Source organism: Alkaliphilus serpentinus (genome assembly GCF_009017255.1).
Taxonomy (GTDB): Bacteria; Bacillota; Clostridia; order Peptostreptococcales; family Natronincolaceae; genus Alkaliphilus_D; species Alkaliphilus_D serpentinus.
This window is the reverse complement of sequence record NZ_WBZB01000036.1, coordinates 1-54,210: the sequence shown is the minus strand read 5'-3', so window position 1 is coordinate 54,210 and position 54,210 is coordinate 1. Positions and strand designations below refer to the sequence as shown.

Below are 54,210 nucleotides of genomic sequence, written 5' to 3'. Positions count from 1 at the left end.
AGGTTTTTTAGTTTTCAAAGTTTATTTTCACGTATTACAGGAATGCTTAAAATATCCTTTAAGATTTATTATTCATGAAAATTATGATCTATATATTTTTCAGCTTGTACTGCGGCTATTGCTCCATCAGAAACAGCTGTTACAACCTGTCTTAAGGTTTTTACCCTACAGTCACCGGCAGCAAAGACCCCTGGTACATTGGTTTTCATGTTGTCATCTGTAATAAAGTAACCAACAGCATCCATATCTAAAATACCCTTAAATATTTCAGTTTGTGGGTTATATCCTACGAATACAAAGATTCCAAAGGTTCCATCTTCTTCATCTGCTTTATATTCAGTGGTTTCTCCTGTTACAAGATTTTTAAATGTTACAGCCTCAACAATTCCATCACCTTTAATTTCTTCTATAGTGCTATTCCACATGAAGTCAATTTTGGGGTTTTTAAAGGCTTTTTCTTGAATTGATTTAGCAGCCTTTAGTTCTTCTCTTCTATGTACGATTGTTACCTTTCTGGCGAATCTTGTTAAGAACATGGCTTCTTCAACTGCTGAGTCTCCCCCACCTACAACAAAAACTTCAAAATCTGTAAAGAAATCAGCATCGCATGTTGCACAATAGGATACACCCTTACCGGTTAACTCCTTTTCTCCAGGAACCCCTAAAAGTCTTGGAGAAGCTCCAGGTGCAGCAATGATTGCCCTAGCTTTATAGGTTGCCTTCTCACCTACTAAAACCTTAATCTTGTCATTAACCTGTACCTCTTTTATGGTATCCTTTTCAATTGCAGCACCAAATTCCTTACATTGATCCACCATTCTAGCTACTAAGGAAGGACCCGTTGCATGCTCAATTGAACCTGGATAATTGGCTACTTCTTCAGTTGATGCGATTTGACCGCCAGTTTTATCCTTCTCTAAAATTAATGTTGACATCTTAGCCCTTGCTGAGTAAAGTCCTGCTGCAAGTCCGGCAGGTCCACCACCAATTATGACTACGTCATAGATTTTTTCCATTAGATTCACTCCTTTAATCTTTTAAATATATATTAATTTTAAGTTTTGCCTGTATTGTTGAACATAATAAATTGAAAGTTGAATACTTAATGTTAAATGTTGAATGTTGAATGTTGAATGTTGAATTAATGTTGAAATTTGCACTTGCATATTTCTACTTCAATCTTAAATTCCTAATTCTTAATTCTTAATTCTTAATTGCCATTCTACCCCAGCTGTCTCATGCTTTCTATACCACTTTTAATAAGGGTATAATCGATTTCCCTGAAATCTGCTAATATTTTTTCACTCCATTGGGGAGGCTTTTTCATATGAATCAACTTTAAAGCTGTTTCTATACTGGATTCAATAATCATAAGGGAATTCATGTCTAGTTCCCCTTTGGAGTAGGATAACAGGATACTCTTGTAGATGGTTTCATTAGGCTTAACACTCCCTGATAGGGGGTGAGTTAAAAGTTGATGACCCTCATGTATTTTATCCCTAACCCTATTTAAAACTGAAACTAAACTATCTTCATGGAAATCTATCATGTATTGATCTTTATATTTTTCAGCTACCAAAGGATTGTTGGTTTCTATTATAGCCTTCATATTTTTCTCCTTATCACTGTATAGTATACCTATTCTTTGGTATCCCCATTCCATTGAAGGTTATGCTTAGATTAATTGCTATTACCTCAATTTGTCAAAACAAAAACAGAGCAAACCAATGTCAACGCCCGTTGCCATAAGTTCACTCTGTTTATTAACCTGAGAGATTCTTCTCCTAAGAGAATTGCTCCTTCGGTGCACCTTCGCTTTCCAGAGGTACTGTCCAAACACGGTCCTTTTGCCTGAGATTTTCACTAAACAATGGCGAATTGTCTAACTTCTTCCTTCGGCGCTTAACTTGGTTAATAACCAGTCAAGTCTCTCCCGCATTTTTCTTCCAGTAAATAAATTATTAACATGTAGTTGAGGTGATAACTAGAAAAAAACTGTAACCCCCTCTTCAATACACATTATATTATAAGACATCGCCCGTCGGCAACTGTTTTTTTACTAAAAATATTATTGAATTTATACAAAAAAACAACTTTGGCTGTTTTTCATTGTTAATTGATTGTCAATATATTGTTAATTATTTATTCTGAATATTAATATCTTTCTATTTAAAGTAGAACAAAGCAAGGGTACCAGGCCCTGCATGGGTTCCTATGGTACAGCCGATATCAGCAGTAATCACCTCTTTAGGGTTTAATTCCTGTAAAACCTTTTCCCTTAAAGAGTTTACAGCCTCCGGTGAATTGGCATGGGCCAAGGCGATGGTTTTATCTTTAAAATCGCCCCCACGTTCACTGGCTAGCTCTACCATTTTACCGATTACCTTTTTACTACCCCTTACCTTATCAAGGGGTTCTACAATACCATTGGCGACTGTTAGTATTGGTTTTACATTCAATATTCCACCAATAACCGCCTTCATTGGATTTAACCTGCCCCCCTTTTTCAAGTATTCAAGGGTTTCAACCGTGAAGATATGATCTACCCTTTCTTTATATTCTGTAAGTTTTACAATAATATCTTCTTTTTTAAGACCCTCTTCAGCCATCCTAGCCGCTTCTAAAACCAGAAGTCCTCCACCAAAGGAAAGACCCATGGTGTCGAAAACTTGTATTTTATCAGAGGATAGATCCGTCTTAGCCAGTAATGCAGATTGATGAGTACCACTTGCTCGACTCGAACCATTTATACATAGGATTTCATGCCCCTCCTCCAGTAGGCCTTTAAAGGTATCATAAAAAACCTGCGGGGGTATCTGGGAGGTTCTCGGTAACTCCTTAGCTTTTGACAATTTGCTGTAAAAGTCTTGACTTGATAAATCTACACCATCTCTATATTCCTCTTCACCAAAGGAAATCGTAAGTGGTAGTACTTTAATTTCATACCTATTAATAATTTCATTTGGTAAATCCGTCATGCTATCGGTAATAATTTTCACTCTACTCATATATCCCTACCCCTTTCCCTTATATTCTTTTTATAATTTTATTAATTCAATATTGCTAATAGAAATCCTTCCTAATAGAAATAATTATCGCATATTGGGAAATCCCCACTGACGTAATACTTCATAGGCAACGATTGCCACAGAGTTGGATAGATTTAGAGATCTGGCCCTTTCTATATTAAGCATTGGAATTCTGATACAGGTGTTTTTATTTTCCTGTAAAATCTCCTTTGGTATTCCTGCTGTTTCTTTCCCAAACATGATATAGCAGTTATCTTCATATTTAAAATCCGAGTATGTCAATTCAGCCTTAGTGGTGGCATAATAAATCATAGCTCCTTGGTTTTTGGTTTGGAACTCTTCATAGTTTTCATAGTACCTAAGATCCAGCAAGTCCCAATAATCTAAACCTGCCCTCTTAAGGTGCTTTTCCTCCATTGAAAAGCCCGTTGGGCCAATGATATGTAATACACTGTCGGTGACAACGCAGGTCCTTGCTATATTTCCAGTGTTTTGAGGAATCTCGGGTTGATGCAGAACAATGTTTAGTGCCATAGTGGAACCACTCCTTATTTATACTTTATTTGTAAGAAATACTCTAATAACATATTATTCAAGGTGATTATACCATATTTATGTTGAATCTATAACCGTTTAAATATATTTTACATTTTAAATGCTTATCAAGAGGCCCCTAACAGCCACCATTAAATAGGAACTAAAGCAAATATTCCTTTTAAATAAAAATTTTATGGATAAACTTATAATAAGTAGCTTCAAGTACTTGATATATTTTTTAACTAGGTTTATAATTGAAATCGCAGATATTTTTTAAAATGTTTCACCTTGGAAACAGTAAGGGAGGAAGATATTCTAAAATGGAAATTAAAGGTATAAAAAAGCTTAAATTGTACGGATTTAATAATCTTACAAAAACTCTTAGTTTTAATATGTACGATATTTGCTATGCTAAAACATTAGAGGATAGAAAGGGTTATATTGAGTACATTGATGAACAATATAGTGCAGATAGGCTTACGAAAATCCTCACTGATGTTGCTAATATTATAGGTGCAAATATCTTAAATATAGCGAAACAAGACTATGATCCCCAGGGAGCCAGTGTTACCATGCTGGTTTCAGAAGGGCTAGTTACACAAGAAGCCCATGAGGATGCTGCAAATGAAACACCTGGTCCACTACCAGAAACTGTAGTTGGACATCTAGATAAAAGCCATATTACTGTTCACACCTATCCCGAGAGTCACCCTGATGATGGTATAAGTACCTTTAGAGCAGATATTGATGTTTCCACCTGTGGACATATATCACCATTAAAGGCACTAAATTACCTTATTCACAGCTTCGATTCAGATATCATGACCATCGATTATAGGGTTAGGGGCTTTACCAGAGATGTAACAGGAAAAAAATTCTTTATCGATCATAAAATCAACTCCATTCAAAACTATATTTCCAGCGATACAAGGAATCGCTATCAAATGATCGATGTAAATGTGTATCAAGAAAACATATTCCATACAAAAATGCTATTGAAGGAGTTTGATTTGGATAACTACCTTTTTGGAGTAAAGAAGACTGAATTGCTCCCAGGTGAAAGGAAAAAAATAAAACAGCACCTGAAAAGAGAAATGGCTGAAATTTTCTACGGAAGAAATATTCCTAAAGTGTAATAAAAATGGACTTTGTTAGTAAACAGAGTCCATTTTTGAGGTTGTCGAAAAAGTCGACAAAATCCTGACTGTTCAAAAACTGTTAGAGTCGAGGCGCAAGGAAATCCAGCGGTTGCAGCGTATACGGAAATACTCTAGACTGCTGGATTTCTGCAGCAACAAAGAATATGATAGTTTTTCAACAGTCTGAAAAATGGACTTTGTTATTAATAAACAGAGTCCATTTTTGATTTGTTTATGCATTTTTATGGTATCATTAAAATATAACAAAATTTAGGAGGTATTAAAATGGATGTAAAATATACAATTCGCTACCTTCATCATAGCAGCTTTACAATTGAAACATTGAATCATCTGCTAATCTTTGACTATTTTCATGATGTCCCCCCTAAGGGTAAAGAGAGAAATATTGAGAATGGTGTAGTTACCAGAGAACTACTTAAAACAGATAAGGATATTTTGGTTTTTGTCACCCACAGCCATTCTGACCACTATAATCCGGTAATATTCCAATGGGAACAGATAAACCCCAATATAACCTATATCTTAAGTAGTGATATAAAGGTGGAGAAGCCTAAAAAGAACTATTACTTCTTGGATAAATATGAGGGTCTTGAGGTAAATGGTTTAGTTATTGAAGCCTTTGGATCTACCGATCAAGGGGTTTCCTTCTACATTGAAGTAGAGGGCTTGAGCATCTTCCATTCTGGTGATTTAAACTGGTGGCACTGGAAGGAATTTTCTAAGGAGAAACAGCTTCAAGAGGAGGTTGATTTTAAAAATGAATTAAAGTATCTTTCTGATAAAAATATTGATATCTCCTTTGTTCCTGTAGACCCAAGACTAGAGGAATACTACTACTTAGCTGGTAAATATTTTGCTGAAAACATTAAACCAAAGCTGATGGTTCCGATGCATTTTGGAGATCATTTTGAAATTACCAATAGAATTGCAGAAAAACTAGAGACTTTACCTGTTAAGGTACCTACGATACATAGGCGAGGACAGGTTATAAGATAAAAGCTAATGTTTAATGTTGAATGTTAAATGTTGAATGATTGTAGCTTCGAAAGGTCGAAGCATTTTATGAAATCATCTTGAAGCAATGATGAAGACAGGTGCTTTTCACGTAAGCAGACTGTTCAAAAGTACTTGGATTCAAGGCGCAAAAGAAAGCAGCGAATGAAGCGTATACTTAATACGTAAGGGTGCTGATTTCTTGAAGCAACGATGAAGACAGGTGCTTTTCAACAGTCTGAAAGGGTGCTGAGCTCTAAAAATTATATAGAGGTCAGCACCTTTTTTACGTTCTTTTCTATATAGGCTTCTAGCTTAATCATATACTCTTCTGAGGTAATTTCCCCTCTAGCAATCATGCTAAGTCCCTTCTCCCAGCTGGCAGTAAGCTCTGGCTTAATTAATGAAGGAATAGATGTCTTTACCACTCCATAAATTTTTTCTCCTAAGGTGGTTGGAGTTAAAATCTGTGTTTTTTTATTAAGATGGATGTAATGGATTTTTTGAAGCTTATTTAGGATTTCTGCCCTAGTGGCACTGGTACCTATCCCACTACCCTTTATTTGCTCCCTTAATTCCTCATCCTCAATGAGTTTACCAGCATTCTCCATTGCCAGAATAATGGATCCTGAGGTGTAGCGTTTAGGAGGTGTAGTTTCTGACTCCTTTAATTCCAATGAAATATTTTCAATTAATTGTCCCTTTTTCAGCTTACTGAGAAGCTCTGCCCTCTCAGCCTTCGAATCATTGTCCTTAGCCTCTTCTCCAATAATTCTTAAATAGCCCTCATCTATACATACCTTAGAATTTGTATAAAAACTCTCCTCTTTAATCTTGGTTGTAATAGAAAGCTGATTAAAAACAGCTGGTGGATAAAAAATTGAAAGGAATCGTCTGACGATAAGGATATACACCTTTTTCTCTTCATCATTCAGCCTATTTAGGGCCTCAAGCCCTTGGCCTGTTGGAATGATTGCGTAGTGATCTGTAATGGCCTTATCATTAACATACCTGGTTTTTTCTAAATCCTTGAAGAGTCCCTTCTTTAGTATTTCATTAGCATAGCCACTTATGGCCTTCTCCTCATTGTTGAGCTGACATCTTTTATCAAGGTTTTGCAATCCCTTAAGATTAGTTTCTATCTCCTTAGCAACAGCCTTAGATATAACCCTTGCATCGGTTCTAGGATAGGTTAAAAGCTTTTTCTCATATAACTTTTGAGCAATTTTTAAGGTTTCATCAGGACTCAATTTAAATCTTTTGGCAAGATCATTTTGTAGCTCAGCTAAGTTATAAAGTAATGGTGGATTCTTCCTTTCCTTTTTTCGGTTTATGGCTGTGATGATTCCCTTTACGGGGTCGTTACCATCCCTTAGCCCATCTATAAACTCCAATGCCCTTTCCTTATTTAAAAAACCAATATCCTTAAATAAAAGCCTTGACATGTGAAGTTTAGAGTCTTCTGTAACCTTCCATTCACCGGTATATTGAAATTCAACATTTACTGGAAATGTAGCCTGTATCTTATAATAGGGCGTTTTAGTAAAGTTTCTAATTTCAAGCTCCCTTTCTACAATCATACCAAGGACGCAGGTCATAACCCTTCCAACGGCAATTACTACATATTTCTTACCCAATTGACTGCTTAATCTTTTCCCAAAGGATAAGGTTAATAAACGAGAAAAATTAATTCCCATTAAATAATCTTCTTTGGCTCTCAGATAGGCAGCTGCTGCTAAATTATCATATTCTGATAAAGACTTTGCCTCTTTAACACCTCTTTTAATTTCCTCCACTGTTTGAGAATCAATCCATACCCTTCGTTTTTCTTTATTTTTAACCTGAACCATATCATCTACAAGCCTATATATGTATTCACCCTCTCTTCCGGAGTCGGTGCACACATAAATAGTTGAAACATCTGATCTTAATAATTGCTCCTTCACAATTTGAAACTGTTTCTTTACATTTGCAATCACTTCATATCTATAAATCTTAGGCATAAAGGGTAGATCCTTTAAGGTCCACTTCTTATACTTAGAATCGTATTTTTCTGGATAGCTCATATTTACTAGGTGACCTACACACCATGTAACAATAGCATTTTCTGATTCAATATATCCATTTCTTTTTGCTCCATTAATATTTAAAGCTTTGGCAATTTCCAATGCCACACTGGGTTTTTCAGCAATAAACAAAGATTTCATTACAGGTCAACTTCCCCTCAATTTACTAAAATAGTTTTACTACTTATATCTATTATAATGGTAATACCTAAATTTTAGGAAGTTTTTTATTTGCGTGGCATCACATGAATTCCTTCATCCTCCTTCCAATCGGCATAAAAAACATCCTCTATCTTTTGTATATCGAAGCTATTGATCTGTGATAACAACCAGCCTTTATTAAAGCCAATGGCCTCTAAATTTTCTTCAACAACTTCTCCATCTAAAATCAATGTAACTGAGAGATAGGCTTTTTTGGGGGATATATCTAAATCTCCTTGGGTAGGAGTGTCATACTTTGGTTTTTTTAATACGCTGATATTTCCACTCTGCTCTAACAATGCATATTCAATTTCTCGAATAGAAAATAGATCTTTTTGTCTTAAAAGACTAAGGAGCTCATTAATATCCAGCTTTTCTTTTTTAAGAGCATTGTAATCAATTTCACCATCCCTTACCAGTATGGCTGGATCTCCTTCCAACAATTTTCTTGATCCTTTAAATTTCGTAGTGATCTTTTCTACTATAGCCATCAAAGCCGTCCAAAGGGCCAATGAATATAATATGCTCCATATTTTAACTTCACTGTCATAAACTGCATTGCCCAGAAGCTCCCCCAATACTATAGCGGAGATGAAGTCGAAGGGGGTGATAGCATTGATTTGAGTTCTTCTAATAATCTTCATAACTATAAATAAACCTATAAACCCAAAAACAAGATCAATTGTTAATTGAAGAGTTTCTGATAAATTCACTATTTCACCTTCTTCATCATATTTTTAGTTAAGAGACCTTCGTCAATAACCACATCTTCTATTACTTTTTCCATTAATCCTATATAATAATGATATAGTTTGAATTTAGTTAGGAAGATGAGTAAGATGTTAATGGGTAAAATCCATGCTAAGTAAATAGGCCTACTCTATGGATGTCCCACATATTGCATTAAAATAAATGGAGGATTTTAAAACAAGATGTCGAATTCTTGCATTTACAGAAATAAATATTTTTTAGAGGTGTATGATTGATGATAAAAAACATAACCATTGATTCCTGTATTGATAAAATTCTTAGTCAATTAAATAAGCACTCTCAAATAGATGAAAAGCAAAGGATTGTTTTGACCTATGGAACTCGAATAATTATAAACTCTGTAATTTCTTACTCATTGGCTCTTCTACTGGCTTTGATTATTGGAGTATTCAAAGAAGTACTGATTATTTTATTTGCAGTTTCTATACTTAGAGGATTTTCTGGAGGAGCCCATAATTCCAATATAAGAAATTGTGCCATTAATGGTGCAATCATCTCTAATCTCTTAGGCTTAATTGTGAAGTATTTCCTTATAAGTAAAGCTACTTTATATAGCTTTATTATAGTAACATTTTTTATTGCTCTTTGGGCTATAGGAAAATATGCTCCTGCCGACACCCCTGGTAAGCCTATTACTACTATTACTAAAAGGTACCAGCTGAAAAGAAGATCATTTATAGTTTTGTCATTATGGTGCTTTATGTGTATTTACTGGTTCCTTAGAATTCCTCATGTATCAATAATCATTTATGCTTCAACCCTAGGAATTCTATGGCAGTCTATGACATTAACCAAAAACGGTTACAAGTTATACAACAAAGTCGATCAAATCCTTAACTTACTATTTAGAAGGGTGGAATAAAAATGAAAAAAAGATTAGTTCAATTGATTATTACCTTACTTACATTTGCAGCCTTTACAAATATAGCTTCTGCGTCAAGCTGGGTTGGATATCAACCTGAAGTACCAAAGGAGCTACAAAATTAATTGTAATGAATCTGAATAGGGGTGTAAATATTGAAATTTATAGAATTGTTACTTTCTTATACGCTTGAGGGCTTCTTTATGGCAGGAGCAAGCCTTAGCCTACTGGGCTTTAGATTAAAATTGAATACATTAATTATGATAGCTATAATCTACGGATCTTTTGTTTACTGGGTTAGAACAATGTATTCCTATTTAGCAATACCCTTAGGAACCCATTCATTTATTCTGTTATTTTTATTCTCTTTGTTAGTATTGTTCATAGGAAAGGTTCCTCTTTTGACAGCAGTCATTTCTTCCTTACTTTCTTTTTTACTGATTTTTTGGGGAGAAGCTATTTTTCTATTACCTGTTATTATGTTTTTTAAAATGGACCTTATAGCCTTTATTAATGCAAGCCCTGGCTATACCCTGTTGGCAATATTGATTTCTGATATTCTTTTAATTATTGCCTTTCTATTAGGGTATATTTTAAAGTTTACACTAATAAATCTAAGAAATAACAATAATGTTGCAAAAGAAGGCGATTAAAATGAATTTTAAAAACAAAGCATATATTTTGATTTTGCTAGTATTACTGCAAAGTATAGCAATCATATTTTTAACTAACAATTTAATTATACAAACCTATGCCAAATCCTTCGTATATCAGTATCCCTTTGTAATTGTATTTTTACTAAACTTATTAGGGGTTGCTGCTATTGTTAATGTTTTATATATGTTCGGTTTTTTAAAGAAGGAAGAGGAGTCCGTGAGGAAGCTTAACCACTCTAAAGAGGTTATCGAAGCTTTAAGGGGTCAAAAGCATGATTTTCTGAATCATTTAAATGTAGTTGCTGGGATGATAAAAATGGATAAAAGTGAAAAGGCCTTAGATTATATCTATGATATAAGCGGCAGAACCGATGAAACCTTCATGATTTCCAGGATTGAAAACGTCGAGGTGGCAGCCATTTTATATAGAAAATGTGCCATCGCAGAAAATAAAGGGATTAATATCGAGATCGACATTAGTACGAATTTAAAGGAACTAAGAATTGACTCCATAGATTTATCTAGGATTTTTTTTAATTTATTAGATAATGCTATCTATGAATTGGAAAGGGCTCCCATTGAAGATAAACTTTTAACCATAGAAATAAAAGAAGATGAAAATAACTATATCATCATGATTGGAAATTCCTATCCAGTCCTTTCACCCCATTTATACGAATCGATATTTCTACCTGGCTATACCACCAAAAGTGGTCCAGACCATGGCTATGGCCTTGATATTGTTAAGAAAATTGTGAAAAAACTAAACGGGGAAATCATCGTTGAAGGCTATGATAGTATCGGAACCCTGTTTACCATCTTTTTGCCTAAGGAATATTCTTACCCATTAATATAATGATTCTATTATCAAAAATAAACTACGAGGAGGAAAGCAGATGATGACACGAGAGGATGCATTAGAATTATTAAAGAAGTACAATAAAAGTAAAGCTTTAATCGACCATGGCCTTGCTGTTGAGGCTGTTATGGGCTATTATGCTAGAAAATTCAATGAAGATGAAGTATATTGGGGCATAGTTGGTCTTCTTCACGATATCGATTATGAGCTATATCCAGAGGAGCATTGTCATAAGAGCAAAGAAATCTTAGAGAAGGAAGGCATCTCTGAGGATATTATTCATGCTGTTATCTCCCATGGTTGGAATATCTGTATTGATGTTGAACCTACATTAAAAATGGAGAAGGTTTTATACACCATAGACGAACTTACAGGACTGATTAATGCTGCTGTACTTATGCGACCCGATAAGAGTATTTTAGATTTAGAGGTTAAGTCCGTTAAGAAGAAATTTAAATCAAAAAGCTTTGCTGCTGGAGTAAATCGCGAGGTGATTTTGGCAGGCTGTGATATGATTGATATGGACTTAGATACTGTGATTCTTTGGACCATAGAGGGTATGAAGGAAGCTGCAGAAGAGCTTGGACTGGCAGGAATAAAATAATCTCTATTATTAACGGAAACTTGTCTAATTTATAAATCAGATAGGTTTCTTTTTAATTGTTGGGAAAAAATTTCAAAAAACCATTGCAAAAGAAAATTATATATAGTATTATATAACATATGTTATATAACTATACTTATTTAAGGAGATGATATTATGGGTCCAAGGGTTAAATTCACTAAGGAGCAAATAGTTGATGTAGCCTTTGAGATAGCAAAGGAAGAAGGTATGGATGGTATAACTATGAGAAAAATTGCCGAAAAGCTTGGTAGCTCTGTGGCTCCCATCTATGTAAATTTCAAGGATATACATGAATTAATCGAAGCCGTGGTTAATAGAATTATGGAAATGAGTCAACAGCTCTTGGCTGAGGAATCTACAGGAAACCCCTTCTATGATATGGGTATGGCCAGCTTCAAGTTTGCCCAAGAGTATAGTGTTCTTTTTAGAGATTTGGTTTTGAAGGACGGCAATTACTTGAAGAACTATGATGAAGACATGCTACCCATGTTGGTTGAAGAAATGAAAAAAGACCCTGAGCTAGAAGGCTTTTCTGAGGAGGAATTAAAAACCATACTTTTTAAGGTGAGGACCTTTCAATTGGGACTTTCTGTGATGACAGCCAATGGCTTGCTTCCTAAGGATTTAAGTATAAAGGATTTGATGGAGATTCTTGGTAGTGCAGCTGAAGATATAGTACTATCAACAAGGATTAAAAAAAATCAGTAATCAAAATAAAGGGGTGCTTATTGTGTTAAAGAGATTAAACATACTATTCATATTAGGGTTATTTTTGACCTTTTCATTTGTTTCACCCGCATCTAGTGTTTTTGCCACTAATAATGAAATCGTCAAGGTTGAAGAGTTTATTGATAACATCATGACCTCAAAGATAGAGGAATATAATATACCCAATGCAACGGTTTCCTTGGTTATGGATGGTGAAGTTTTATTTAAAAAGGGCTATGGCCTTCAGGATATTGAAAAGAAGCTTCCAGTGGATGCTGATACCACCCTCTTTAGGATCGGTTCTACCTCTAAGCTATTCACATGGACAGCAGTGATGCAATTGGTTGAAGTAGGAAAATTAGATTTAGATGAAGACATTAATACCTACCTAGATTTTGAGATACCCTATAAGCTTGAAGGTGCCTTAGAGAATACTACAGCTGAGGCCATTACCTTAAGCTACCTTATGACCCACACGGCAGGCTTTGAGGATTATGTTAACAACCTCTTTAGACTTCATCCCCAAGAGCTCATTCCCTTTGATGAATACATAAAGGAACATCTACCTGCAAGAATATTCCCTCCCGGTGAGGTTATGGCCTACTCCAATTATGGTACAGCATTGGCAGGCTATATTGTAGAAAGGATTTCAGGGATGCCCTTCTCAGAGTATGTAGAAGAAAATATTTTTAGCCCTTTGGGAATGAATCACACCATCTTTAAACAGCCCCTTCCCCAAGGCTTACACGATGACATGTCCAAGGCCTATCGATTTACAGATGACTCCTTCAAAGAAGGTAGCTTTGAGTATGTGATTCCAACAGCTGCTGGAAGTGGTAGCTCCTCAGCCTCCGATATGGCTCGGTTTATGTTGGCACATTTGGAGAGCGGTAGCTATAATGGTGCTAAAATCTTAAATTCTGCCACTGTTGATTTAATGCATCAACAGCGCTTTACCCACCATCCTACCTTAGGTGGTATGACCCTTGGTTTTATAGAAGGTACCTATAATCATAAAAGGGTGATCTTCCATGGCGGGGCAACTATGCTATATAGTACAGGATTATACTTAATCCCAGAGGAAGATATAGGCTTGTTTATTTCCTATAGTGGCGGAGGTCACTATCTTTATAGTGAAGTCTTTCAAAGTCTTATGGATTATCTCTACCCAGTTGAAGCTCCAATTAAAGAAGAGCCTCCAGCCGGTAGTATGGAAAGATCGAAGCAATACATTGGCGAATATCAAATGAATAGAAAAAGTGTTACAACCTCTGAGAAAATCACCAGCTTATTGATGGGACCAATTCATGTTAAAGGAGATGAGTCTGGCCATTTAATCGTTAATTATCTAGGAGAAACCAGTAAATTCATTGAGTTAGAACCTGGGGTATATAAGAATCTCAGAGAAGGAAGAAGTCAGGATTATAATGGTCCCTTTAGTCATATAGTCTTTAAAGAAGACCCTATGGGAAATATCCTGTTAGCCTCTGGTGGCCCGATGACCTATTCAAAGGCTCCCTTTTATGCTACATCAGCCTTTACAGTCTCTGGAATACTAATTTCCTTGCTAATCATTCTGTTATCCCTTATATTCTGGCTGTTGAAAAAGGTTTTAGCTTTTATAAAGAAAAGGCCTAAAGCTTCGGGACTTCCCCTAGCTGCCCAATGGGTGGCAATAGCCTTTGGTATAGCTGTTCTGATATTATTGACCAGCTTCCTTTCCTCTGGAAGTATGGATCCAGTTTACCAAATGCCAAAGGATGCCTATACCCCATCAGAAACAGGAGCTTTGTATAGTATTTTACCAATATTGTTATATGGCTTAACCCTTGGGCTAATTATTTTTACAGCTATGGCTTGGTGGAAGAAGCTCTGGGGTATGATTGGCCGCATCCATTATAGCCTCTATTCTGTAGCTGCCCTATTATTAATGTTTATCTTTCATTATTGGAATATCTTAAAATAGGACTAAAAAAGCTATGGTGTGAACACCATAGCTTTTTCAATACTTTACTTCCCCGACAAAGCCCAATTTTTAACCACATACTGGGGTATATCAATATCTAGGGCATAGCAGAAGGCAATTATTTGACCCACATGCATGGATTCGTGGGAAATTAAGAATGCTAGGTAGAAGGATAGAGATTGTTTCTCTCCACCCCATTCTATATACTCCTCCCCCTCTAAAGCCTCTAAGGCTGAAGACAGGGTTGCATCAACCATTTCCATGGTACTGATCAATACTTTCTTGGACATCTTACCTTTAATATCACTATCGGATATATCGCTGAATCTCATCACTTTAGTTTCTATTGCCTTTATAAAATCCTTTTCTATATTGATCATTTCTTCAAAGTGCTTTCTAAAGGTATTTAAGCCTTTACGGGGTAACTCTTTGTCTAAGTCCTCATCCCTTAATTCATTGATAAAGCTAATGGAACAGCTTCTTATAAATTGCCATTCCTTATATAGGGATTCATAATTTTTCATCATTAAAATCAACCTCCTAACTAGAATATTACCTTAAAAAAGAAATTTGTTGGGTTTCATAGGGTTTAATAAGGGCCCTTCGTATATCTGACATCTTATAAATTAATCCATGCTTTTTACATAATGCCTTAAAGGTTTTGTAAAGCTTATCTTGGTTTATAGAATAGCATTCATAGCTATAGCCATAGGTTTTTATGTATTTTTCTTTAACACCTGGAAAGAGCTTATCAAGCTGTTGATAAAAATAGACCCTTTGATTTTGCCTTAGGGTAACACCAAACATGGGGGCAACAAAGCTGGCTCCCTTATGGGCTGCAGCTTCTACTATGGCTTCTATATTTTCCTCCGTATCGTTGATAAAGGGTAGAAGAGGCCAAAGAAGGATCCCCGTAAACAAGCCTGCTGAAGCTATTTTTTCTAAAGCATCTAACCGTTTGGAAGTAACTGACACCTTTGGCTCTACCTTTTTACATAGGCTATCATCAAAGGTTGTTATTGTAAACTTCACAATCATTGGTGAATGGGAACGGATTTTCTGAAGAATGTCTAAATCCCTAAGGATTAAATTAGACTTGGTGAGAAGACTTCCTCCAAAGCCATATTTGTCTAGAAGCTCTAGAGAGGCCCTTGTTAGCTTATACTTTGCCTCTTGAGGATTATAGGGGTCACTCATGGCACCATTGGCAACAATCCCCTTCCTACGTTTTGACATTAGTTCCTGCTCCAATAACTGAAGAACATTTTCCTTTGCCCTTACCTCATCAAATCTTTCTACCCTATAGCATTCACTTCTGGAGTCACAATAGATGCAGCCATGACTACAGCCTTTATAGATATTCATCCCATAATTACTTCCAAACCAGCTACTTCCATCAGACCAATTGGATAATATTTTTTTAGCGCTAATAAGTTCCATGGATTAATCACTTGCCTTTCTAATGAGCTCATCTACAATTATACAAGCTTCATGTGACACTAGTTTGTCATATTAGAGGGATCCATTATAAATTTTTAAAGCTTCCTTAAGTCTATTGGCAATAATTCCTCTAACTCTAGGGGGCTCCAATACTTCTACCTTCCTACCAAAAGAAAGAATGTAACCATAAACCCACTCATCCTCTGGGTAAGAAGTTGTTACATCATAGGTATTGTTGTCATTCTTAACTATGGATTCTGCATCAAAATCATCATATATCCGATATAAAGCCTCCTCCTTAAACCGAAGCTTAAGTGTAACCCATGGCCTTTTGGTTTCCTTCTGAGTTTCTTCATACTCCATATGATCCATAAGGGGTGTCTGTCTTCTTTTAAAGACCTCATCATTGACGACTAACTCTTTAATTCTAGATATTCGAAAAATCCTGAAATTTTCCTTCAGCCTGCAATAGCCATAGAGGTACCAACCAACACCTTTGTATATCAGCTTCATAGCCTCTACATATCGTTGACTTCCCTCACCACGACTGTTTATATAGTTAAAGGTCATCATCTTTCGTTTTAAAATTGCTTCCTTGATTCTATTAAACTTCTGGTTTTCATTGGGATTACTCCCCCAATGACTAAAGTCTACTTGAACCCAATCTTCATCATCATCCTTAAAGAGTCCACTGATTTTTGCAATTGCAGAATCTATTTCGGGGTATTTTGTTGCCTTTAGGGTTTTAAGGGCTATTATAAGGCTCTCTTTATCTTCCTTTGAAAGGAAGGTTTTACTAAGGGAGTAGTCCTCCATTATAGAAATGCCTCCACCCTTCCCCTTACTCATGTATACTGGTACTCCGGCCATCGATAAGGTTTCGATATCTCTATAGATGGTTCTGGTAGATACCTCAAAGCGTTCTGCCAGCTCCTTAGCCTTTATAACCTCTTTTTTTAACAGTAGTACCGTAATTTCAATTAATCGATTAATTTTCATAATATCACCCATAATCATTATAACACCATAATAAGACAAATGTATGTCATATTAAAAATTTAACTTTAATTATTCTTTATTAAATGGTTATCTTGAGAATAAGGGTTTTTTTACAGGAAAGAATATTTTAAAAAGGGAAGTGATTGTTTGAATCAGAGAGATAGAATTGCACCCCGTGAAGCCTTTGAAATACATGAACTGTTAACCCATAAGAATATTGCCTGTACTAAATCCTCAGTAATGGCAGCCTTAGTAAAGGATGAAGCTCTTAAGGAAATCCTGCAGCAGGATTTTAAAATGGGACAAAACCACATTAGAGACCTCAGGAATCTATTATTAAAATCTGAACTTACCAATGTAAAAACCAGCAATACACAGGATATGGGAGGAACGATAAGACACTAGGGACCTATTAATTAATGTAGCTTCGGAATACCGAAGCTTGATACTGAAAGGAGCATGCTATGAATACCATCATCCAAAGCTTAGCTGGAATGACTGATATGACTGAACAGGTAATCGCCACGGATTTCCTTTTGGCTGCAAAGGCCGGTGTCCAAAACTACGCCGTTGCAATTACCCAATCAGTAACTCCAGAAGTCAGAGAGGTTCTCAAAAGACAATTGTCTGATGCCATCAAAATCCATGAGGCCATCTCTGAATATATGATTTCAAAGGGCTATTATTATACCCATGATCCCCAAAGACAGCTAATGGTTGATTTAGATGCAGCCGAAAAGGTCATGAAGCTACAGCAGCCGTAGGGAACGTTCCTAAGACGTTTCGTTTTCGGTCGTCTCACCGTCTCGACGCCGTTCGTAGCATAGTGTCCTTATTCGTGACACAACTCACCTCTCCTTATTTTTGTAAGGGGGAGGGGCCCCTTAAAATCCCCCATTTAAAAGGACTTAAAACGAACTTTCCTATGAAAAGAAAAAAGGGGCGACATTAGCCGTCTCTTTATATTAATATACCCTAAAAAATCTATTAAAAGAAAAACCTACCGATTGTTATCAGTAGGTGGACTGTTTGAAAATCAGCATTTTCTTTTTTATTCAAAATTTTCGCCTTACTTATCAAAGAGTATTAAGGCAATATACTCTAGGTCTGTATCTCCAATATTCTCTATAGAATGGGAGGAGCCATTTTTAGTAATAAGAACGTCCCCTGCCTCCAAAACTGCTTCTTCACCATCATCATTAACTAGAGCCCTTCCCTTAAGAATAAAATAGGTTTCTCCATCACCAGTATGGGTGTGATAGCCAATGGAGCTACCAGGAGTAAGTACACTTAGGGCAAACAACCTTCCTGAATCATAGGCGTCTTCCCTTTCAAGGAAATGGGTTAATTGTAAAGTTCCCTTTCCTCCTAGAAACTCTTTTTGGGTTACAACCTTAAGTTCATTTTTTCTCTTAATCATATCAAAGCCCCCTTTGTAAATTATTGAACACAATTCCCTAATCCAAAAGTCCCTTCATTAGGACACCTACACCCTTGCCTAATTCAACGTGATAGCCTACTCTGTATAAAGCCCTTTCAATGGTGGCAATTGCCGATACTAGATCATGGGTATCTATATTCCCCATATGACCTAACCTGAATAGCTTACCTGCATAGGGTCCTAAGCCCCCTGCAACTACGATTCCTTCTTCAGCTAATATTTTTCTAAATTCTAAATCATTGATTCCTTCTGGATAAATCACGTTGGATAAGGAAACTGCTCTACAGCCTTCTTTGGCTAAGATTTTAAAGCCTAATGCCAACAGGGCTGATTGTACTGCTTTGGCATTCTTCTTATGTCTTAGGTATCTTTTTTCTAAGCCTTCCTCTTTAATAATTTGAACTGCTTCCTTCATGGCCCATATTAAATTTACAGCTGGAGTGGCAAAATATTTTGATGGGTCCTTCATAATAGGTAACCATTTATCAAAGTCTATATAGAATTCTGGAATTGTACCAAGGCTTTTTCTTCTTTCCATCGCCCTTGGACCTGCCCATACAACAGCAATTCCTGGTGCAACCCCGAAGGCCTTTTGAGATCCAGTTAACAGAACATCAATACCCATTTCATCAACATACTCCGGTTCAGCTGCAGTAGCACATACTCCATCGACAATATATAAAGTGTCCTTAAATCCTCTTATAAGCTTGCCAATTTCCTCTATGGGTGCCACTACTCCAGTTGCAGTATCAACGTGGGTAACGGTAACTACAGAATATTTTTTCTCTTTAAGCTTAGCCTCAATTTCTGCAAGAGGTACCACGTCCCCCCATTCACTAGCTAAGACATCCACCTTCAAACCCTTCCTCTGACAAAGATCAATAAATCTGTCACCAAAGAAGCCTTGGGAGATGATCAACACATTGTCTCCCGCCTTAGTTGTATTGGCAATGGCCATTTCCATTGCAAGGGTTCCCGTGCCTGCAATCACAAAAACCTCTCCTTCAGTCTTCCAAAGAAGCTTTAAATCATCAATTAATTCCTTGTAATCCTTAACAAAGGCTGGATCTCCGAAGGCCACCGTTTCCCTTCCCATTTGATCCTGTATAGACCTTACTACTGGCGTTGGCCCTGGTATCATTACTAATTTTTTGTTCATTAAAACACCCTCTCTTTTACTATTAGTAAATAGTATTTATCATTATTAAATATATTCGCCATTTAACCAAAAAATCCTTTTTAAATGAAAAAATTATAACTTCAAAAAATAAAACTCCCTTGGGAGTGAGGTTATCGAAAAACCCCTATATTTTAAAACTGAGAAATTGGCTCTCGGTCAAAAGGCAGGATGAACTCAAAAATCACAGGTATTTTCAAAACTCACCTTCGGCTCAAACATTGAAAATACTATTCTGTAATTTTCTCGTTCTTTTATTCTTATCTCCGCAGATTTCTCATTATTTAAGAATATAGGTGTTTAATTGTAGTTTTATACTTTTTCGATGGTCTGACTCCCTTGGGAGTTTTTAATGTAGAGTTTACTTAGCCAGCTCATTAGAAATTTCCTGGGTAATATTTAAAAGATATTCAACAAATCTTTTATTAGCCTCCTCATCAAATCGCACAGTAGGGCCTGAGATACTGATGGCTGCAACTATCTCATTATTAAAGTCAAATATCGGTGCAGCAATGCAGCTTACTCCCAGTTCCCTTTCTTCATCATCAAAGCCATAGCCCTTTTCTATGATAGCTTCCAGTTCCTTGACTAACCCATCCTTCGTTACAATGGTTTTATCAGTGAATTTTTCAAAGGTTAATCTTTCTATAATAAAATTTCTTTTATCCTCTGGTAGATAAGCTAACAAAACCTTTCCTGCTGCACTACAATGTAATGGAGCCCTTGCCCCTGTTTTGGTAAACATCCGTATAAGCTTTTTACTTTCCTCTTGAGCTAAATAAATAATTTCGTTATTGTCCAATACCGTAAGATTGGCTGTTTCATCCGTTAAGTCCCTTAGTTTTTTAAGAAAGGGCTTCATAAAAGTTACTAGATTATTTTGCTCCATTGCCTGCTTCCCAATTTTCCAAAGCTTAATACCTAATCTATATTTTTTAGTCTTCGGATCCTGTTCAATCATTCTGCACATTTTTAAAGTTGCCAATAGATGGTAGGTTGCACTCACCCCATAATTAAGGTGATTGCTGATTTCAGTAGCACCGATTTCGGTTTCTGAAGCTGCCAATAGCTCTATAATTTCAATTGCCTTAATAACAGATCCAATGGTTTTCTTGTCCTTATTGATTTCCTCCACAACAATATCCTCCATCCTAATACATCTCCATAATTAATATAATTTTATTACTTTTCATCAGAATAATAAAGGAATAATTTATGAATACATAAATTTGAACAACTATAAAGCTTCTTTCCCATGGATCCGAACAAGCTTAGAGGGCTTTGCATATTCTATTGCTATATCGCTACCTTCATCTAATACAAAGCCCTTGGCCTTCATGGCGTTTACAAACTGACTCTTCTTGACTCAGGGAACATAGGCAATGGTTTCAATCCCTTTTAATACATTTATTAAATATAGGAGGTACTATAAGAATGAGAACATACCTATTTACTGTAGGTAAAGCAATATTTTACTATACCTTAATATACTTCCATTTACCCGTCTTAAATCTTCCAAATAATATAAAATAGCGTATGATTTGATCGATGCATATTCCAAGCCAAGCACCCCTTAGGCCTAAACCCATTACCTTAACCAGTATGAAGGCAAGGGTAATTCTTATTCCCCATATCCCAGCCATAGTAGAGTATAGGGGCCATTTGGTATCTCCCGCTCCCCTAAGGGCTCCTGCATAGATTAATTGAGAGGACTGAAAGGGTTGGATAAAGGCGATCATTTTAAGTACAAAGGAGGCATTTTTAATAACCTCGGGATCATTACTGAATAAGCTTACAATTTCTTTAGAAAAAATAAAGAAAAGAACTCCAATGGCTGTAGAGACGATACTACCTAAATATCGAACCTCCTTACCGTATTCCTCAGCAAGGTTCCTTTTTTCAGCTCCTAGGCTTTGGCCTATTAAGGTTGATGCGGCCATACCAAAGGCCATACCTGATGTAAAGGATAGGGATAATATACTTAAGGACACCTGATGGGCTGCGTATATAACCGTTCCTAAGCCTGCCACAACACGAACAAAGATTAGGTTCCCTGTTCTTAAGACAAATTGCTCCATAGCTGAGGGTATTCCAATCCGAATAACCTTATTTAAGACCTTAGAATCCCATTTCAGCCAATCCTTTAAATATAGCTTTATTTCTCCCCTACCCTTACACAAAATACTAATAAGGATGGTAAAGGCCAATAGCCTTGCTAAAAAGGTTGCAAGTCCAGCTCCTGTAACCCCTAAGGTTGGTAAGCCAAACTTTCCAAAAATTAAAAGATAGTTCATAATTACGTTGACTATATTAGATGCGACATTAATCATCATTGGGGTTCTAGTATCTCCACAGCCCATAAGAATGGCGGCTATTGACAGGGCTAAATTCTGAATGATAATGCCAAACAATGCAATCCTAAAGTAATTTAAGCCTGTGGCAATTACCTGACTATCGGCCCCCATAAACTTATAGATATCTTCTGCTAAAAGGATTGCTGGAGTTACAAGTATAACCGACAATACAGCAGTGACAATAATTAAGTGTCTTGTTGCAGAATTGGCTTCTTCATAATTCTTAGAGCCAATGGCCCTAGAAACAACAGCAATTCCCCCAATATTTAATGCTTGGAAAACAGCCATAATTAGAAATATGGGTTGATTCACTAACCCTATTGAGGTTATCGCTGCTGCCCCTAGTCGACCCACCATAATCATATCTACCGCACCCACCAATGAAACTAAGATTAGCTCAGTAACCGCAGGCCATGCAATTGAAATTACATTTTTTCTTAATTGTTTGCGGTCGTTGGACTGAATGCCTATAACCGAAGCTGTATCCATTTTTATCACTCCAATATTTCGTATGTCTAAATTTCCTCCTTAATGGTAACATATTTGAGTTCATTTAACAAGATACTTTAGAAATATGATTAAAAAGTCTGATAACTATTTAAAAGTGAAATAACTCTTAAACAATCGGTAGTCATTTTATGGTCTCAACATGGTAATACTATCATGTAGGAGGTGATTTTATGAGGTTGATTGCAAGATTTCCCCATCAGGAGCAGGCCAGCGCATTAATAGATAGCTTAATAAATGCTGGCTTTGATAGAAAGGATATGCTTGTCAGCAGATTGGGTGAAGAGGAAAGAATTCATAGTATCGAAGATGCCATAGATAAGGGGGTTATTATCATTAAGACGGAAAGGGAAGGCTTAGGGGAGCTGGGTAGCTTTGCAGATGGTATTCCAGGACTGGAAGGGAAGACGGGGATCATTGTAGCTGTAGAAATGTCAAAGCATGATAGCATCCATGTTAGAGAAATTATGGAGGAATCAGGAGCTATAGAAATCATTCAAGATTAAACAAAAACCCCAACCATCATGGAATCTGAGATTACCGTTGGGTTCAGAGAACCTTTATACCCACAATAATAAAAGGAGTAGCCTTAGCCACTCCTTTCATTTTGAAATTCTTTATTCTACTACTGTAATTCTTCCTTCTACAGTAGGAATTTCTACACCAGTTTGTAGGTAATTAATTAAAGTTGTACTTAATAATTCACCGGTATTGGTTAGTATTTTTCCTTTCTTTAGCCATTCATATCCGTCTCCACCAACGGCTACAAAGTCGTTGGTAGCTACAGTATAAATTTTTTCAAGGTCTAGAGCTTCTCCGCCAATGAATACCTCAACAACCCTTTCTCCAACTTCTTTAGAAGGATCAAACTTAAAGGTCATTCCTGATACATGAAGGAATCCACCATTTTGCTCTGGGTAATTTCTAACGGCATGCTCAAGGCTCTTCTTGATTTGTTCACCTGTTAACTCCATCTTTACTACAGTGTTGGAGAATGGTAAAACAGTCATAACCTCTTCCAGGGTAATCATACCTACATCAATACTTGCTCTGATTCCGCCACCATTTGTAAAGGCGATATCTGCATCTACTACATCTCTCATAGCATCTGCAATAAGATTTCCAAGGTTGGTTTCCTTAACCCTTACATTTTCACGGGCACCGTCTAGTTCTACAGAAACCTCAGCGATTTCTTCTTGTAGAGCTACTTCAACCTCTGCCTTATATTTGTCAACAATAGCAACGATTTCAGCCTTTGGCTCTATTGAGCTATTATCTCTAATTAAGTGACCATTTACACCAATGAACTTTCCATTGTAGTATAAAATATTGGTAACGCCGACTGCCTTACCATATTCATAGGCTTGAGTAACATAAGAGTTTCCGATTTTTTCTGGTTTCTCATAGGTGGAATGACTATGTCCACCTAGGATTACATCTATACCCTCTACTTCTGTTGCAATTCTTTCATCAGTAGTATTTCCTGCATGGGACATTAAAATTATGTGGTCAACCTTGCCTTCTAATTCCTCAACATATTTGCTGCTGGTTGCTAACTCATCTTCAAAGCTTAATCCAATAACATTGTTAGGATGAGTCTTAACCACTGTATCTGTAGCAGTAACACCCACTAATGCAATTTTCTTACCCATACTTTCAACGATTGTATAGGGCTTTAAGAAATTTTCGCCATTTTCTTTCAATACGTTTGAAGTAATGATTGGAAATCTTGTTTTTCCTGCAAGCTCTAATAATACATCTTGGCCGTAGTTGAAATCATGGTTTCCTGGTACCATCGCCTGGTATCCAATTGCATTCATTGCTTCAACCGCTGCCATACCTTCATTGAAGGTTACATAGTTTGTTCCGTGGAAGGTATCTCCCATATCTAAAACTAATGTGTTAGCATTTTTGCTTTTTACATCATCAACTATTGTAGCAATTTTTCCAAGGCCCATTTCGCCCTTATCTTCATTATAATTGATTCTTCCATGCATATCGTTGGTGTGAACAATTGATATTCTATCAATATCTATCAAATATCCATTAAGGATTTTAGCCATTTCACCCCATTTTATAACTGCGGCAGGCTTAAAGGTTCCATCTGGATATCCGCCAGCTAATCCTAATTCTATAGCAGCTGATATAAATTCTTTTGCCCAATCGCTGATTGAATTAGCATCTTCAAACTTTTCAACACCTGCTGCATCATAGCTGTCAGCTAAGTTTAGGGCTCTAATCAGGAATACATATGCTTGTTCCCTTGTAATCTTTTCGTTGGTTCCAAAGGTATCTTCAGAAATTCCATTTGTGATATTTAAGATATAGGCTGCTTCAACATAGGGTGCTAAATTAGCATCTACATCTGTAAACCTATATTCTTCAATATTTTCTATAGTAGGTAGATCTGCTCCTAAGGCTTTAACAAGGGCCTTAACAAACTCTCCTCTAGTAGCCTCTTTTTCTAGGTTAATACTAGAAGCATTCCATGATCTTTCATGGGGTGGTATTTCAAATACATTATTGTTGATTAGATTTACAGCATGATTCTTTGCCCAGTGGGTTAATGGAGCGCCAATAATCTCCCAATTGTTGTCAACCTGTGGTTCAAGAGTATCATCAAGACTAATGTAATCTAAAATGAAGCTTCTTAAGGATTTAGGATCAGAAACCAAGTAGGCTTCATTGCTGATTATTCCTGATTTCTTTAATCCACTATATCTATAGTTGTTGATGGCTAGCTTAAAGGTTTGATCATCTGTAACTGGTTCACCTTTAAAGGTTAGATCAACGATCCTCTCCCCCGGCTCCTTAGATATGTCAACCTTATAGTCAACCCCTGCAAACATATCATAGTTATAGCCTCTGATACTTGGGTTAAAGCTGATGGTAACATCACCTGGCTGATAGGTATTATAATAGGATGCAGACCATTCCATATAGTCCTTAAGCTCTTTTCCGGTTACCTCTACAGCATATAGAGTATTGGGATATTTATAGATACCGAAAATGTCAGCATAGGATACAGGACCAGCTTCAATATTAGATTCAAAGGAGAATAATGCGGCTGCAGCTATATCTGCTCCAGTATACTCTAATTGAACATTGTTGATTAAATCAATTACTGCTGTATCCATTAGTTGAGCAGCTGGTAAATAAGGGCTTTTAACTTCCATTTCTGGCACAAAGCTTTCAGTTGCTGTTGTTACAGGGTTGCTTACGAAATCAATGGTTCTCTGCTGTTCACTTTGAAGGGCTGTCGCCATCTCTTCATCAACAGCAAAGTCTTTAGACACAATAATTGTAGCAGCACGATCTATTACTACCCATTTGTCACCTTGCTTTTCTAGGGTAATATCTACTCTGGCGATTTCCCTTGCTGCGTTTAGTGGTGCAACAACAGGTACACCATTAACCTCTAAATTCTTGGTTTCATGGTCATGGCCAACAAATAAAGCAGCCAATCCTGGTACATTCTCAGCTATTAAACTTGCCTTTGAACCTTCATTGTCATATCTACCCTCTAAGCCAGCATGGGCAGAAGCGATAACAATGTCAACGCTGTGCTCTTCTGTTAATTCCTTGTAAAGCTTTTCAGCTTCTTCGTGCATTGCAGTAAACTTAAGGCTCGTTACCTTTGGGCCATCCCATACAGGTATATTGGGAGTCGTTAATCCAATAATACCAACCTTGATTCCATCAACTTCCTTGATTGTATAAGGCTTAACAAAATGGCTGTCATCTGCAGCATCATATGTATTAGCAGATAGTATGGGGAAGTTAGCCTCCGCTTCAACCTTTTTAATTAAATCAAGACCAAAGTTAAATTCATGGTTACCCAATGTCATAGCATCATAGTTCATTAGGTTCATTGCCTTGATCATTGGATGAGGCTCATCAATCAATACAGTATTATATAAATCATCAGTAAGTAGTGAACCTTGAATGGTATCTCCATTGTCTATAAGGATTGTATTAGGGTTTTCTTCCCTAACTTGTTTTGCAATGGTTGCCAACTTAACCAATGCCCCATAGTCAGGTCTTTCCTTGTTGTCTTCATAACTCCAGTTATAAAGAGAGCCATGAATATCACTTGTTCCTAAAAGAGTAATCGTTTTTGTTTCTGCTGCAAAGGACACATCAATCGGCATGAATAAGCCAATGACTAATGCAGTAATCAACAATAAACTACTGACTTTTTTAATGCTTTTTAACATTAATATTCCTCCTTTTATTTATATAATCTCCCCATAAAACGACTGAAAAATCAGTCACCGTATAATATTCAATACCATCCTATAATTTTCCTGCATTGTTAATAAAATATCTTGATGAAAACAGAAATTGTTATATATTTATAATTTTATTATGTTGCATTTGTAAATACATCATATATAAGCCTTCAAATCATATGATCATCTCCTTAAATTATTTGACACAAATCATCTTTTGCTGATAAACTGAGTAAAAACATAGATAAATATCCCTAATATATATTGTAAATTAGCCTAGCAAACTAAGTATTAATTTGATTTTAAATAACGGTTATTTTATAGTTAAATATATGCTCTATTACAATAAAAAAAGGGTAAAACCTTTATCAGATTTTCCCTTCTTTAATCATTACTTATAGTCCTTTACAGCAGAGCCCCTGCCAATAAAGACCATATCTATAATGACATTCCCATATTTCTCTCCATTAGGCTTTTCAATATTAAAATACTCTTCATTGTAGCTGATTCCACCAGTAGATTCTTGACTCGACCAATATTTAAAGCCAACTATTTTACCTTCGTCCCTTATCCAGTCAAGAAAAACCGCTGTATGGCCAGTGTGATTTTCCCTAGATATATCGATAAAGTCTCCGGGTCTTGCATCCTCAAAGTTATTGATTCTAACCCCTAATCCATACTTTTCTAAGGCAACGGTAAGATTGTGGGTTTTCTTATTGCTACTGGCAACGTACCAGGTTAATAGAAAATCATATAGCTCATCATATGTCATTCCATTAAAATCATCCGCAGAAAGTCCAAGCTTTTTGTTTCTTTCCACCATGGCCTTATAGAAAACCTCAAAGGTAATCCCTGAACAATGGCTGGCTTTATTCCCACTTGGATGTCCCTTAAGTAATAGCTTCTCTTGAAAATATAAGCTTTCGGTAACTCCATTATAATTTTGGTAATCTGTGTTAAGTAGATAGGGATAGCTTCCACTCTTATAGTTATTTATTGCTGATAAAACATAGGAATTAAGTATTTCTCCCCTATTCTGTGAAGGAGGCTCCTCTATAGCTGGTTCTTCATCTGGTTCTACAATAATTACATCCTCTTTGGGTACTGGATCCTCTTTAACCTCCTCCACTATTGGCTCTATAGTCGGAGGAACATTAGGAGCTTCAATCACTACCTTATCCTGAAGCCTATGTGTTTCTTCATTATGATCTGCTTCAGTAGATTGATCACTTTCATTTTTTTCTTCCACCCCTGCTTTAGAATCTTCTTCTGGGGTGGAACTCTCTTGTGGTTTTTCTTTAGCAATTCCCCTAACTCCTTCATTATCAACTACTTCTTTCTGATTTATAGGGGTTTTCTCCTTGCCTTCAGGCGTACCTTCTAAATAGGCATTATCCGTTCCTGCAAGGGAAATAAATAGTCTTGAATCAGGTATTAGCAATATCAACGCCAAGATGATGGTAAGTACAGCTACAGTTCCAACATAAGTTGGTTTAACAAGTTTATTAAATGGACTTTTCATAATGTCTCCCCTTTATTAGTCATACATTCATTTTACTATGGTTGGCTTTAACTTTGTATTGGTAATTAAATGTATTTATCAAAATTATTTTGGATTTGGAGTGATTTTGGAGTGATTTTGTAATGATATTTTCAGTTTCCCCTTGCCTTCTATGTATGATTTGTGATAATATATGTCAAAATAACTATAAAATATTATTTAAGCTATGAAGGAGTTAGTAGTCCCCATGGTTCTATTTTCAGAGAGTAGGCGGGTTGGTGAAAAGCCTATAATAACATGAAGGGATGAATTACACCTCTGGAGCCTTAGAAGCAAAGCTTCACGGTTGACACCCGTTATAGTGTATGAGGCATGATTTTTCGAGTCATGTAAAAAAAGGTGGTACCACGGGTCTTCTCGTCCTTTTGGATGATAAGGCCCTTTTATATTTTAATAAATTAGGAGGTTATCGAAATGAATGTATTTGATATTTTAAAGGAAAGGGGCTTTATTCAGCAAGCTACCCACGAAGACGAGATAAGAGATTTATTGGCTAAGGAGAAGGTAACCTTTTATATAGGCTTCGACCCCACTGCCGATAGTCTTCATGTAGGCCACTTTCTTCAGGTCATTGCAATGGCCCACTTGCAAAGGGCAGGCCATAAGCCCATATTTTTAATTGGTGGGGGAACTGCCATGGTTGGGGATCCAACAGGTAAAACCGATATGAGAAAAATGCTTACATCAGATGAAATCCAGCATAATGGTGAAAGATTCCTTCATCAAACCAGAAGATTTTTAGAATTCTCAGATGACAAGGGAATTATGGAGAATAACGCAGAGTGGCTTTTAAACCTAACCTATGTTCCCTTTTTAAGGGAAATTGGTAGACATTTCTCTGTTAATCGAATGCTTACTGCTGAGTGTTTTAAGAGTAGAATGGAGAAAGGGTTATCCTTTCTTGAGTTTAATTACATGATCATGCAGGCTTATGATTTCTTACAGCTATATAGAAAGCATGGTTGTAAGCTACAGCTGGGCGGCGATGATCAATGGTCTAATATTATAGCTGGTGCAGACCTCATTAGAAGGGTTGAAGGTGAAGCTGCCTATGGAATGACCTTCACCTTACTAACTACCAGTGAAGGGAATAAAATGGGAAAAACAGAATCTGGGGCCATTTGGTTAGATCCTGAAAAAACCTCCCCCTTCGACTTCTATCAATACTGGAGAAATGTAGATGATCGAGATGTTGAAAAATGTCTAAGTCTTTTAACCTTCCTACCAATGGAAGAGGTAACAAGGCTAGGAGCTCTAGAAGGTGCAGAAATTAATCGAGCCAAAGAAGTGTTAGCCTTCGAGGTGACCAAGCTTGTCCATGGTGAAGAGGAGGCACAAAAAGCCGATGAGGCTGCTAAGGCATTATTTAAAACCGGTGGTATTGCAGGCTCTATTCCCACCACTGAGCTGTCAAAGGGAGATGTGCTAGGGATAGATGTTTTAGATTTATTAATGAAAACAGGTTTAACCCCCTCCCGTGGCGAAGGTAGAAGATTGGTACAGCAGGGTGGAGTATTCATAAATGATGAGAAGGTAACAGATATTGCCTTAACCATCTCTGAAAACCACTTTATTGATGGTGGGTTAATGATTAAAAAGGGCAAGAAAACCTATCATAGGGTGGAGCTTTTATAAGAATGTAGAATTAAGAGTTAAGAATAACAAACAAATAAAGCTTAAAATAAAAAATAAGGTCTCGGATTACGAGACCTTATTTTTTTAACCCTTCATCAATTCTGTAAACCAATGCTTCTTCTCATGATTTATTAGATGGGCATTATCTATTTCAATATGATTTTCCTTACATATCTCTAATATTTTTTCCTTCTCTTGGCAGGGAAATTCAGCAGCAGTGCCGCAGCTGGAGCTAACCTGCCGGGGTATTGGCATAAGTCTAATTTTATAACCCTTCTCTATTAAAACCTTTTCAAAATTTAGAGCATGATATGTAGAATGAAAGGTCATAACGCAATAGTAGTCCTTCAATTAAATCACCTATCTTCTTATTGTAAGAATAAAATCTTCTTCATTTTCATTTACTTTTACATTAAAGCCACTATTTACTGCAAATCGTTTTATATTCTCAACTGCTACCGTAGCATCAACCATAACCTTAACTGTTCCATCTCCAACATTCTCAAGGGCATTTTTTGTCATTATAACTGGTTCAGGGCAGGATCTACCCCTAGCATCTATTATCTTATCCGACATTTACAGCACCTCCTTGATCTTTCATTAATCTTGAAGCTCTCTCTTTTTTAACACTGGCAACTACACTGAAGCCGATAGCTATTACGACTACAAAACCCACCATTACAGCAATTTTTCCGTTTAATCCTACACCCTGAGGGCTTGCTGCCAAACCGAAGTTGTGGGCAAAGGCTGCACCAGCCATAAGTCCAAAGATAGTAATTACTGCATCTGTATCTCCTTCACCAGCTAATATGGTTTGTCTAAGAGGACAGCCACCTAATAATACAGCAGTAATACCTGCCAATGCCATACCAAGAAAGTTCCATAGATGTGCATTATGGGCTATCGGCTGCCCAACAAAACCTATTTTAAAGGCTTCGAAGTTAAAAATCAAATTTCCTAATAATGCAAAGGCGAAAATTCCAATTAAACCAAACATATAATGAAAGTCTTTAATTAAAATTGCATCTCTAAAGCCTCCAGCTGTACAAAGCCTGGTTCTTTGTAATAATCCACCAATTAATAGGCCTGCTCCTAATGAAAGGAGCCATGGTGCTGCCATAGATCCTGGTCCACTTTCGCTAAAGAAAATAAAGGTAGGGGCAGCTAGTAATAAGACTATTATGGCAACAGCTAGTATTGGCATAGTATACCCAGCCGCCTGTGGTGCTGAGGTGCTTTTTCCTAAGGTAAAGCCCATCTTCAAAAACTGAATACCAATGTATATTCCTACAACGTATCCTACTAGTCCCGTAACAGCATTTAAATCGCCATTAGCAAGCCTTAGAATCATTCTTAAGGGACATCCTAAAAAAACCAAAGCCCCCACCATTAGAAAAAAACCTAATATAAACCTGATAACTGGTGAAGAACCGCCCCTTGCCTTATAATCTCCCTTTAGTTTAGCCATACCAAAGGAACCTAAAATAAAGCCCGAAATTTCTGGTCTCAAATATTGAACAACAGCTGCCCTATGTAATCCCAATCCTCCCGCTATATCCCTAAAAAAGCAAGCAACACAAACCCCCATGTTTACCGGATTTCCAAACCTAACCAATATTGCGCTGATTAAGCCGATGATCCCTCCGGTGGCAATCATCTTACCTTTACTACTGTTCATCTTTTTTCCCCCTTTAATATAATAATAAGTACAAATGTATTATATTAAAAATTTAACAAAGAGAGTAATTGAATATTTCAATATTAGGTTATTCTTCCATAGATGTATATAATAGCTATTCAAAACCCCATAGCTTAAAGCTATGGGGTTTTTGAATATAAAGTCTATATCAACAATTTTTCCATAATGGTAAGGTCAATCCATTGATCATTAACTCTTCCCTGTTTTTCATAAATGCCAACCTCTCTAAAGCCAGCAGATGCATAGAGGGCCCTTGCTGCTGAATTCTCTCTAAAGGTAACAAGGGCTAGCTTATGGAAGTTTTCTTCCTTTGCTATTCTACAGAGCTCCTGCAATATTCTTTTGCCAACACCCTTACCCTGCATGTCTCCCCTTATATAGATAGATAGGTCAGCAACTCCATCATAGGCTTTTCTAGATTTAAAAGCATTTAATGAAGCCCAGCCTACAATCTCATCACCTTCTTCAGCAACCAAAACCTTAAATCTTTCTCCTCTGGATACAAGCCATTCTACCATTTCCTGTGGTTGCCTTAGCCTAGTTTCCAAGGTAGCTATCCCCGATTGAATTCCCTGATTATATATTTGGGTAATGGTAGGTACGTCCTTTAACTCTGCCCTTCTGACAATTCTTAAATCCATAGCTATCCCCCTCTAAGTTACTTTATATATGTATTTTATATTAAAATAAGTTATTGGTAAATTCAAATTATAGATATAAAAAACCTAGTATCTGCTCATGTTCTAGATCATTCCTAATAAAGTCCCTCATCGAATAGCGTCCTTCTACTTCATGCTTTACATAGGAAAGGGTATGCTGGGTAATAGGATGGGCCGTTGGCACCCCTCCTAATCGGGCAACTCTTTCTCCAATGCTATCTATATGCTTCATTGTTTTTTCAATATGTTCCTCTAACAAATGCTTATATTTATCAAATTTATTATCCCCATGGGCTGTATTATTATAAAAGGATCACAAATTAAATAAACAAAAACTTTAAAATTATGATTTTTTTTAGTAATATAAATATTATAAGTAGACTTTCAAAGGGGGAATACAAATGACAGAGGTTAAAATTATTACAGACAGTACGGCTGATCTTCCTATTGAAATAATAAAGGAATTAGATATATCAATTATCCCTTTATATGTAACCTTTAATGAAGAGGTTTTTCGGGATGGTATAGATATGATAACTACTGAATTATATGAAAAGGTTGAGTCAGAAGGCATGCTACCTAAAACAGCTGCCCCATCACCTGCAGATTTTCATAATGTCTTTAAACCCTTTATTGATGAAGGTAGAGATATATTATATATTGGTCTATCCTCTAAGCTCTCCTCAACAATACAGAATGCAAAGATCGCTGCAAATGAATTTCCTGAGGGCAGAATAAAAATCATCGATTCCTTTAATCTTTCTGCCGGAATAGGACTTTTAGTCTTAAAGGCAGCATCAATGGCCAAGGAGGGCATAAAGCTTCAAGATATGGCGGCTAAGATACAAGAGCTAGTCCCCAAGGTAAAAACGGCCTTTGTCATTAACACACTAGAGTATTTACATAAGGGGGGGAGATGTACATCTCTTCAAAGTTTTGTAGGTGGAATGCTAAAAATTAGACCTATTGTGCAGGTTGTGGATGGAAAGATGATTTTAGGTCACAAAACAAGGGGAAAAATTGAAAAATCCTTAAATGCTTTGATTGAACTAATTAAAACAGATGAGGATCCTGTAGATACAGATTATATCATCATAGCCCAATCTGAGGGCCTGGAAGAAGCCACCTACGTTAAAGCTGAGCTAGAGACCTTATTTCCTGATGCTACCCTGATATTTACAACAGCAGGATGTGTTATATCAAGCCATTGTGGACCAAAAACCGTAGGAATCATGTACTTAAATAAAAATAATCCCTGAAAAGTCATTTTCAGGGATTGCTTTTATGATTTCATTTTTATTTTTCATTTTTCATTTTTCACTTTGCACTTTTCACTTTTAATTAGGTAATGTTCCATGCAAGTCCTTAATGTTATTATTTTTATCCAATAGAACCTCCTGACCATAGGCAGCCATAGAAAATATCCTTTCAGCCTCCTCTAACGTAAGGCCTGTCATCTTCATTTTTCTTGGATCGGCTTCACCAATCCCTTCTCTATATAGTGCATATAGATAAGATATCGCCTGTGGTAAAAATCCTAAGAGACGTCCTCCTATAGCATCAGCTGCAATAGCATCTGTAGAAGCGATTACCAAGCCTTCAGTATTGATTGCCTTTCCATCAGAGGGCCCTGTGCCTATCATAGCCTTATCTACACTAAGAATGGCTAAATCGATGGGTACTTTCTTCGTCATGGCAACAATAAAGCCATGTAGGTCCTCATGAATTCCCAGTTTTTTCTTGGGAAATCCATGAATTTCTGCTGGCGGCCAACTTAAAGCTACATTTTTAATGGTTCCACTTATGGTAGCCTCCTCATGAACCTTTAATTGACTGAAGCTTATTAAGACATCTGCCTCCTTTATAATACCATTGACCTTGGTGGTTTTTATAATGGAATGATCTAGATTTAAATCTGTATAGGGTCCATAATTTAAATCAATAAAATCCACACCTTCTGAAGTGATTACCCTTTCATAGCCTATTTCTCTAAAGACCTTTAAGGTATCATCCCCTCCTGAACCACAGGCGATGACAATCCTTTTGGGATTTTTACCCTTAACAAAAGTAATTAACTCCTTTAAGGTTTTAGGCCCTACAACAGTAGCAGTATTGGGTGCCATAGCCTTTACCCAATTGGGGGTAATTACTACAGTGTCTCCATCTCTTATAAGTCTGTTCATTGGTAATAGATTTAAAGCATCCACTAGAGATCTCTCTTCTATACCACTTCTTGCGATTGAAACCAATGGCTCTATTACTCTTCTATTTCTCATATTATTCCCTCCTCTGCATTAGTTTTCCAAAACAATAAGGGAATAATACTTAGAATCATAACAATATATTTCTTCCAAAGATGAATTTATCAATTCCTTTAGCTACCCCACTCTCATCATTACTATCCGTAATATAATGAGCCTGGGCTTTTACCTCCTCTTCCCCATTGGCCATTGCCACAAAGGTCTTCACATAATTCTTCATCGACAGATCATTAAAGTTATCACCAAAGGCGATTATTTCCTCCTTATTAACCCCTAATAATCTTGATAAGGAAGCAATGGCTCTTCCCTTTGAAACCCCCTTGTTCATTACTTCCAGGTTATTATACCAAGATTTATCTACATCCACTGTAGATACCTCTTTGAATTTAAGTCTTACTGCCGCTAGCTTTTCTTTGTCTTCATCCACCATTACAAATTTTAATATTTCTGGTTTGGTCTTATCTACAAAGGATAAGGTATCAGGAACCTCCATAATATGTACTGCATCACTGACCCTCCCCCTATCCTTCCAATAATATCCCTTTAGATAGTCAACCTTATCACCATCAACATACAATTTATCTTGATCATAGAAGTGATAGTAAAGCTGATTATTTCTACAGATCTCCATTATTTTAAAAGCATCTTGATGATTTAAATTGTTAATATGAATAACTTCGTTGCTATGGTAATTCCTAATTAGGGCTCCATTACAGGCGATAATAGGAGTATTAGTTTCTAGTAGCTTTGCATAAAATCTGGCTGATGTAAAAATCCTCCCCGTTGCAATGGCAACCTCTACTCCAGCGTCTTTTGCATCTTTAAGAGCTCTTTTATTTTCATTACTCACTTCACCATATCTATCTAATAATGTGCCATCCATATCAACCACAATCAACTTAAAATTCATATTCCCTCTCCTCTTTTTTTTTTCATATATTGCTATAATTCTGATTTTTATTGACAAATTATTAACACTTCTATATAATTAATATGATATGGAATAAATAATTTAATTGGGGGTATTTACCATGGAGACCCTAGTAAAAACATTAAAGGCTAGCTGCTGCAAGGTGACACCACAAAGACTTGCTGTATACAATACATTAAAGCTCAGTAAAGATCATCCGAATGCAGAAGCAATTTTCAAACTTTTAGAGCCTGCATACCCATCCATAAGTTTGGCAACCATCTACAAATCCTTAGAATTGTTTTCAGAATTGAATTTAATTCAGGTTATAAATGTTGGTGAAAATAGCTTTAGGTATGATCCGAATCCTTACCCACATCCCCACATAATATGTACTACTTGTAATAAGGTAGAGGATTTGTCAGATGAGTATTTTAAAGATCTTGCCAATACCGTTGAAGAAATATCCAACTACAAAATTTCAAAGCAACAGCTATGCTTTTATGGTCAATGTCCAAGCTGTACTGCAAAAAACCCCTCCTAAAACAATGGGTTTTTCTTTTTTGTATGAAATTTTCATCCTCTTTTATTTAGTAATTCTAAGAACTTTTCAATACCATCTACCCCTTTTAATCCCATATCTTTAAGATTTTTTAAAACCTCTAAACCATTTCCCCCAGTATAGTCATACTTTTTATCTTGAGGATATTTGAAATAGTAAACTGTCTTACCATCTTGCAATTGCTCCCTAAGGATTTCAAGGTTTTTGATATTGCCCCAACCTATAGGAATGTCCGTCATGATAATTAAGTCAGCAGCATCTGCCAATAGCTTTGCTTTTTCTAAGCTTGAAGGGCTTATTTCTGAAAAAGGAACTTCTTCAACAACTTCAATATCATAAAGCTTGGCAATGTGCCAATCGCTATCCCCTTCATTTACAACTCCAACTGAAAGCTTGTAGCCTCCATCATAGAGAGCCTGAATTAATTCCTTTCCGCTGCCACCTCCACAAACAATATGAATCCTTAAGGACTTGTTCTTCTTAGCTCTATTCTTTATAGCTATAGGATGTACTTGTAGAGTTCCTGTGTAAATATTTGTTTCAATAATCATGTCCATTTCATATGCTCTTTTTAAATGATCAACCGTTAAAACCTCTTGAGTTTTACCAGATGCTATTAGCATACCCCTGTTTAATAGGATTATTTCATTACTATATCTTGCTGCCAGATTCATGTCATGGAGGACAGCAACGATTGTAACTCCTAGTTTATTATTAAGATTCTTTAGTAATTCTAAGACCTCTAATTGATGATGTATATCTAAAGAGGAGGTGGGTTCATCTAAAAGGATGATTCGGGGTTCCTGTACAATTGCCTTTGCAATAATCACCCGTTGTCTTTCTCCCCCACTGATTTCATTTATATTCCTTTCCCTAAGGTGCCAAGTATTGGTTTTAATCATAGCCTCCTTTGCTATTTCCATATCCCTAAGGCTATTTTGTTGAAATTTTCCTAAATGGGGGTATCTACCCATTAAAACGATATCCTCAACTGAAAAATCATAGGATACTAATGTATCCTGGGGTACCACTCCTATTTCCTTAGCTAAATCCTTGGCTTTGTATCTGGATACTTCTTTACCATTAATCAGAACTACCCCCTCTTGAGGTAGTAGATTTTTTGCAATGATCTTTAACAGTGTGGATTTACCAGAACCATTGGGGCCAATTATGCTTATAAAGGAGCCTTCTCTAATATTCAGGGATAATCTATCTACAATTGCTGTCTCACCATATTTAAATGTTAAATTATTAATGTCGATAGAATTCATTTATAACCATTCCTTCTAATAAAATTGAAAATTGAAAGTTGAAAGTTGAAAGTTGAAATAAGTAGATAACCCAAACTCTTTATTCAGTCATTTAGTTAGAAATTTCCTTGAAAAATCATTCTCACACATTAAATTATTCATGAAGATTAACTAGCAAATTTCAGTATATTTCATTAACTTTTTTTATTTACGACAAATTGACTGGCTACCTTAATACAAGACGTTAAGTGTTGAACATAATCTTGATAAATTGAGAATTGAAAGATGAAAAAGTTTCTGTATTATTCACCAGATTGGGTTTTAAATTCTCCATTTTCAATCTTCAATTTTCAATTTGCTATATCGCCTTTTTATTCCTTCTTAAAAGATAAATAAAAAATGGTCCTCCAGCTAAGGAAGTTATAATTCCTACGGGAATCTCAGTAGGAGCAATCACAGTTCGAGCAATGGTATCTGCAGTAATTAAAAAGATTCCACCCATTATTCCCGAGGCTGGTATCAGAATTCGATGATCCGGGCCCACCAGCATCCTCATGATATGGGGAACAATCAAGCCAACAAAGCCAATAATGCCACTCACAGAAACTGCAAAGGCAGTCATCAGTACGCTTGTAACTAAAATGATCCGTTTAGTACCTTCTACATCAACACCTGTATTTTGAGCTGTTGCTTCTCCCAAAAGCATAATATTTAGATCTTTCGAAAATATGTATATGATGATCGTTCCAATAATGATTGGAAAAAAGGCAATTTCTACATGATTCCAGCCTCTAGCAGAGAAGCTGCCCATGGTCCAATAAATGATACTGGTCATATCCTTGGAGGATATTACCATAATTAGGGACATAATTGCTGTAAAAAACTGTCCAGTAGCTATACCCGACAAAAGCAAGGTTGTTACAGGTATCTTTGATTTTATTTTAGCTAAGTTATATACGATAAAGGTAGCCAATAAAGCACCCAAAAAAGCCGCTATTGATACTAAGCCTAAGCCCCAGAAAACTCTATTGAGTTTTAGAACAATGGCAATGGCTGCCCCCAAGGCTGCTCCAGAGGAAGTGCCTGTTATATAGGGATCTGCCATAGGGTTCTTCAGTAATCCCTGTAGGGCAACCCCTACAACTGATAAGCTCCATCCGACTAACATGGCCAATATTATTCGTGGAATACGAATATTCATAATGATGGTCCTATGGGATGGTAGAAGATCTGATATATTAAATTTTTCACCGATTAGCGGTAGACTATTAAGAATAATTCTTATGCTGTCTATGATAGATATTTTTGCTGCCCCAACAACGGAGGCTATCACTATTGAAGAAATTAAGATGATCATCAGTAGTATAAACTTATTGGATATTACTAGCTTCTTCTTCATAACCTTTCCCCTTTATGCATGTAATCTCGCCTATAATAGACGAGATTACACCAATAATCATATGAACTAAAATACCTCTGGATGTATGGCCTTTGCTACAATCTCAAGAGCTTCCATTATTCTTGCTCCTGGTCTTGATAGGATGTTGGGCTCCAGTAGCTCTATTCTGTTATTGACTACAGCACTTACCCCCTCAAAGCCGGGCTTAGAGGCTATAGCTTCCTTCATAGCATCTTCTTCCTCTTTGGTTAGCTGATTGCTTTCCATCGTATGGGCAGGGGCTAAATATACTACAGGATCTGCTTCTACCAAAGCCTCAACACTATACTCAGGCCAATGTCCATCTGTATTGGCTGCTATATTTTCTCCACCTGCTAAAGTAATTAATTCATCTATAAAGGAGCCAGGTCCAGCTGTCATTAAAGGCTCATCCCATACCTGATAAAAAACCTTCTTTTTAGGCTGATTTTTTACCTTTGCTACAATTTCATCTCTTTTTTCCTTCATAGACTCAACTAGTGCATTGGCTTTTTCCTCTTCATCCATTATTTCACCAACGGCTAAAATTGCATTAAGAATTTGGTCTACGCTTTCTGGCATATATTTTACAACGGTAATCCCTGCAGCTTTAAGCTGTTCCATGGCTTCAGCTTGACCTTCACCATATACAAATACAATGTCTGGAGTAAGCTCCAATATTTTTTCAACATTGGTAGTCCAAGCGCTTCCTACCTTTTCTTTGGCCAGTGCCTCCTCTGGATAATCACAATAATCTGAAACAGCCACCAATAGGTCTCCTAAACCAAGGGCATAAAGAATCTCCGTTTGGCTAGGGGCAATGGATATAATCCTTTCCGGCCTCTTTTCAATGGTAACCTCGTTACCTAGACCATCAATAATGGTCATCGGATAGGCTGACTCTAACTCTTCTGGTTGTTGCTGTGATCCTTCCGGTGCTGGCTCTTTATGAGATCCTTCTGCTGGATTGTTTGTACAGCCAATTATAGAAGCCACTACTAATGCTAGTATAATCATTAATGATAAGATTCTTTTCTTCATGTAAATCCTCCTCTATTTATTTAAGTAGTTATAGGGTTCTTCATTTAATTTAGTTAGGATATTAAAACCCTCTACCCTTTCAATTACAGATAGGGTGCAATGATTAATCTTAAAGTTCCAATGTTTTTTAATATCTCCTGTTAAAAGATGGGCAATTGTACTTCTTATAACTCCACTGTGGGCCACCAACAGGATGTTTTTCTCTTTAGATTTATTAAGTAGGTCATCTATACCCTTAGTAACCCGTTTGTGCATTTGATCCATGCTTTCGCCACTAGGAAAACAGTAGTTAATTGAATCCTCTCGGATTTTTGCAAAATCCTCAGGGTACTTGGTTTCGATTTCAACCATGGTATGACCTTCAAAATCACCAAAGTGCATCTCCCTAAGGAAATCTAATTCTATAAAGCTACAGCTTCTGTCCTTTAGAATGTATTCAGCGGTTTCTTTAGTTCTTTTTAAGTCGCTGGTGTATATAATATCTAATTCTAGATCTTTAATAGCTGAAGCCAACCTCTGGGCCTGAAGTCTCCCCTTACCATTTAAAGAGACATCTGACCAACCGCAAAGATTTTTATGATAATTAAACTCGGTTTCTCCATGGCGAACTAGGTATAAGCGTATCATTGTCCCACTCCTATATCTTTAGTTTAGAATGACATCTTTCAAGATTAGCTTTCTATTCCCTTGCGGGCATAAATTCCCTTTTCATAGGGATGCTTAATCATCTTCATTTCAGTTACATAGTCTGCCATATTAACAAGGTCTTCTGGCGCATTTCTTCCTGTTAGAATCATTTCCATATGATCTGGTTTTTTCTTAAGTAAGCTCACTACATCCTCTATAGGCATAATTTCATTGTATAGAACCGCCATTATTTCATCAAGAATAATCATGTTGTACTCTTGATTTTCAATAACCTCTGTAAGATCCTTCAATGCATGCTGTATTTTCTCCTTAACAGCTAGCTTTTTATCTTCCGATAGGAAGGGATAGAAGCTATTAAGTTCAGCATATCTTTTTAATGTAAAATTGGGCATTGAATCGATACTATATAACTCCCCAGTATCATCACCCTTTAAAAATTGAACCATCAAAACTTTATAGCCTCCACCTGCTGTTCTTGTTCCCTGACCTATAGCAGCTGTAGTTTTACCCTTTCCATCTCCTGTGTAGATATGTATTAAGCCAGTTTCTAATCTTTTTTCTAGCATGATATCAGCTCCTTACTTCAATTTCCTATTGCCATCATACTTTCCTAAACACATTTATTGCTTTGTTACCCCCAATTATGATTATTAACGATTTTTTCTACATAAATCACCCCATTTAGTTTTAATTGAGGGATAAGTTTCATCTCGAAAAGAAAACCCCTTATCCAATCCAGAATAAGGGGTTTGTATGCTATGCATGAAACACCCCTTCCCTCCGAAGGATTGCTGTGAAATGTGGGGCAGGTCTCCTGACTCGCAAATCAACCTACTAACAGCGTCTTCCCGGTTTCCCAGTGACCTTGCTGCCTTCGTCCTTGCTTACAGTAGCGGGGGCTGTAGTGGAATTACACCACTTTCCCTATTAAGCTTAATAAAGCACCATCACATTATTCAGTATTAAATTCATTATAATAATATCAAAAGAATCCTTTATAGGCAATGATTATTTTAAATTCTATAAACAATATAAGTATTATTGATCCTTCCGAAGTGTAAAGAAAATAGATTTATCACCGTCATGATAGCCTTCTACTACCTCAATCATTTCTTCAATATCCTCTTCTAATCCATCCCCTAAAATCAGCATTTTACAACTCTGCTGCTTAAAACTTTTGAATTTAAGAAGGTACTCCCCTTTGGGAGGCTCTACAATAGCCAACCAAGTATAATCACTATCATGAAATTGCTGAATATAGTACTTATTGGTTATGATTCTATTCTTAGAATAATCCATTACAAACTCTTCTTCTGTCTCTAACAAGAAATGAAGATCTCCACTAAAGATTATATGAAGGGTTGCTAAATCTGGTGTATCAGCATCTAGTTCAACTCCATATATCTTCCCCAGCTCTGGTAATGAGTCCTTAACAATATTATGATGATTACTAATGATGTTAATATTAGAGCTGTAATTCAACTCTGCACTACCTTGAGTAACTGTTCCATCCCCCTCTAAGGTATATACAAAATCAATAATATATTCCTGTCCTAAGGCTAATTTCTTTCTATCTAGGATTAAACCTTCCTTTGTTTCGAATTCAGTTCCAGCTATAGAATATACTTCTTTTGTGATATTAAACAGCCCTTTATAGCTATCATTAAGCTGGTCTAGATAATGATTATGATATTTTATATATCTTCTTGAAATAGGCACTGGCTTTTTATATTCATCATGATAAAACAGAAAGTCACCGTAATCACTCGATGGTAATAGGGATTTCATAGCAGGAAAGGCATTATGTAAATCCTCTATATGATCGGCCCCCATAGGAATATTTAAGATTTTACTTAGCAGCCATATATAGCCTCTATAGATATATCCATTGAGGGATTTTGTTTTAATCAATCTCCCGGTTGACCAAAAATAATAGGCATAAACTGCTCCTTTATTGGGAGTACCCAGCATTATCAGCCTTTCAATTTCTCCCTCCTTACCTTCCCTTTGAAGATACCCCCTTGCTACTATCCCTCCCATACTGTGGCATATGACATCAAGGGGTTGCTGGGGGAACTTTTTTCTTACCTCCAATAAAAGTGGTTTAAAATACTCCTCCACAATATCCTCTATAGATTTTCTCCAGTCGTAGTAACAAATAAAGAGGTTTTCATCCCTTCTATAGCCCATATCCTCTAAGCCCTTTATCAAGGGTTTATATATAAGATTTGCTACTCCAAAGGTCCAAGGCCCTCTTCCTAATAGCATCTCTCCCCCAAAGGAGCCCATTAGTCCTGGCACAAAGATTATTGGGTTCTTTTTTAATTCCTTCAAAGCACCATCACCCTCCTATAATTATTATTATAATTTATGCCTTTGAAGGAGGAGTAATCACTGATTTCTCTGTTTAATAATATTGGGCAGGAAAAAATTAAGGGTGATTACACAATCACCCTATCATCTACCTCTGATATTTTTATTCCCTCCAGACCTAAAAGGGTCCTTTTTATTTCCATTCCTCCACCATAACCAACCAACCTACCATCAGATCCCACAACCCTATGACACGGTATGATAATGGGGATTTTATTTTTATTATTGGCCATACCAACAGCTCTGGTACCTTTGGGATTTTCAATCCTCTCTGCTATGAATTTATAGCTGACGGTTTCACCAAAGGGGATTTCCATAAGGGCCTTCCATACCTTTATTTGAAAGGGAGTACCTCTTAAATCTAAGGGTAGGTTAAAGCTCCTTCTGGTGCCTGAAAAATACTCTTGAAGCTGCTTGATATAAATTTGGTTTTCTGTATCATCAGATTGTATAATCCCATTGGGGAAGGCTTTAATTAAAGTATCATTAAAGGTTTCAGTATCCTTATTAAAATCGATAAAGGCTAATCCTTTGGTGGTTGATGCAAGGTTAATTACCATACTTTTAAGCTTTATATGACTACTCCTTAATCTCTCCTGCTCCATGGCTTCCTTTTTCACGATCATATTCCTCCTTAGCCCTCTTCCATTGTTCCCTGGTTTTCAACTGAAGCTGTCGTTTATCCTTAATCCCTGGATTATCTAAGGTTTTACTATACCATTTTATAGCATCCCTATAGCGACCCATTTTTCGACTAAGCTCACCGATAAAGTAAGCCATAGTTAAATCGTCAAAGCCAGCTAAGGGTAATTTTTCACCAGAATAGGATTCTGTAAAGTTATCAAGGGCATGTTTAAGAAACTCCTGCTCCTTACTATTTCCCATTTCTCTATAGATCCAAGCTAATCTTAAGCAAAGTCCACCAATATATGCCTTAGGCTTTTTTAATAGCTGAGCTGTAAGAAGGGCAAGCTTAAATACTTCTTCGGCCTCCTTAGCAGTCCTATACCCTCCAAAGTCCCTAGGAACCCATTTTTTTCTTACTAGATCCATATAGATGTTTTTTTGTACTGTATTTACCTCATGAAACTCCGTTTCTGTAGCACTAAATCCACAGTTGGGACATACCCATATGTAATAGTAGTTGGGATTTATATCCCGATACACAACATTAAAATCATCCTGTCTTTCTAGCACCTTTAATCCTCTATTTTTCACTTTTTTCGTTGTAAATTCCCATCTACAAATAGAACACTCTACCCTTTTATCATATAATAAATCCGTCATTTTTTGTCCTCCGTTATAGATATATTACCTTAATTATAACAGAAGGTAATAGGATATTCCATGTAGGAAATTACAAAAATAATGAAAAATCACGAATGGGTAGTAAGACCTATTGCCCTATGGAGGGAACTTGAGGCTTTGCTTCTCCTTGTGTTGATTCCCCAGCTGATGAATCCTCATCTATAGCTTCCTCCGGGATTCCTGTTGCTTCATCTGGTGAAGGTTCTGTTGGTGGCTCTTCTTCAATGGTCTCCTCTGCAGCTTCTTCCCCACCTCCTTCAGTATTTGAATTAGAATTTTCACCTACAGTTGGGGCAATACCTTCTGCCACGATTCCCTTTACAGGTCTATAATAATCCGTCGAAATTTCTTCCCTTTTTATTTCTTTAGAATCCCGATAATATACTTTGAAGGTAGTTACACGATACCCTCTTTTTGCCTCCCTTTCAACCCTTCTTTCTCCAGCAGTTAAATTGGGGTCCTTTCTTACCTCAATCTGAGGCTCTATGACTCCAACCACCTTTGAATCCAGGGAAATTGTCACATGATCAGTCCTCTTTCCATAAACCCCTACATATAGCTGGTCACCTTCAGTATAGCTTACTAAATAGATGGGATATTCCTTATTATTAATAAATTGAAGGTCTATATACCCATCAGCTACTGTAGCATCATGACCAAGGGGTACATAGGCCACAGGCAAAGAGTGATTTTGTCTTCTAACAACCTCTAAATCTGCCCGAACTAAAGCATTATACAGGGTAGTTGAAACCTGACATATCCCTCCTCCAATACCAGGCACCAATTTACCATTCAATATTACTGGAGCTATTTGATATCCCTCCTCTAAACCCCTTGGTCCTGTTGCTTCGTTAAAGGAAAAGCCTTCGTTTGGCATTAGTAGCCGATTATTGATGCTCTCGGAAGCCAGCCTGATATTGGTTGCCCTACCCTCCGATGATGGGTTAAAGGTGGTTTGAAACTCTCCTAATACATCTTTTATTTCATCTAACTGTATACTAGTCAATTGTGGCTCTATAATCTCTGTAGGTATCTTAATAGGTTCACTGCTGAAGCCTTCTATACGATCTTCCATAAGCTTAAGCAATTGCTCTTCCAACAGCTTATGGCCTAATATTTCTTCCTTCACCCTAAAGCTACCATTAATTCTTGTTATGCTAGCATCAATGGGCTCCCTCTCGATTTCCTTTCTGATTTCATTGATTAATGGTTGTAGCTTTGCACCTTCGTAGCTGCTGGATAAAGATATGAATAAAGGCTTATTTCTTGTTGAGTTAATCTCCTTAATTCTATTCCAAATACTACCCTTACGTCCCACTGAAAAGGCTTTCTCTACGGCTTCGTCATAATTATAGCGATAGCCTATATTGCTATAGGGAATTATCCATATTTTCTCATTGTGCTTTAATTCCAGTTGGTGGTTATCAATTTCAGAATTTAGAATTTCAGTAATCTTCTTGTTGGCCTCCTCCTTACTCAGCCTACTTACATCAACTGATTCAATATATACATTTTTATATATTGTTTTCTGATTCAGCATGAAAGCGCCTATAACCATTAAAGTGATCATAGTAGTAATTAAAATGATAGCTGCTATTAATAATATCCATTTAAACTTAAAGTTCTTCTTAATTACCGGCTCCAATAGCATCCCTCCCCAATTCCCTTGCTTGTCTATGGATTTAATACTCTATACATTTTATTTCATATCAAAATTATTATTCATATTAATGGTAAAAAAATTAGGCGCTCTTCCTAAACATCTGCCTTTGTATCTTACAATTACATAGCCTGATTCTTGTAAAATTATATGTGAATGATAAAATATAGTAGAAGATAAAAAATACTCAATGGGAGGGGGCGGGTCTTTGAAGAAGGTAATATTTCTTGTAGATATGAATGCTTTTTTTATTTCCTGTGAGATGACCAGAAACCCAGACCTAATAGGGAAACCATCTGCTGTTGCAGGAGATCCTAAGAAAAGAACCGGGATTATTCTTGCGGCTAATTATGATGCTCGTAAATATGGTGTGAAAACTGCCATGGTGTTACACAAAGCCTTAACCCTTTGTCCAGATATGATATTGGTTCCTCCCGACCACAACCTTTACCAAGAAAAGTCCAGTGAGGTAATGAAGCTGCTAGAAGGATTATGGATGATATTAAAAATCGTTTAGGCCTCTGGTGTTCAATAGGGATATCTGAGAACAAGTTTCTATCTAAAATGGCATCGGATATGAAAAAGCCCTTGGGTATTACAGAGCTATGGAAAAGTGATATAAAGGATAAGCTGTGGCCCCTTCCGGTTAGAGCTATGTATGGTATTGGTAGTAAAACCTCAGAAAAGCTTAATAGTATGGGTATCAATACCATTGGTGAATTAGCCAAATTTGATCGAAATTATCTGATTAAGGTCTTTGGAAAATATGCCTTTGACCTCCATCAGCAGGCCAATGGTGAGGATTCCAGCAGGGTACAGACCCATTCCAGTGATGTGAAATCCATCGGCCGCTCTACAACCCTTCCAGAGGATATAGCTGATATTAATAAACTTAAAATCATCTTAATGGAATTAGCTGAAGATGTTGGAATGAAGGCTAGGGAGCAAGCAAAAAAGGGCACCACCATTCAAATTACCCTTAAATATGCAAGTTTTCAGAGTGTGACTAGACAAACCACAGTAGCTCCCACCTATTCAACAAAAACAATTTACCAAACAGGCTATGAGCTTCTTAGAAGGAATTTTTCATCCAACAGACCTATAAGATTAATTGGGATAAGCCTTAGCGGCTTTGAAGAGGCAGCAATACATGAACAGATATCAATATTTGAAGAAACACAAAACAATAAGCATGAAAAAATTGATGAGGTTATGGATAGAACTCGTAAAAAGCATGGCTTTGAAAAGATTAATAGAGGGTCCTTAATTAAAAAATAGAATCCACCAGTTGGTGGATTCTATTTAAATAAAGCTTAAATTTTCATAGGATTTATCTAATGTATCCTCTTTTTTTAAAAAGGTTCCTATTGCAGGAATATTGCCTCTATAATAGTCAAAATCCTCAAAGGCTACCTCCTCTAAAGCTTTTATATCAGTAAGGGTACTACCTTTTTTAGATTTTAATACCTGTACCCCCATAGAGCTTCTTGTAGATTTTTCATTAATTTGCTCGGTATTGAATATCAGTACCTTTTTAATACTACTTATGGCAACTAATTCCTTATCCTCTTTAATATGCTCAAGATAAATTAGGTCTGTCTCATTGGAGTAGGCGTTGGCCAGCTGTTTTCTATTGGTTTTGGTCTGATAGCTCTCCATAGTAATTTTTGCTGCCTTCCCATTTTTGTAAATGAAAAGCATATGCCCTTTGTAATCCTCTGTTACCGCCATGTAAATAATTTGCTCGTCATCAGCGAGCCCGAGGATATTTTTTAGGTAATCCCCTAAGCTGCTGGTCTTTTTATCCTCCAGTTCGTAGCCTCGAATTTTATAGACTACATGTTTATTGGAGAATAGAAGAACCTCCGACTTATTGGTTCCATCCACCTCCTGGGTGATAAAATCATGATCCTTTAGCTTATGGTCAGTGCTACTACTTCGTAAGGATATCAAGGAGATTTTCTTAAGATAATTTTCATTGGTTAAGAAGTATTTTACATTATAATCCTCAATAAATACCTCTTCCTTAACAACTTCTATATGATGCTCTTCAATAATTTCTGTTTTTCTAGGCTTACCGTATTTCTCAACAACCTCTTCTAGCTCTTTGATAATTAAATTATGAATCTTCACACTGCTGTTTAGGGTTGAATCTAAGGACTTTATTTCCTTTTCTAATTCTCTAATATCCTTAGTTTTATTTAAAATATACTCTTGATTGAAGTTTCTTAGCTTAATATCAGCGATAAACTCAGCTTGAATCTCATCAATATCAAAGCCCTTCATTAAATTGGGTACAACCTCTTTATCCTTTTTAGTATCCTTAACGATTTGAACAGCTTTATCAATATCTAAAAGGATTTTTTCTAAACCCCTTAATAAATGTAATCGCTCCTGCTTTTGTTTGATTTCAAAGGTTAATTGCCTTTTCACACAATTTATTCTAAAGATTGTCCACTCTTTAATAATTTCCTTAACCCCTAAGGTTCTTGGATTACCATTGATTAAAATATTGAAGTTACAGCTGAAGGCATCCTGCAGAGTAGTCATTTTAAAAAGCTTATTCATCAAATTATCTGGATCTGTATTTCTCTTTAAATCCATTGCAATCTTTAAGCCCTCTTTATCGGTTTCATCCCGAATATCGCTAATATCCTTTAATCTGCCTGACTTCACAAGATCAATGATTTTTTCAATGATGGCTTCGGAGGTGGTTGTATAGGGTATTTCATAAATTTCTATACAGTTGTTTTTCTTATCGTACTTGTATTTTCCCCTAAGATAGAAGCTACCCCTACCGGTTGCGTAGATCTCCTTAAGCTCCTTTTTGTTTAAAATAATTTGACCACCAGAGGGAAAGTCTGGAGCCAGCATAAATTCACTTACATCAATCTCTTCATCCTTTAAGAATTCAATTGTAGCCCTGCATACCTCCGCTAGATTAAAGCTACAGATGGAGCTGGCCATTCCTACTGCAATTCCTATATTGGGGTTCACCAGTATGTGGGGGAAGGTTGTGGGTAACAGCTTCGGCTCCTCCATAGTATTGTCGTAGTTGGGCATAAAGTCTACAGTATCCTTGTTAATATCTCTAAAGAATTCTTGGCAAATAGCCTCTAGCTTTGCTTCGGTATATCTAGGAGCAGCATAGGCCATATCCTTAGAATTATTTTTACCAAAGTTTCCCTTACTATCTATTAATGGGTGTAACAGGGCTTCGTTACCCCTTGTTAAACGAACCATAGTTTCGTAGATCGCACTATCTCCGTGAGGATTTAGCTTCATGGTTTGCCCAACAATATTGGCTGATTTGGTTTTTGCCCCCTTTAATAGTCCCATTTTATACATGGTATATAAAAGCTTTCGATGGGAGGGCTTCAAGCCATCTATTTCTGGCAATGCTCTAGATACAATAACGCTCATGGTGTAGGGCATATAGTTTTTTTCTAGGGTTTCTACTACATTTAACTGGGTTAGCTTTGACTGCATTTACCGAACCCTCCTTTATTATATAACTTCATAATCATCAATGTATTTGTAGCCATGCTCAGAGATAAATTCCTTTCTTCCAGCCAGGTTATCTCCAAGGAATAGTTCAAAGGCTTCTTTAGTTGCCTCCCCTTCAGCAGGGGTAACCTTAATCAGCTTCCTTGTTTCAGGATTCATGGTGGTTTGCCACATCATTTCAGGTTCATTTTCACCCAGACCCTTTGAACGTTGGATTTTGTAGTTATTTTTTAGTTTTTTGATGATGGTATTTTTCTCACCCTCTGTATAGGCAAAATAAACATTCTCTTTACTATCGGTAATTTCGTAGAGGGGTGATTCAGCTATATATACGTAGCCCTTTTCAATTAAGGTTGGGGTTAGTACATAGAGCATGGTTAAAATAAGGGTTCTAATCTGGAACCCATCCACATCGGCATCGGTACAGATGATGATTTTATTCCAATTAAGCTTTTCTAAATCAAAAAAGCTTAAGTCGTTATGCTTATTCTTAATTTCCACACCACAGCCTAAAACCTTTAAAAGATCAACAATAATATCATTTTTAAAGATCTTCTCATAATCAGATTTTAAACAGTTAAGAGGCTTTCCCCGAACAGGCATAATGGCCTGGAATTCTGCATCCCTGCCCATTTTGGTTGAGCCAAGGGCCGAATCTCCCTCAACAATAAAGAGCTCCCTCTTTGATGTATCCTTGGTTCTGCAATCTACAAACTTCTTTACCTTGTTTGAAAAGCTATCAATACCCTTACTAAGCTTCTTCCTAACGTCGATTCTTGTTGACTCTGCCTTTTCTCTACTTCTTTTGTTAATTAATATTTGTTCTATGATTTTTTCTAAATCTATTTGATTTTCTACAAAATAAACCTCCAGCTTTTCCTTTATAAAGGCTGTCATGGCCTCTTGAATAAATTTATTGGTTATGGCCTTTTTTGTTTGGTTTTCATAGCTGGTTACTGTTGAATAGGTATTGGTTACGAGAATAAGGCTATCTTTTATGTCGGTGAAGGTAATTTTTTTTTCATTTTTGGTGTATTTATTCCGATCTTTAATAAAGTTATGGATTTGGTTGGTAAAGCCATTATCCACGGCCCTTTCTGGAGAGCCACCATGCTCTAGAAAGGAGGAGTTATGATAGTATTCCAATAGTGTATTTTCGTTATTAAAAGCAAAGGCCACCTCTATTTTTAGCTTGTACTCCTCTTTGTCCTCCCTGTCTCTACCCTTTGTTTTAAGCTCTAGATACTGAGGCTCTGTGAATCCCTTCTCGCCGTTTACTTCCTTTACATAATCAATAATTCCGTTTTCATAATAATATTCAAAGGTTTCATCGGTTTCCTCATCGTAGAGCTTAAAGGTTATTCCCTTATTTACTATGGCTTGTCTTCTTAGGGTTTCTTTAAAGAAGCTTAAGGGAATGTCTATATCGTTAAAAACATCTAAATCTGGCTTCCATTTTATAATACTTCCAGTCTGGGAATAGTTATATTCCTCTTTTTTTAGGCCTCCAACATTCTCTCCCTTTTCAAAATGAAGCTCATATCTGTAGCCATCACGATAAACCACCACATCCATATATTCAGAAGCAAATTGAGTTGCAGCTGTTCCTAAACCGTTTAAACCAATGCTGTATTGATAGTTGCTGCCAGAATTGTTGTTGTATTTACCACCACCATATAAAATCATAAATACAATTTCCCAATTGTACTTCTGTTCCTTTGTGTTATATTCTAGGGGTATGCCCCTTCCTTGATCCCTAACTTCTATGGACTTATCCTTATATCGAAATACTTCAATGAAATCACCAAAGCCCTCCTGGGCTTCATCTCTGGCATTGGCAACAATCTCAACAAGGGTATGGCGGCAGCCTTCAATGCCATCACTACCGAAAATAACCCCAGGTCTAAGCCTTACCTTATCCTTTTCTTCTAGGGTTGACAAGCTATCATTATCATAATTATGCTCTTTTTTTGAAATCATCCCGTGTCCCTCTTTTCAATTAAAATACCAATTTCAATGATATCACATTCTATAGCAATTTAGCCACTCTTCTAGAGTATCGTTTTAATTTATTTGACACAAAGGTCTTAATTCCTCCTTGTATCCTTTTATTTCTAATAATCAGAGCCCTTCATGCATAAAAGAGATAGGTAACAACCTATCTCTTATAACTTTGTAACAATCAAATTTCCTGATTCATATTTCTTTAATCCCTTATTAAAGAAGAAGTAGGTGAAGGTGGCCCAACCAACTACAGTAATCATCAGAAGAATAAACCAATTCCATGAAAAGGCATTTAACAGCCTTACAGGAAATAAAGTAATAAAGGCTGCTGGTAAAAAAGTGTAAATAATCAATTTGGTAAAGCCTTTATAGATGCCTTCAGGATAAATACTAAAGGTTATCATAAATTCCAACACTAGGTTAAAGACCCCTTGGGAATTTCCCATATAAAAGGTAAGGGCGTTGGCAAATATCAGGACACTGGAAAACATTATAGCACCAGTTATACAAAAGAGTATAAATAGAGAAAAGGATACTGGACTTAACCCATACACTCCTATAAACAGAATAATTCCGTAAAATATATCCCCCCAGGCAGAAATTACGGTGCTGGATGAGATAATGTTGATTAAAACATCCTTTGGCTGAAGAAGGTAGGTATCCAGTTCACCATTGATAATCATTTGGGAAAGCCTTCGAATATTTCCAAATACCACAAAGCTTAAGCCGTAGGAGGTGGATGCAATAGCCCATAAGCCCATTACCTCCTTAAAGCCATAACCCCCGATGGTATTGATATTAGAAAATAATATCCACCAGAAGAATATAAAGGTGCTATTATTTAGTATCATTCCGAAGGTCTGCATTAGGAAGCTTCCCCTATATTCCATTGATGCTGAAAGATTAAACTTAAAATACATAGCAATTAGTTGTAGATTCTTCTTAACCTCCATTAACATTTAATGCCCTACCCCCCCTTCTAAATACCGCCATTGAAAGCAATATGAAAATCAATAGGTAGCCCAGCTGATAGGCTATGGTATGAATAAAATTTGAATAATTGAAGCTAACGGCTAGCTTTGCGGGCCCATAGGTTACGTAGGCAAAGGGAAGATTTTTTGCCAGCCCTTCTAGCCATCCTGGAAACATCTCTAATGGGATTAGCATTCCCCCGAGGGTGAAAATCAACTTTGAGTAGATCCACATAAATGCCGTATTTTCCTCCATCCAGAAGGCTGATAATGCTAAACTCATATAAATAAAGAAGTTTATAAAAACCCCCAATATCAAGGAAATTAACACAAAGGGTAAATGCCTGAAATTAAAATCACTTAAAGGGCCTACGTATATGAATCCAATGACCACACCAATCAACATGTTGGTTAGGAGCTTTGTTGCTATTTCTCCCAATCCATTGGAAAAACAATAGAATACATAATTATAGGGCTTATTTATGAGATATGCAATATTCCCCTTTTTCACATCCTCTGAAACATCTAAAAATACATTGGATCGAGACAGGGTTACCATCTCTGTAACAATCAAGTACCAAATCATTTGATTTAAAGTAAAGCCAGCAATCATATCTCCTTTTTGACCGTAGATGTTTTTCCATAGCATAAGCATAATGAAAATAATAAATACAAAAAAGAAGTTTCTGGTTATTAGATTGGCCACATAGACTAGATTGTTGGCCAAACTGATTTTAAAGGTATGAAAATACTTATTGAGACTTTTCAAGGCAACCACCACCAATAGTTTTTTGTTGATATATGCTGGATATAATTTCTTCTAAAGGTGGGTCTGATATTGTGATGTCTACCACCTTTCCAAGCTTCATCAATTCTAAGATGGTAGAGTCAATACTACACCTGGAGCTGTCTATTTCCACCTTCACAGCATAGCCCTTACTCTTCAGAACCCTTACCTCTGGAATCTTAATATTTACAGCTTCAGCATATTTAATGTCTATCACCTTTTGGTTCATATAATTATATTTAAGATTTTTAACAGATTCATTTAATACGATTTCACCATGATTAATAATAATTGCACGTTTACAGAGCTGCTCTATGTCGCCAGCATCGTGGGAAGTAAGAAAAATTGTAGTATCTAACTCCTTATTTAGGGTTTTTATCAAATCTCTTATTTTCTGCTTTACCACCACATCTAAGCCTATGGTTGGTTCGTCTAGAAATATGATTTCAGGATTATGTAAGAGGGAGGCTGCAATTTCACATCTAATCCTCTGACCCAAAGAAAGTTTTCTTACTGGAGTGTCTAGCAATTCTTCTATTTCAAAAAGCTCAGTAAGCTCTGAAATTCTCTTTTTTATCTGGGGCCCTTCCATTTCATAAATCCGACCTAGTAAATTAAAGCTATCCAAGGGTGGAAGGTGAAACCATAGCTGAGATTTCTGACCAAATACTGTGCCAATCTTATAGGATAGCTTTTTTCTGTTTTTAGAAGGGTTCAAACCCAAAACGTTTATTTCTCCTGATGTTGGATATAGAATCCCCGTAAGGATTTTAATTGTAGTGGACTTCCCTGCTCCATTGGGTCCAATAAAGGCCAACACTTCCCCCTTTTTAACCTCAAAGGATAGATTGTTTACTGCTTGCAATTCCTTGTACTTTGGTGAAAACACAGCCTTAAGGCTTCCCCTAAAGCCTTCCTCCTTTGTTTTAACCTTAAAGGTTTTGTTTTAGTTTTTTACTGTGATGATACTCATTCTAATACCTCCTTTTGTTTATGATTCTTTCTAAAAATATTAAAAGCCCAAAGGACGTCTCAAATGAGACTCGTCCTCCAGGCTTTTCTCCTAGAAGTGTAGATTAAATCCTGTACCGCTCGGACCTGCCGTTATAAAAAACCGGAACCCTAGGTACACTCTCAAAATTATTAAATACTACTTTAATATAAATTAAGCAATATGTCAATATTATTTTTTTTAAATTTATTATTTTTTTACCAAAATATATAGGTTTTTATAGTATATGTATTTAAAAGTCATCTGTTACCTATTTTTAGCCATGTAACCACAGGGACGGTTCTCTTGATCATGCGCGTGGTCATGCTAAAGTGATAAGTAGTAAGGAAGATAAAGGTTTCTTTTGGTTAGACTCTTCAAAA

Annotated in this window: 51 protein-coding genes, 2 pseudogenes, 3 riboswitches and 1 other annotated feature; of the genes and pseudogenes, 17 read left to right on the top strand and 36 right to left on the bottom strand. The window is 36.5% G+C overall.

Annotated elements, in window-relative coordinates; all coding sequences use genetic code 11:
* Positions 1–68: 68 nt before the first annotated feature.
* The 4 genes from trxB to F8153_RS10110 all read right to left on the bottom strand — a co-directional run bounded on the left by trxB (position 69) and on the right by F8153_RS10110 (position 3,563).
* Entirely contained in the window at positions 69–1,016 is a 948-nt protein-coding gene (gene trxB, locus F8153_RS10130) for a thioredoxin-disulfide reductase (protein ID WP_151866244.1), read from the bottom strand.
* A 206-nt stretch (positions 1,017–1,222) separates the two neighbouring features.
* On the bottom strand, positions 1,223–1,609 hold the full coding sequence (locus F8153_RS10120; protein WP_151866243.1) for a GrdX family protein: 387 nt from the start codon (positions 1,607–1,609) through the stop codon (positions 1,223–1,225).
* Positions 1,610–1,746: 137 nt separating this feature from the next.
* Positions 1,747–1,829, bottom strand: a riboswitch (glycine riboswitch).
* Positions 1,830–1,946: riboswitch (glycine riboswitch) on the bottom strand.
* A gap of 219 nt (positions 1,947–2,165) precedes the next feature.
* Positions 2,166–3,008, bottom strand: a complete 843-nt coding sequence (locus F8153_RS10115; RefSeq protein WP_151866242.1) for a DegV family protein — start codon at positions 3,006–3,008, stop codon at positions 2,166–2,168.
* Positions 3,009–3,092: 84 nt separating this feature from the next.
* Positions 3,093–3,563: a tRNA (cytidine(34)-2'-O)-methyltransferase gene (locus tag F8153_RS10110; protein WP_151866241.1), complete on the bottom strand. Its 471-nt coding sequence runs from the start codon at positions 3,561–3,563 to the stop codon at positions 3,093–3,095.
* Positions 3,564–3,886: 323 nt separating this feature from the next.
* Between F8153_RS10110 and speD the strand changes: the two genes are divergently transcribed.
* Entirely contained in the window at positions 3,887–4,702 is an 816-nt protein-coding gene (gene speD, locus F8153_RS10105; protein ID WP_151866240.1) for an adenosylmethionine decarboxylase, read from the top strand.
* A 288-nt stretch (positions 4,703–4,990) separates the two neighbouring features.
* Positions 4,991–5,722, top strand: coding sequence for an MBL fold metallo-hydrolase (locus F8153_RS10100; protein ID WP_151866239.1), 732 nt, complete (start codon positions 4,991–4,993; stop codon positions 5,720–5,722).
* A gap of 260 nt (positions 5,723–5,982) precedes the next feature.
* On the opposite strand, the gene F8153_RS10095 is transcribed toward F8153_RS10100, so the two are convergent.
* Positions 5,983–7,926, bottom strand: a complete 1,944-nt coding sequence (locus F8153_RS10095) for a DNA topoisomerase (RefSeq protein ID WP_151866238.1) — start codon at positions 7,924–7,926, stop codon at positions 5,983–5,985.
* 86 nt (positions 7,927–8,012) lie between these two features.
* A complete protein-coding gene (locus F8153_RS10090; RefSeq protein ID WP_207707722.1) occupies positions 8,013–8,699 on the bottom strand; it encodes a DUF421 domain-containing protein in 687 nt (228 codons plus the stop codon).
* 272 nt (positions 8,700–8,971) lie between these two features.
* Here F8153_RS10090 and F8153_RS10085 point away from each other — a divergent pair, with 272 nt between their 5' ends.
* The 7 genes from F8153_RS10085 to F8153_RS10055 all read left to right on the top strand — a co-directional run bounded on the left by F8153_RS10085 (position 8,972) and on the right by F8153_RS10055 (position 14,433).
* Positions 8,972–9,619 (top strand): accessory gene regulator ArgB-like protein, encoded by a 648-nt coding sequence (locus tag F8153_RS10085; protein WP_151866237.1) that lies wholly within the window; start codon positions 8,972–8,974, stop codon positions 9,617–9,619.
* A 2-nt stretch (positions 9,620–9,621) separates the two neighbouring features.
* Positions 9,622–9,744, top strand: a complete 123-nt coding sequence (locus F8153_RS10080; RefSeq protein ID WP_151866236.1) for a cyclic lactone autoinducer peptide — start codon at positions 9,622–9,624, stop codon at positions 9,742–9,744.
* Between the two features lie 30 nt (positions 9,745–9,774).
* Entirely contained in the window at positions 9,775–10,272 is a 498-nt protein-coding gene (locus F8153_RS10075; protein WP_151866235.1) for a hypothetical protein, read from the top strand.
* A gap of 1 nt (position 10,273) precedes the next feature.
* Positions 10,274–11,131 carry a sensor histidine kinase gene (locus F8153_RS10070; protein ID WP_192929765.1) on the top strand — a complete coding sequence of 286 codons (858 nt, stop codon included), beginning with the start codon at positions 10,274–10,276 and terminating at the stop codon, positions 11,129–11,131.
* Between the two features lie 40 nt (positions 11,132–11,171).
* Positions 11,172–11,738, top strand: a complete 567-nt coding sequence (locus F8153_RS10065; protein ID WP_151866233.1) for an HDIG domain-containing metalloprotein — start codon at positions 11,172–11,174, stop codon at positions 11,736–11,738.
* A 156-nt stretch (positions 11,739–11,894) separates the two neighbouring features.
* On the top strand, positions 11,895–12,467 hold the full coding sequence (locus F8153_RS10060) for a TetR/AcrR family transcriptional regulator (protein ID WP_151866232.1): 573 nt from the start codon (positions 11,895–11,897) through the stop codon (positions 12,465–12,467).
* Between the two features lie 22 nt (positions 12,468–12,489).
* On the top strand, positions 12,490–14,433 hold the full coding sequence (locus tag F8153_RS10055; protein WP_207707721.1) for a serine hydrolase domain-containing protein: 1,944 nt from the start codon (positions 12,490–12,492) through the stop codon (positions 14,431–14,433).
* 44 nt (positions 14,434–14,477) lie between these two features.
* On the opposite strand, the gene F8153_RS10050 is transcribed toward F8153_RS10055, so the two are convergent.
* The 3 genes from F8153_RS10050 to F8153_RS10040 all read right to left on the bottom strand — a co-directional run bounded on the left by F8153_RS10050 (position 14,478) and on the right by F8153_RS10040 (position 16,872).
* Positions 14,478–14,960, bottom strand: a complete 483-nt coding sequence (locus F8153_RS10050) for a DinB family protein (protein ID WP_151866231.1) — start codon at positions 14,958–14,960, stop codon at positions 14,478–14,480.
* Between the two features lie 25 nt (positions 14,961–14,985).
* Entirely contained in the window at positions 14,986–15,873 is an 888-nt protein-coding gene (locus F8153_RS10045) for an SPL family radical SAM protein (protein WP_151866230.1), read from the bottom strand.
* 72 nt (positions 15,874–15,945) lie between these two features.
* The gene (locus F8153_RS10040) at positions 15,946–16,872 is read right to left on the bottom strand and encodes a helix-turn-helix transcriptional regulator (protein ID WP_151866229.1); all 927 of its coding nucleotides are present in this window, start codon (positions 16,870–16,872) and stop codon (positions 15,946–15,948) included.
* Between the two features lie 147 nt (positions 16,873–17,019).
* Between F8153_RS10040 and F8153_RS10035 the strand changes: the two genes are divergently transcribed.
* Positions 17,020–17,277: a spore coat protein gene (locus F8153_RS10035; RefSeq protein WP_192929764.1), complete on the top strand. Its 258-nt coding sequence runs from the start codon at positions 17,020–17,022 to the stop codon at positions 17,275–17,277.
* A 59-nt stretch (positions 17,278–17,336) separates the two neighbouring features.
* Positions 17,337–17,636 (top strand): spore coat protein, encoded by a 300-nt coding sequence (locus F8153_RS10030; RefSeq protein WP_151866228.1) that lies wholly within the window; start codon positions 17,337–17,339, stop codon positions 17,634–17,636.
* 305 nt (positions 17,637–17,941) lie between these two features.
* Here the strand turns inward: F8153_RS10030 and F8153_RS10025 are convergent, their stop codons facing one another.
* From F8153_RS10025 to F8153_RS10010, 4 genes are all read right to left on the bottom strand, one after another.
* Entirely contained in the window at positions 17,942–18,292 is a 351-nt protein-coding gene (locus F8153_RS10025) for a cupin domain-containing protein (protein ID WP_151866227.1), read from the bottom strand.
* A gap of 37 nt (positions 18,293–18,329) precedes the next feature.
* Entirely contained in the window at positions 18,330–19,472 is a 1,143-nt protein-coding gene (locus F8153_RS10020; protein WP_151866226.1) for a pyridoxal-phosphate-dependent aminotransferase family protein, read from the bottom strand.
* A 379-nt stretch (positions 19,473–19,851) separates the two neighbouring features.
* Positions 19,852–20,640 (bottom strand): IclR family transcriptional regulator, encoded by a 789-nt coding sequence (locus tag F8153_RS10015; RefSeq protein ID WP_151866225.1) that lies wholly within the window; start codon positions 20,638–20,640, stop codon positions 19,852–19,854.
* Positions 20,641–20,965: 325 nt separating this feature from the next.
* The gene (locus F8153_RS10010; protein WP_151866224.1) at positions 20,966–22,333 is read right to left on the bottom strand and encodes an MATE family efflux transporter; all 1,368 of its coding nucleotides are present in this window, start codon (positions 22,331–22,333) and stop codon (positions 20,966–20,968) included.
* A 191-nt stretch (positions 22,334–22,524) separates the two neighbouring features.
* On the opposite strand from F8153_RS10010, the gene F8153_RS10005 reads away from it, so the two are divergent.
* A complete protein-coding gene (locus F8153_RS10005) occupies positions 22,525–22,857 on the top strand; it encodes a hypothetical protein (RefSeq protein WP_151866223.1) in 333 nt (110 codons plus the stop codon).
* Positions 22,858–22,968: 111 nt separating this feature from the next.
* Here F8153_RS10005 and F8153_RS10000 read toward each other — a convergent pair whose 3' ends face one another.
* Together F8153_RS10000 and F8153_RS09995 are read right to left on the bottom strand one after the other, a co-directional pair.
* A complete protein-coding gene (locus tag F8153_RS10000) occupies positions 22,969–26,568 on the bottom strand; it encodes a 5'-nucleotidase C-terminal domain-containing protein (RefSeq protein WP_151866222.1) in 3,600 nt (1,199 codons plus the stop codon).
* A gap of 406 nt (positions 26,569–26,974) precedes the next feature.
* A complete protein-coding gene (locus tag F8153_RS09995; RefSeq protein WP_151866221.1) occupies positions 26,975–28,105 on the bottom strand; it encodes a hypothetical protein in 1,131 nt (376 codons plus the stop codon).
* A gap of 196 nt (positions 28,106–28,301) precedes the next feature.
* Positions 28,302–28,512 (top strand) — a binding site (T-box leader).
* 46 nt (positions 28,513–28,558) lie between these two features.
* Here F8153_RS09995 and tyrS point away from each other — a divergent pair.
* Positions 28,559–29,779 (top strand): tyrosine--tRNA ligase, encoded by a 1,221-nt coding sequence (tyrS, locus tag F8153_RS09990; RefSeq protein ID WP_151866220.1) that lies wholly within the window; start codon positions 28,559–28,561, stop codon positions 29,777–29,779.
* Positions 29,780–29,863: 84 nt separating this feature from the next.
* Here the strand turns inward: tyrS and F8153_RS09985 are convergent, their stop codons facing one another.
* From F8153_RS09985 to F8153_RS09965, 5 genes and pseudogenes are all read right to left on the bottom strand, one after another.
* Positions 29,864–30,130, bottom strand: a complete 267-nt coding sequence (locus F8153_RS09985) for a DUF3343 domain-containing protein (RefSeq protein WP_151866219.1) — start codon at positions 30,128–30,130, stop codon at positions 29,864–29,866.
* A gap of 9 nt (positions 30,131–30,139) precedes the next feature.
* Entirely contained in the window at positions 30,140–30,355 is a 216-nt protein-coding gene (locus F8153_RS09980; RefSeq protein WP_151866218.1) for a sulfurtransferase TusA family protein, read from the bottom strand.
* Entirely contained in the window at positions 30,345–31,457 is a 1,113-nt protein-coding gene (gene yedE / locus F8153_RS09975; protein WP_151866217.1) for a YedE family putative selenium transporter, read from the bottom strand. The genes F8153_RS09980 and yedE overlap by 11 nt, the downstream gene beginning before the upstream one ends.
* Positions 31,458–31,621: 164 nt before the next feature.
* Positions 31,622–32,119, bottom strand: coding sequence for an arsinothricin resistance N-acetyltransferase ArsN1 family A (locus F8153_RS09970; RefSeq protein WP_151866216.1), 498 nt, complete (start codon positions 32,117–32,119; stop codon positions 31,622–31,624).
* A gap of 67 nt (positions 32,120–32,186) precedes the next feature.
* Positions 32,187–32,408 (bottom strand): annotated as a pseudogene (locus tag F8153_RS09965) (ferritin-like domain-containing protein); the annotation flags it as partial.
* A gap of 130 nt (positions 32,409–32,538) precedes the next feature.
* Between F8153_RS09965 and F8153_RS09960 the strand changes: the two are divergent.
* On the top strand, positions 32,539–33,396 hold the full coding sequence (locus F8153_RS09960; RefSeq protein ID WP_151866215.1) for a DegV family protein: 858 nt from the start codon (positions 32,539–32,541) through the stop codon (positions 33,394–33,396).
* 78 nt (positions 33,397–33,474) lie between these two features.
* On the opposite strand, the gene F8153_RS09955 is transcribed toward F8153_RS09960, so the two are convergent.
* Positions 33,475–34,413, bottom strand: a complete 939-nt coding sequence (locus tag F8153_RS09955; protein ID WP_151866214.1) for a DUF362 domain-containing protein — start codon at positions 34,411–34,413, stop codon at positions 33,475–33,477.
* A 55-nt stretch (positions 34,414–34,468) separates the two neighbouring features.
* Positions 34,469–35,308, bottom strand: a complete 840-nt coding sequence (locus F8153_RS09950; RefSeq protein WP_151866213.1) for a Cof-type HAD-IIB family hydrolase — start codon at positions 35,306–35,308, stop codon at positions 34,469–34,471.
* A gap of 121 nt (positions 35,309–35,429) precedes the next feature.
* Here F8153_RS09950 and F8153_RS09945 point away from each other — a divergent pair, with 121 nt between their 5' ends.
* The gene (locus F8153_RS09945; protein WP_151866212.1) at positions 35,430–35,852 is read left to right on the top strand and encodes a transcriptional regulator PerR; all 423 of its coding nucleotides are present in this window, start codon (positions 35,430–35,432) and stop codon (positions 35,850–35,852) included.
* A gap of 32 nt (positions 35,853–35,884) precedes the next feature.
* Here the strand turns inward: F8153_RS09945 and F8153_RS09940 are convergent, their stop codons facing one another.
* From F8153_RS09940 to F8153_RS09900, 9 genes are all read right to left on the bottom strand, one after another.
* Entirely contained in the window at positions 35,885–37,141 is a 1,257-nt protein-coding gene (locus F8153_RS09940; protein WP_151866211.1) for an ABC transporter ATP-binding protein, read from the bottom strand.
* 337 nt (positions 37,142–37,478) lie between these two features.
* Positions 37,479–38,519 (bottom strand): FecCD family ABC transporter permease, encoded by a 1,041-nt coding sequence (locus tag F8153_RS09935; RefSeq protein WP_151866210.1) that lies wholly within the window; start codon positions 38,517–38,519, stop codon positions 37,479–37,481.
* A 66-nt stretch (positions 38,520–38,585) separates the two neighbouring features.
* A complete protein-coding gene (locus tag F8153_RS09930; RefSeq protein ID WP_151866209.1) occupies positions 38,586–39,578 on the bottom strand; it encodes an ABC transporter substrate-binding protein in 993 nt (330 codons plus the stop codon).
* Between the two features lie 12 nt (positions 39,579–39,590).
* On the bottom strand, positions 39,591–40,205 hold the full coding sequence (gene cobC, locus F8153_RS09925) for an alpha-ribazole phosphatase (protein ID WP_151866208.1): 615 nt from the start codon (positions 40,203–40,205) through the stop codon (positions 39,591–39,593).
* A gap of 44 nt (positions 40,206–40,249) precedes the next feature.
* On the bottom strand, positions 40,250–40,792 hold the full coding sequence (locus F8153_RS09920) for a cob(I)yrinic acid a,c-diamide adenosyltransferase (RefSeq protein WP_151866207.1): 543 nt from the start codon (positions 40,790–40,792) through the stop codon (positions 40,250–40,252).
* A gap of 221 nt (positions 40,793–41,013) precedes the next feature.
* Positions 41,014–41,191: riboswitch (cobalamin riboswitch) on the bottom strand.
* A 73-nt stretch (positions 41,192–41,264) separates the two neighbouring features.
* Positions 41,265–42,560, bottom strand: coding sequence for a lipase family alpha/beta hydrolase (locus tag F8153_RS09915; RefSeq protein ID WP_151866206.1), 1,296 nt, complete (start codon positions 42,558–42,560; stop codon positions 41,265–41,267).
* A 107-nt stretch (positions 42,561–42,667) separates the two neighbouring features.
* Positions 42,668–43,219: a methylated-DNA--[protein]-cysteine S-methyltransferase gene (locus F8153_RS09910; protein ID WP_243136944.1), complete on the bottom strand. Its 552-nt coding sequence runs from the start codon at positions 43,217–43,219 to the stop codon at positions 42,668–42,670.
* Positions 43,179–43,886 (bottom strand): DUF2225 domain-containing protein, encoded by a 708-nt coding sequence (locus F8153_RS09905; RefSeq protein ID WP_151866205.1) that lies wholly within the window; start codon positions 43,884–43,886, stop codon positions 43,179–43,181. Before F8153_RS09905 ends, F8153_RS09910 begins: the two co-directional genes overlap by 41 nt.
* A gap of 109 nt (positions 43,887–43,995) precedes the next feature.
* Positions 43,996–45,552 (bottom strand): VanW family protein, encoded by a 1,557-nt coding sequence (locus F8153_RS09900; protein WP_192929762.1) that lies wholly within the window; start codon positions 45,550–45,552, stop codon positions 43,996–43,998.
* Positions 45,553–45,757: 205 nt separating this feature from the next.
* Between F8153_RS09900 and F8153_RS16665 the strand changes: the two are divergent.
* Positions 45,758–46,083: pseudogene (locus F8153_RS16665) on the top strand (Y-family DNA polymerase); the annotation flags it as partial.
* On the top strand, positions 46,060–46,845 hold the full coding sequence (locus F8153_RS09895) for a Y-family DNA polymerase (RefSeq protein ID WP_330577776.1): 786 nt from the start codon (positions 46,060–46,062) through the stop codon (positions 46,843–46,845). The pseudogene F8153_RS16665 and the gene F8153_RS09895, both read left to right, overlap by 24 nt.
* Positions 46,846–46,869: 24 nt before the next feature.
* On the opposite strand, the gene F8153_RS09890 is transcribed toward F8153_RS09895, so the two are convergent.
* The 5 genes from F8153_RS09890 to F8153_RS09870 form a co-directional block, all read right to left on the bottom strand.
* A complete protein-coding gene (locus F8153_RS09890; protein ID WP_151866203.1) occupies positions 46,870–49,056 on the bottom strand; it encodes a DNA gyrase subunit A in 2,187 nt (728 codons plus the stop codon).
* An 18-nt stretch (positions 49,057–49,074) separates the two neighbouring features.
* Positions 49,075–51,054 carry a toprim domain-containing protein gene (locus F8153_RS09885; RefSeq protein WP_330577775.1) on the bottom strand — a complete coding sequence of 660 codons (1,980 nt, stop codon included), beginning with the start codon at positions 51,052–51,054 and terminating at the stop codon, positions 49,075–49,077.
* Between the two features lie 185 nt (positions 51,055–51,239).
* Complete coding sequence (locus F8153_RS09880; protein ID WP_151866202.1) at positions 51,240–52,037, bottom strand: ABC transporter permease; 798 nt, start codon at positions 52,035–52,037, stop codon at positions 51,240–51,242.
* A complete protein-coding gene (locus F8153_RS09875; RefSeq protein WP_151866201.1) occupies positions 52,021–52,818 on the bottom strand; it encodes an ABC transporter permease in 798 nt (265 codons plus the stop codon). The genes F8153_RS09880 and F8153_RS09875 overlap by 17 nt, the downstream gene beginning before the upstream one ends.
* Entirely contained in the window at positions 52,802–53,725 is a 924-nt protein-coding gene (locus tag F8153_RS09870; RefSeq protein ID WP_243136943.1) for an ABC transporter ATP-binding protein, read from the bottom strand. The genes F8153_RS09875 and F8153_RS09870 overlap by 17 nt, the downstream gene beginning before the upstream one ends.
* Between the last annotated feature and the right edge of the window lie 485 nt (positions 53,726–54,210).

Excerpts from the sequence above, each read along its gene's own strand:
- trxB (WP_151866244.1), bottom strand. The coding sequence starts at position 1,016 with ATGGAAAAAATCTATGACGTAGTCATAATTGGTGGTGGACCTGCCGGA.
- F8153_RS10120 (WP_151866243.1), bottom strand. The coding sequence starts at position 1,609 with ATGAAGGCTATAATAGAAACCAACAATCCTTTGGTAGCTGAAAAATAT.
- F8153_RS10115 (WP_151866242.1), bottom strand. The coding sequence starts at position 3,008 with ATGAGTAGAGTGAAAATTATTACCGATAGCATGACGGATTTACCAAAT.
- F8153_RS10110 (WP_151866241.1), bottom strand. The coding sequence starts at position 3,563 with ATGGCACTAAACATTGTTCTGCATCAACCCGAGATTCCTCAAAACACT.
- speD (WP_151866240.1), top strand. The coding sequence starts at position 3,887 with ATGGAAATTAAAGGTATAAAAAAGCTTAAATTGTACGGATTTAATAAT.
- F8153_RS10100 (WP_151866239.1), top strand. The coding sequence starts at position 4,991 with ATGGATGTAAAATATACAATTCGCTACCTTCATCATAGCAGCTTTACA.
- F8153_RS10095 (WP_151866238.1), bottom strand. The coding sequence starts at position 7,926 with ATGAAATCTTTGTTTATTGCTGAAAAACCCAGTGTGGCATTGGAAATT.
- F8153_RS10085 (WP_151866237.1), top strand. The coding sequence starts at position 8,972 with ATGATAAAAAACATAACCATTGATTCCTGTATTGATAAAATTCTTAGT.
- F8153_RS10080 (WP_151866236.1), top strand. The coding sequence starts at position 9,622 with ATGAAAAAAAGATTAGTTCAATTGATTATTACCTTACTTACATTTGCA.
- F8153_RS10070 (WP_192929765.1), top strand. The coding sequence starts at position 10,274 with ATGAATTTTAAAAACAAAGCATATATTTTGATTTTGCTAGTATTACTG.
- F8153_RS10065 (WP_151866233.1), top strand. The coding sequence starts at position 11,172 with ATGATGACACGAGAGGATGCATTAGAATTATTAAAGAAGTACAATAAA.
- F8153_RS10060 (WP_151866232.1), top strand. The coding sequence starts at position 11,895 with ATGGGTCCAAGGGTTAAATTCACTAAGGAGCAAATAGTTGATGTAGCC.
- F8153_RS10050 (WP_151866231.1), bottom strand. The coding sequence starts at position 14,960 with ATGATGAAAAATTATGAATCCCTATATAAGGAATGGCAATTTATAAGA.
- F8153_RS10045 (WP_151866230.1), bottom strand. The coding sequence starts at position 15,873 with ATGGAACTTATTAGCGCTAAAAAAATATTATCCAATTGGTCTGATGGA.
- F8153_RS10040 (WP_151866229.1), bottom strand. The coding sequence starts at position 16,872 with ATGAAAATTAATCGATTAATTGAAATTACGGTACTACTGTTAAAAAAA.
- F8153_RS10030 (WP_151866228.1), top strand. The coding sequence starts at position 17,337 with ATGAATACCATCATCCAAAGCTTAGCTGGAATGACTGATATGACTGAA.
- F8153_RS10025 (WP_151866227.1), bottom strand. The coding sequence starts at position 18,292 with ATGATTAAGAGAAAAAATGAACTTAAGGTTGTAACCCAAAAAGAGTTT.
- F8153_RS10020 (WP_151866226.1), bottom strand. The coding sequence starts at position 19,472 with ATGAACAAAAAATTAGTAATGATACCAGGGCCAACGCCAGTAGTAAGG.
- F8153_RS10015 (WP_151866225.1), bottom strand. The coding sequence starts at position 20,640 with ATGGAGGATATTGTTGTGGAGGAAATCAATAAGGACAAGAAAACCATT.
- F8153_RS10010 (WP_151866224.1), bottom strand. The coding sequence starts at position 22,333 with ATGGATACAGCTTCGGTTATAGGCATTCAGTCCAACGACCGCAAACAA.
- F8153_RS10005 (WP_151866223.1), top strand. The coding sequence starts at position 22,525 with ATGAGGTTGATTGCAAGATTTCCCCATCAGGAGCAGGCCAGCGCATTA.
- F8153_RS10000 (WP_151866222.1), bottom strand. The coding sequence starts at position 26,568 with ATGTTAAAAAGCATTAAAAAAGTCAGTAGTTTATTGTTGATTACTGCA.
- F8153_RS09995 (WP_151866221.1), bottom strand. The coding sequence starts at position 28,105 with ATGAAAAGTCCATTTAATAAACTTGTTAAACCAACTTATGTTGGAACT.
- tyrS (WP_151866220.1), top strand. The coding sequence starts at position 28,559 with ATGAATGTATTTGATATTTTAAAGGAAAGGGGCTTTATTCAGCAAGCT.
- F8153_RS09980 (WP_151866218.1), bottom strand. The coding sequence starts at position 30,355 with ATGTCGGATAAGATAATAGATGCTAGGGGTAGATCCTGCCCTGAACCA.
- yedE (WP_151866217.1), bottom strand. The coding sequence starts at position 31,457 with ATGAACAGTAGTAAAGGTAAGATGATTGCCACCGGAGGGATCATCGGC.
- F8153_RS09970 (WP_151866216.1), bottom strand. The coding sequence starts at position 32,119 with ATGGATTTAAGAATTGTCAGAAGGGCAGAGTTAAAGGACGTACCTACC.
- F8153_RS09960 (WP_151866215.1), top strand. The coding sequence starts at position 32,539 with ATGACAGAGGTTAAAATTATTACAGACAGTACGGCTGATCTTCCTATT.
- F8153_RS09955 (WP_151866214.1), bottom strand. The coding sequence starts at position 34,413 with ATGAGAAATAGAAGAGTAATAGAGCCATTGGTTTCAATCGCAAGAAGT.
- F8153_RS09950 (WP_151866213.1), bottom strand. The coding sequence starts at position 35,308 with ATGAATTTTAAGTTGATTGTGGTTGATATGGATGGCACATTATTAGAT.
- F8153_RS09945 (WP_151866212.1), top strand. The coding sequence starts at position 35,430 with ATGGAGACCCTAGTAAAAACATTAAAGGCTAGCTGCTGCAAGGTGACA.
- F8153_RS09940 (WP_151866211.1), bottom strand. The coding sequence starts at position 37,141 with ATGAATTCTATCGACATTAATAATTTAACATTTAAATATGGTGAGACA.
- F8153_RS09935 (WP_151866210.1), bottom strand. The coding sequence starts at position 38,519 with ATGAAGAAGAAGCTAGTAATATCCAATAAGTTTATACTACTGATGATC.
- F8153_RS09930 (WP_151866209.1), bottom strand. The coding sequence starts at position 39,578 with ATGAAGAAAAGAATCTTATCATTAATGATTATACTAGCATTAGTAGTG.
- cobC (WP_151866208.1), bottom strand. The coding sequence starts at position 40,205 with ATGATACGCTTATACCTAGTTCGCCATGGAGAAACCGAGTTTAATTAT.
- F8153_RS09920 (WP_151866207.1), bottom strand. The coding sequence starts at position 40,792 with ATGCTAGAAAAAAGATTAGAAACTGGCTTAATACATATCTACACAGGA.
- F8153_RS09905 (WP_151866205.1), bottom strand. The coding sequence starts at position 43,886 with ATGACGGATTTATTATATGATAAAAGGGTAGAGTGTTCTATTTGTAGA.
- F8153_RS09895 (WP_330577776.1), top strand. The coding sequence starts at position 46,060 with ATGGATGATATTAAAAATCGTTTAGGCCTCTGGTGTTCAATAGGGATA.
- F8153_RS09890 (WP_151866203.1), bottom strand. The coding sequence starts at position 49,056 with ATGCAGTCAAAGCTAACCCAGTTAAATGTAGTAGAAACCCTAGAAAAA.
- F8153_RS09885 (WP_330577775.1), bottom strand. The coding sequence starts at position 51,054 with ATGATTTCAAAAAAAGAGCATAATTATGATAATGATAGCTTGTCAACC.
- F8153_RS09880 (WP_151866202.1), bottom strand. The coding sequence starts at position 52,037 with ATGTTAATGGAGGTTAAGAAGAATCTACAACTAATTGCTATGTATTTT.